This is a genomic window from Bacteriovorax sp. Seq25_V (genome assembly GCF_000447795.1).
GTDB lineage: Bacteria > Bdellovibrionota > Bacteriovoracia > Bacteriovoracales > Bacteriovoracaceae > Halobacteriovorax_A.
The window spans coordinates 1-56,043 of record NZ_AUNI01000021.1 but is presented as its reverse complement, the minus strand read 5'-3'; the positions used below and the strand labels follow the sequence as shown (position 1 = coordinate 56,043).

At 36.0% G+C, this 56,043-nt stretch carries 63 protein-coding genes and 5 tRNA genes (1 of these 68 only partly in view); 37 read left to right on the top strand and 31 right to left on the bottom strand.

All coding sequences use genetic code 11. From position 1 onward, the window contains the following. The 4 genes from M900_RS14990 to M900_RS14975 form a co-directional block, all read right to left on the bottom strand. Window positions 1-1,132: the 5' portion of an acyl-CoA dehydrogenase family protein gene (locus M900_RS14990; protein WP_021276004.1), read on the bottom strand. It extends 20 nt beyond the left edge of the window; only the first 1,132 of its 1,152 coding nucleotides appear in the window; its start codon is at window positions 1,130-1,132; its stop codon lies off the left edge, out of view. 70 nt (window positions 1,133-1,202) lie between these two features. Continuing rightward, the gene (gene folK / locus M900_RS14985) at window positions 1,203-1,676 is read right to left on the bottom strand and encodes a 2-amino-4-hydroxy-6-hydroxymethyldihydropteridine diphosphokinase (RefSeq protein ID WP_021275681.1); all 474 of its coding nucleotides are present in this window, start codon (window positions 1,674-1,676) and stop codon (window positions 1,203-1,205) included. After that, window positions 1,676-1,861 (bottom strand): hypothetical protein, encoded by a 186-nt coding sequence (locus M900_RS14980; protein ID WP_034733038.1) that lies wholly within the window; start codon window positions 1,859-1,861, stop codon window positions 1,676-1,678. The genes folK and M900_RS14980 overlap by 1 nt, the downstream gene beginning before the upstream one ends. Beyond that, entirely contained in the window at window positions 1,851-2,813 is a 963-nt protein-coding gene (locus tag M900_RS14975) for a hypothetical protein (RefSeq protein WP_157680693.1), read from the bottom strand. The genes M900_RS14980 and M900_RS14975 overlap by 11 nt, the downstream gene beginning before the upstream one ends. A 109-nt stretch (window positions 2,814-2,922) precedes the next feature. On the opposite strand from M900_RS14975, the gene M900_RS17420 reads away from it, so the two are divergent. From M900_RS17420 to M900_RS14955, 4 genes are all read left to right on the top strand, one after another. Next, window positions 2,923-3,555 (top strand): LysM peptidoglycan-binding domain-containing protein, encoded by a 633-nt coding sequence (locus M900_RS17420; protein WP_021276041.1) that lies wholly within the window; start codon window positions 2,923-2,925, stop codon window positions 3,553-3,555. Window positions 3,556-3,640: 85 nt separating this feature from the next. Continuing rightward, window positions 3,641-4,414, top strand: coding sequence for a hypothetical protein (locus M900_RS14965; protein ID WP_021275812.1), 774 nt, complete (start codon window positions 3,641-3,643; stop codon window positions 4,412-4,414). After that, on the top strand, window positions 4,407-5,366 hold the full coding sequence (locus tag M900_RS14960; protein WP_021275836.1) for an aminoglycoside phosphotransferase family protein: 960 nt from the start codon (window positions 4,407-4,409) through the stop codon (window positions 5,364-5,366). Before M900_RS14965 ends, M900_RS14960 begins: the two co-directional genes overlap by 8 nt. Continuing rightward, a complete protein-coding gene (locus M900_RS14955) occupies window positions 5,356-6,201 on the top strand; it encodes an NTP transferase domain-containing protein (protein WP_021275943.1) in 846 nt (281 codons plus the stop codon). Before M900_RS14960 ends, M900_RS14955 begins: the two co-directional genes overlap by 11 nt. Here the strand turns inward: M900_RS14955 and M900_RS18070 are convergent. Then, window positions 6,185-6,376 carry a 4Fe-4S binding protein gene (locus tag M900_RS18070; RefSeq protein WP_084703633.1) on the bottom strand — a complete coding sequence of 64 codons (192 nt, stop codon included), beginning with the start codon at window positions 6,374-6,376 and terminating at the stop codon, window positions 6,185-6,187. The genes M900_RS14955 and M900_RS18070 overlap by 17 nt on opposite strands. Window positions 6,377-6,766: 390 nt before the next feature. On the opposite strand from M900_RS18070, the gene M900_RS17840 reads away from it, so the two are divergent. From M900_RS17840 to M900_RS14940, 3 genes are read left to right on the top strand one after another with little or no spacing between them, the layout of a single operon-like run. Next, on the top strand, window positions 6,767-7,129 hold the full coding sequence (locus M900_RS17840; RefSeq protein ID WP_198296033.1) for a hypothetical protein: 363 nt from the start codon (window positions 6,767-6,769) through the stop codon (window positions 7,127-7,129). A gap of 8 nt (window positions 7,130-7,137) precedes the next feature. Continuing rightward, a complete protein-coding gene (locus M900_RS14945; protein WP_021275833.1) occupies window positions 7,138-7,566 on the top strand; it encodes a hypothetical protein in 429 nt (142 codons plus the stop codon). 31 nt (window positions 7,567-7,597) lie between these two features. Continuing rightward, window positions 7,598-7,963, top strand: a complete 366-nt coding sequence (locus M900_RS14940; RefSeq protein ID WP_198296031.1) for a hypothetical protein — start codon at window positions 7,598-7,600, stop codon at window positions 7,961-7,963. A gap of 11 nt (window positions 7,964-7,974) precedes the next feature. Here the strand turns inward: M900_RS14940 and M900_RS14935 are convergent, their stop codons facing one another. Further along, window positions 7,975-8,808 (bottom strand): TIM barrel protein, encoded by an 834-nt coding sequence (locus M900_RS14935; RefSeq protein ID WP_021276036.1) that lies wholly within the window; start codon window positions 8,806-8,808, stop codon window positions 7,975-7,977. Window positions 8,809-9,016: 208 nt separating this feature from the next. Here M900_RS14935 and M900_RS14930 point away from each other — a divergent pair, with 208 nt between their 5' ends. From M900_RS14930 to lspA, 4 genes are read left to right on the top strand one after another with little or no spacing between them, the layout of a single operon-like run. Then, window positions 9,017-9,781, top strand: coding sequence for a hypothetical protein (locus M900_RS14930; protein ID WP_198296029.1), 765 nt, complete (start codon window positions 9,017-9,019; stop codon window positions 9,779-9,781). After that, window positions 9,778-11,664 carry an ATP-binding protein gene (locus M900_RS14925; protein WP_021275786.1) on the top strand — a complete coding sequence of 629 codons (1,887 nt, stop codon included), beginning with the start codon at window positions 9,778-9,780 and terminating at the stop codon, window positions 11,662-11,664. The genes M900_RS14930 and M900_RS14925 overlap by 4 nt, the downstream gene beginning before the upstream one ends. 12 nt (window positions 11,665-11,676) lie before the next feature. Continuing rightward, window positions 11,677-13,176 carry a sigma-54 dependent transcriptional regulator gene (locus tag M900_RS14920; RefSeq protein ID WP_021276032.1) on the top strand — a complete coding sequence of 500 codons (1,500 nt, stop codon included), beginning with the start codon at window positions 11,677-11,679 and terminating at the stop codon, window positions 13,174-13,176. 9 nt (window positions 13,177-13,185) lie between these two features. Beyond that, on the top strand, window positions 13,186-13,683 hold the full coding sequence (lspA, locus tag M900_RS14915; protein ID WP_021276029.1) for a signal peptidase II: 498 nt from the start codon (window positions 13,186-13,188) through the stop codon (window positions 13,681-13,683). On the opposite strand, the gene M900_RS17415 is transcribed toward lspA, so the two are convergent. Then, window positions 13,680-14,108, bottom strand: a complete 429-nt coding sequence (locus tag M900_RS17415) for a 4Fe-4S dicluster domain-containing protein (protein WP_021275747.1) — start codon at window positions 14,106-14,108, stop codon at window positions 13,680-13,682. The two genes, lspA and M900_RS17415, sit on opposite strands and share 4 nt — an antisense overlap. Before the next feature lie 150 nt (window positions 14,109-14,258). Here M900_RS17415 and icmF point away from each other — a divergent pair, with 150 nt between their 5' ends. Then, on the top strand, window positions 14,259-17,411 hold the full coding sequence (icmF, locus tag M900_RS14905; protein WP_021275928.1) for a fused isobutyryl-CoA mutase/GTPase IcmF: 3,153 nt from the start codon (window positions 14,259-14,261) through the stop codon (window positions 17,409-17,411). A 2-nt stretch (window positions 17,412-17,413) separates the two neighbouring features. Continuing rightward, complete coding sequence (locus M900_RS14900) at window positions 17,414-17,998, top strand: cob(I)yrinic acid a,c-diamide adenosyltransferase (protein WP_021275967.1); 585 nt, start codon at window positions 17,414-17,416, stop codon at window positions 17,996-17,998. On the opposite strand, the gene M900_RS17410 is transcribed toward M900_RS14900, so the two are convergent. Beyond that, window positions 17,999-18,868 (bottom strand): FHA domain-containing protein, encoded by an 870-nt coding sequence (locus M900_RS17410; protein ID WP_021275853.1) that lies wholly within the window; start codon window positions 18,866-18,868, stop codon window positions 17,999-18,001. Between the two features lie 108 nt (window positions 18,869-18,976). Here M900_RS17410 and M900_RS14890 point away from each other — a divergent pair, with 108 nt between their 5' ends. Then, window positions 18,977-19,312 carry an iron-sulfur cluster assembly accessory protein gene (locus M900_RS14890; RefSeq protein WP_021275753.1) on the top strand — a complete coding sequence of 112 codons (336 nt, stop codon included), beginning with the start codon at window positions 18,977-18,979 and terminating at the stop codon, window positions 19,310-19,312. 2 nt (window positions 19,313-19,314) lie between these two features. Continuing rightward, on the top strand, window positions 19,315-20,841 hold the full coding sequence (locus M900_RS14885) for a tetratricopeptide repeat protein (protein ID WP_021275682.1): 1,527 nt from the start codon (window positions 19,315-19,317) through the stop codon (window positions 20,839-20,841). Here the strand turns inward: M900_RS14885 and M900_RS14880 are convergent. After that, window positions 20,836-22,200 (bottom strand): HEXXH motif domain-containing protein, encoded by a 1,365-nt coding sequence (locus tag M900_RS14880; RefSeq protein ID WP_034733032.1) that lies wholly within the window; start codon window positions 22,198-22,200, stop codon window positions 20,836-20,838. The genes M900_RS14885 and M900_RS14880 overlap by 6 nt on opposite strands. A gap of 13 nt (window positions 22,201-22,213) precedes the next feature. Continuing rightward, a tRNA-Asn gene (locus M900_RS14875) sits at window positions 22,214-22,288 on the bottom strand. Window positions 22,289-22,453: 165 nt separating this feature from the next. On the opposite strand from M900_RS14875, the gene M900_RS14870 reads away from it, so the two are divergent. Further along, window positions 22,454-22,963, top strand: a complete 510-nt coding sequence (locus tag M900_RS14870; protein ID WP_021276045.1) for a hypothetical protein — start codon at window positions 22,454-22,456, stop codon at window positions 22,961-22,963. Here the strand turns inward: M900_RS14870 and M900_RS14865 are convergent. From M900_RS14865 to M900_RS14855, 3 genes are read right to left on the bottom strand one after another with little or no spacing between them, the layout of a single operon-like run. Beyond that, window positions 22,960-24,474: an aldehyde dehydrogenase family protein gene (locus M900_RS14865; RefSeq protein WP_021275811.1), complete on the bottom strand. Its 1,515-nt coding sequence runs from the start codon at window positions 24,472-24,474 to the stop codon at window positions 22,960-22,962. The genes M900_RS14870 and M900_RS14865 overlap by 4 nt on opposite strands. Before the next feature lie 9 nt (window positions 24,475-24,483). After that, the gene (locus M900_RS14860; RefSeq protein ID WP_021275927.1) at window positions 24,484-25,500 is read right to left on the bottom strand and encodes an arginine N-succinyltransferase; all 1,017 of its coding nucleotides are present in this window, start codon (window positions 25,498-25,500) and stop codon (window positions 24,484-24,486) included. A 7-nt stretch (window positions 25,501-25,507) separates the two neighbouring features. Beyond that, a complete protein-coding gene (locus M900_RS14855; RefSeq protein WP_021275937.1) occupies window positions 25,508-26,875 on the bottom strand; it encodes an aminotransferase class III-fold pyridoxal phosphate-dependent enzyme in 1,368 nt (455 codons plus the stop codon). Window positions 26,876-26,949: 74 nt separating this feature from the next. Here M900_RS14855 and M900_RS14850 point away from each other — a divergent pair, with 74 nt between their 5' ends. The 5 genes from M900_RS14850 (at window position 26,950) to M900_RS14830 (ending at window position 30,828) form a co-directional block, all read left to right on the top strand. Next, window positions 26,950-27,606 (top strand): SH3 domain protein, encoded by a 657-nt coding sequence (locus M900_RS14850; RefSeq protein WP_021275705.1) that lies wholly within the window; start codon window positions 26,950-26,952, stop codon window positions 27,604-27,606. 12 nt (window positions 27,607-27,618) lie between these two features. Then, window positions 27,619-28,239 carry a cyclic nucleotide-binding domain-containing protein gene (locus M900_RS14845; protein WP_021275808.1) on the top strand — a complete coding sequence of 207 codons (621 nt, stop codon included), beginning with the start codon at window positions 27,619-27,621 and terminating at the stop codon, window positions 28,237-28,239. Then, entirely contained in the window at window positions 28,220-29,266 is a 1,047-nt protein-coding gene (locus M900_RS14840; RefSeq protein WP_084703632.1) for an AI-2E family transporter, read from the top strand. The genes M900_RS14845 and M900_RS14840 overlap by 20 nt, the downstream gene beginning before the upstream one ends. Before the next feature lie 76 nt (window positions 29,267-29,342). Further along, window positions 29,343-30,080: an outer membrane protein assembly factor BamD gene (locus M900_RS14835; protein ID WP_021276028.1), complete on the top strand. Its 738-nt coding sequence runs from the start codon at window positions 29,343-29,345 to the stop codon at window positions 30,078-30,080. Window positions 30,081-30,096: 16 nt separating this feature from the next. Continuing rightward, window positions 30,097-30,828: a lipopolysaccharide assembly protein LapB gene (locus M900_RS14830; protein ID WP_021276009.1), complete on the top strand. Its 732-nt coding sequence runs from the start codon at window positions 30,097-30,099 to the stop codon at window positions 30,826-30,828. Between the two features lie 65 nt (window positions 30,829-30,893). Here the strand turns inward: M900_RS14830 and fliW are convergent, their stop codons facing one another. The 12 genes from fliW to flgF all read right to left on the bottom strand — a co-directional run bounded on the left by fliW (window position 30,894) and on the right by flgF (window position 40,085). Beyond that, the gene (gene fliW / locus M900_RS14825) at window positions 30,894-31,460 is read right to left on the bottom strand and encodes a flagellar assembly protein FliW (protein WP_021275950.1); all 567 of its coding nucleotides are present in this window, start codon (window positions 31,458-31,460) and stop codon (window positions 30,894-30,896) included. Window positions 31,461-31,537: 77 nt separating this feature from the next. Further along, the gene (gene csrA / locus M900_RS14820) at window positions 31,538-31,771 is read right to left on the bottom strand and encodes a carbon storage regulator CsrA (RefSeq protein WP_021275945.1); all 234 of its coding nucleotides are present in this window, start codon (window positions 31,769-31,771) and stop codon (window positions 31,538-31,540) included. Window positions 31,772-31,900: 129 nt separating this feature from the next. Next, window positions 31,901-32,947, bottom strand: coding sequence for a flagellar hook-associated protein FlgL (gene flgL / locus M900_RS14815; protein WP_021276012.1), 1,047 nt, complete (start codon window positions 32,945-32,947; stop codon window positions 31,901-31,903). A gap of 6 nt (window positions 32,948-32,953) precedes the next feature. Beyond that, window positions 32,954-34,417 carry a flagellar hook-associated protein FlgK gene (flgK, locus tag M900_RS14810; RefSeq protein ID WP_021275903.1) on the bottom strand — a complete coding sequence of 488 codons (1,464 nt, stop codon included), beginning with the start codon at window positions 34,415-34,417 and terminating at the stop codon, window positions 32,954-32,956. A gap of 9 nt (window positions 34,418-34,426) precedes the next feature. Next, a complete protein-coding gene (flgN, locus tag M900_RS14805; RefSeq protein ID WP_021276046.1) occupies window positions 34,427-34,936 on the bottom strand; it encodes a flagellar export chaperone FlgN in 510 nt (169 codons plus the stop codon). Beyond that, the gene (flgM, locus tag M900_RS14800) at window positions 34,920-35,261 is read right to left on the bottom strand and encodes a flagellar biosynthesis anti-sigma factor FlgM (protein ID WP_021275940.1); all 342 of its coding nucleotides are present in this window, start codon (window positions 35,259-35,261) and stop codon (window positions 34,920-34,922) included. The genes flgN and flgM overlap by 17 nt, the downstream gene beginning before the upstream one ends. Continuing rightward, window positions 35,254-35,703, bottom strand: a complete 450-nt coding sequence (locus M900_RS14795) for a rod-binding protein (protein WP_021275843.1) — start codon at window positions 35,701-35,703, stop codon at window positions 35,254-35,256. Before M900_RS14795 ends, flgM begins: the two co-directional genes overlap by 8 nt. Window positions 35,704-35,815: 112 nt before the next feature. Next, on the bottom strand, window positions 35,816-36,814 hold the full coding sequence (gene flgI / locus M900_RS14790; RefSeq protein ID WP_021275712.1) for a flagellar basal body P-ring protein FlgI: 999 nt from the start codon (window positions 36,812-36,814) through the stop codon (window positions 35,816-35,818). A 3-nt stretch (window positions 36,815-36,817) separates the two neighbouring features. Beyond that, window positions 36,818-37,558 (bottom strand): flagellar basal body L-ring protein FlgH, encoded by a 741-nt coding sequence (locus tag M900_RS14785; RefSeq protein ID WP_021276016.1) that lies wholly within the window; start codon window positions 37,556-37,558, stop codon window positions 36,818-36,820. Then, a complete protein-coding gene (gene flgA, locus M900_RS14780) occupies window positions 37,555-38,418 on the bottom strand; it encodes a flagellar basal body P-ring formation chaperone FlgA (protein ID WP_021275879.1) in 864 nt (287 codons plus the stop codon). The genes M900_RS14785 and flgA overlap by 4 nt, the downstream gene beginning before the upstream one ends. 12 nt (window positions 38,419-38,430) lie before the next feature. Continuing rightward, a complete protein-coding gene (gene flgG / locus M900_RS14775) occupies window positions 38,431-39,270 on the bottom strand; it encodes a flagellar basal-body rod protein FlgG (protein ID WP_021275683.1) in 840 nt (279 codons plus the stop codon). A gap of 8 nt (window positions 39,271-39,278) precedes the next feature. After that, window positions 39,279-40,085 carry a flagellar basal-body rod protein FlgF gene (gene flgF, locus M900_RS14770; protein ID WP_021276015.1) on the bottom strand — a complete coding sequence of 269 codons (807 nt, stop codon included), beginning with the start codon at window positions 40,083-40,085 and terminating at the stop codon, window positions 39,279-39,281. A gap of 198 nt (window positions 40,086-40,283) precedes the next feature. Between flgF and M900_RS14765 the strand changes: the two genes are divergently transcribed. The 4 genes from M900_RS14765 (at window position 40,284) to M900_RS14750 (ending at window position 45,103) form a co-directional block, all read left to right on the top strand. Next, window positions 40,284-40,493, top strand: coding sequence for an exodeoxyribonuclease VII small subunit (locus M900_RS14765; RefSeq protein ID WP_021276071.1), 210 nt, complete (start codon window positions 40,284-40,286; stop codon window positions 40,491-40,493). Further along, window positions 40,486-41,376, top strand: a complete 891-nt coding sequence (locus M900_RS14760) for a hypothetical protein (protein WP_021275837.1) — start codon at window positions 40,486-40,488, stop codon at window positions 41,374-41,376. The genes M900_RS14765 and M900_RS14760 overlap by 8 nt, the downstream gene beginning before the upstream one ends. Window positions 41,377-41,383: 7 nt before the next feature. Continuing rightward, on the top strand, window positions 41,384-44,122 hold the full coding sequence (locus tag M900_RS14755; protein WP_021275915.1) for a penicillin-binding protein 1A: 2,739 nt from the start codon (window positions 41,384-41,386) through the stop codon (window positions 44,120-44,122). Between the two features lie 78 nt (window positions 44,123-44,200). After that, the gene (locus M900_RS14750) at window positions 44,201-45,103 is read left to right on the top strand and encodes an energy transducer TonB (protein ID WP_021276022.1); all 903 of its coding nucleotides are present in this window, start codon (window positions 44,201-44,203) and stop codon (window positions 45,101-45,103) included. Between the two features lie 31 nt (window positions 45,104-45,134). Here the strand turns inward: M900_RS14750 and M900_RS14745 are convergent, their stop codons facing one another. The 4 genes from M900_RS14745 to M900_RS14730 form a co-directional block, all read right to left on the bottom strand. Beyond that, window positions 45,135-45,434 carry a hypothetical protein gene (locus M900_RS14745; protein WP_021275982.1) on the bottom strand — a complete coding sequence of 100 codons (300 nt, stop codon included), beginning with the start codon at window positions 45,432-45,434 and terminating at the stop codon, window positions 45,135-45,137. 225 nt (window positions 45,435-45,659) lie between these two features. Further along, window positions 45,660-46,040, bottom strand: a complete 381-nt coding sequence (gene gcvH, locus M900_RS14740; protein WP_021275724.1) for a glycine cleavage system protein GcvH — start codon at window positions 46,038-46,040, stop codon at window positions 45,660-45,662. Beyond that, entirely contained in the window at window positions 46,040-47,110 is a 1,071-nt protein-coding gene (gene gcvT / locus M900_RS14735; RefSeq protein ID WP_021275791.1) for a glycine cleavage system aminomethyltransferase GcvT, read from the bottom strand. Before gcvT ends, gcvH begins: the two co-directional genes overlap by 1 nt. 34 nt (window positions 47,111-47,144) lie before the next feature. Further along, window positions 47,145-48,008: a bifunctional 5,10-methylenetetrahydrofolate dehydrogenase/5,10-methenyltetrahydrofolate cyclohydrolase gene (locus M900_RS14730; protein ID WP_021275895.1), complete on the bottom strand. Its 864-nt coding sequence runs from the start codon at window positions 48,006-48,008 to the stop codon at window positions 47,145-47,147. 60 nt (window positions 48,009-48,068) lie between these two features. On the opposite strand from M900_RS14730, the gene M900_RS17785 reads away from it, so the two are divergent. The 6 genes from M900_RS17785 to M900_RS14705 are packed head-to-tail and all read left to right on the top strand — an operon-like array spanning window position 48,069 to window position 52,428. Next, window positions 48,069-48,233 carry a hypothetical protein gene (locus tag M900_RS17785; protein WP_021275992.1) on the top strand — a complete coding sequence of 55 codons (165 nt, stop codon included), beginning with the start codon at window positions 48,069-48,071 and terminating at the stop codon, window positions 48,231-48,233. Between the two features lie 39 nt (window positions 48,234-48,272). Continuing rightward, complete coding sequence (gene ruvC / locus M900_RS14725) at window positions 48,273-48,818, top strand: crossover junction endodeoxyribonuclease RuvC (protein ID WP_021276048.1); 546 nt, start codon at window positions 48,273-48,275, stop codon at window positions 48,816-48,818. Continuing rightward, on the top strand, window positions 48,819-49,487 hold the full coding sequence (gene ruvA / locus M900_RS17405) for a Holliday junction branch migration protein RuvA (RefSeq protein WP_021275827.1): 669 nt from the start codon (window positions 48,819-48,821) through the stop codon (window positions 49,485-49,487). 1 nt (window position 49,488) lies between these two features. Beyond that, window positions 49,489-50,475, top strand: coding sequence for a Holliday junction branch migration DNA helicase RuvB (ruvB, locus tag M900_RS14715; protein WP_021275819.1), 987 nt, complete (start codon window positions 49,489-49,491; stop codon window positions 50,473-50,475). Beyond that, window positions 50,468-51,208, top strand: coding sequence for a hypothetical protein (locus M900_RS14710; protein ID WP_021276079.1), 741 nt, complete (start codon window positions 50,468-50,470; stop codon window positions 51,206-51,208). The genes ruvB and M900_RS14710 overlap by 8 nt, the downstream gene beginning before the upstream one ends. Next, the gene (locus tag M900_RS14705) at window positions 51,208-52,428 is read left to right on the top strand and encodes an amidohydrolase family protein (protein WP_021275962.1); all 1,221 of its coding nucleotides are present in this window, start codon (window positions 51,208-51,210) and stop codon (window positions 52,426-52,428) included. Before M900_RS14710 ends, M900_RS14705 begins: the two co-directional genes overlap by 1 nt. On the opposite strand, the gene M900_RS14700 is transcribed toward M900_RS14705, so the two are convergent. Further along, window positions 52,429-52,857, bottom strand: a complete 429-nt coding sequence (locus M900_RS14700; RefSeq protein ID WP_034733023.1) for a group 1 truncated hemoglobin — start codon at window positions 52,855-52,857, stop codon at window positions 52,429-52,431. Further along, window positions 52,857-53,285 carry a PaaI family thioesterase gene (locus M900_RS14695; protein WP_021275762.1) on the bottom strand — a complete coding sequence of 143 codons (429 nt, stop codon included), beginning with the start codon at window positions 53,283-53,285 and terminating at the stop codon, window positions 52,857-52,859. The genes M900_RS14700 and M900_RS14695 overlap by 1 nt, the downstream gene beginning before the upstream one ends. 312 nt (window positions 53,286-53,597) lie before the next feature. On the opposite strand from M900_RS14695, the gene lpxC reads away from it, so the two are divergent. The 6 genes from lpxC (at window position 53,598) to M900_RS14665 (ending at window position 55,861) form a co-directional block, all read left to right on the top strand. Further along, on the top strand, window positions 53,598-54,518 hold the full coding sequence (gene lpxC, locus M900_RS14690; protein ID WP_021275734.1) for a UDP-3-O-acyl-N-acetylglucosamine deacetylase: 921 nt from the start codon (window positions 53,598-53,600) through the stop codon (window positions 54,516-54,518). A gap of 46 nt (window positions 54,519-54,564) precedes the next feature. Continuing rightward, entirely contained in the window at window positions 54,565-55,323 is a 759-nt protein-coding gene (locus M900_RS14685) for an RNA methyltransferase (protein ID WP_021276051.1), read from the top strand. Window positions 55,324-55,402: 79 nt separating this feature from the next. Continuing rightward, window positions 55,403-55,478, top strand: a tRNA-Thr gene (locus M900_RS14680). 9 nt (window positions 55,479-55,487) lie between these two features. Continuing rightward, window positions 55,488-55,573 (top strand) — tRNA-Tyr (locus M900_RS14675). Window positions 55,574-55,629: 56 nt separating this feature from the next. After that, window positions 55,630-55,705: transfer RNA gene (locus M900_RS14670), tRNA-Gly, on the top strand. Between the two features lie 81 nt (window positions 55,706-55,786). Beyond that, window positions 55,787-55,861, top strand: a tRNA-Thr gene (locus tag M900_RS14665). The last annotated feature ends 182 nt before the right edge of the window (window positions 55,862-56,043 follow it).

The following is a 56,043-nucleotide window of genomic DNA, read 5'->3' as shown; positions in this document are numbered from 1 at the left end:
AAATTTCTTTTGCTATAACTAATCTTTGTATTTGAGATGTGCCTTCATAGATTTGAATTAGCTTTGCATCTCTCATTAATTTCTCTACTGGATATTCTTTGCTGTAGCCGTAACCACCAAAAACTTGCACAGCATCTGTTGCAACAGACATAAACATGTCAGCAGCTTTTGCCTTGGCATATGAAGATAATTCAGGATTTGGATGTCCTTGATCAAGATGCCAAGCAGATTTTAGCACAAGTAACCTCGATGCTTCAATCTCCATCGCCATATCTGCGATCATTATTTGAATTGCTTGGTGTTTTGCTAGCGGTGTGCCAAACTGAACTCTCTCAAGGGCGTATTTTACAGCATGATCGAGCGATGCTTGAGCACCTCCAACAGCGCTTGAAGCAACCATTGGACGTGAGTGATTTAAAGTTGCCATTGCAATTTTCCAACCTTCACCAAGCATTCCAAGTAAATTTTCTTTAGGAACTTTAACGTTATTAAAAGTTACAGCACGAGTATCTGAGCAACGATGCCCCATCTTATTTTCTTTGGCACCAAGTTCGATACCGGCTGTCTTTCCATCAATAACAATTGCTGAAATACCTTTGTGTTTTAACGATGAATCATATGTACCATAGACAACAAAAAGGTCAGCATAGCCGGCATTTGTAATCCACATCTTATTGCCATTAACAACGTAATGGTCACCAGCATCTTTAATCGTCGTTTTAATTCCTGCAGCGTCAGAACCATTGCCTGGTTCAGTAAGGCAGAATGCAGCAAGCTTATATGATTCAGTAAATGGTCTTAGAAATCTTTCTTTCTGTTCATCACTTCCACCGATAACAATCGGCAAGAGTGCAAGATCGTTTGCCATGATTGCTGTATTCATACCGAGACAACCATAAGCAAGCGCCTCTGTAATGACCATTGAATCAACTGCGCCAAAACCATTGCCTCCAAATTGCTCAGGAATACAAGTGTTCACTAGACCAAGTTCCCACGCTTTTGTCAGAATATCCATGGGCATCTCAGCCTTCTCATCATATTCCATTGCTTTGGGCATCATCTCGTTGCGAGCGAATTTCATAGCGAGTTCACGAATTTCTTTTTGTTCATCTGTAAGATCGAAATTAAGCATAGGTAGTTCCTGTGAATATTAATTGTATATATAATACTTCAAACAGTAAAAAAGGAAATCGGGAAAAAAGTTAGAGAAAACCGATACAAGTACTTTTTGTCGTGAACGTGTCATTGAAATGATAAAATAATTTAAGATTTGAAAAAATAGATAGCTGAGATAAAGGCTCAACAACAAAGCTTCTGTCGTTGATATGTGGATGTGGTAATATTAAATCTGTATCCTCTAAAACAATATCGTCAAAGAATAATATATCGATATCAATTGTGCGAGGTCCCCATTTTTCAAGACGAACACGACCAAGACTTAACTCTGTTTGCTGGCATAACTGTAAGCAGTCATGAGGTGACTTATTGTTAACTTCGTAAACAACACACAGATTCAAATAATCAGGCTGAGGGATATGTCCAAAAGACTCGGATTGGAAAAGTTTGCTGATTTCGCTGTATGGTCCAAACTTCTTATCAAGTGATGAAATGGCGTCTTTGAGAATTTCTCGAGAATTACCCTGATTCGAGCCAAGGCCTAAAACAAGCTTGGACATTAATTACTATCTTCTGCTTGCTGCTCATCCTCTGCATCAATAACTTCGGTTGGAGTGAGTTTAGTCTTGTTTAACTCTAAGTAAGAAGGAATAACTGAACTTTCTTCCGGCATTGGAGGAGCCTTAACTCCACAAGATACAAAGGAGAGAAGAAAAGATAAAAAAATGAGTTGTTTAAAATTCAAGAGTAAGTCCTACGTTTAGAATATCAGTTCCAACCTCAGCTTTTACAAACCACCCGGGTACAAGACGCTTAAGCATTGTCACCCCAGCAATTGGCTTGCTCTCTTTGAGTTCTTCGAATCTTTTTAATTCCAGTGCTGCGATCTCTTCATCTTCGTTTGATCCCGCACCTGGTGAGTCAGGTACAATAATTTGATAACCAAAATAAGGCATAAAAACGGTATAGAATGGACCCTTGATTGCATACTTTGCCCTCAAGGCAAAGTTTTGAATCGCAGTATCAATACCAGAAGTAGGGTATTCTTTTATTGTGTGCTGACCATAATAAAACTCAGCCCATATATTTGAATCAATTTGATAAGAATAACTGAAATTGATCTGTTGATTTTTGGCTTCATTTTGACCTTCGTCATAACCATCAACGAGACCTAGACCAAAAGAGACTAAGTTGTCATTTTTAATAACTTGCTTATTGTTTTGTTCTGCATTCATATCTGCATCGAGAATTGTTGCTTCATCAAAAAGATCTTCTTCACTTTCAATTTGAAACTCTTCTTCTTTCTTTTCATCTTTCTTCAAACGATAAAAACTATCATCGCCTCTTAAGATTTGTACTTCCATTGAACTACGTAGAGAATTGAAAAGTTCAAGTGAATAAATCTTTGTAATCTTAACAGCAGAAATTTGAGCATTTAATTTTGCAACTAAACCGCGAGCGATAGGCTTTTGCTCGAGAAGAATTGTAATAAAGTCTCCTCTTGCATAACTGTCTTGATTATTTGTAATCAGAAATATACGTCTACTCTCAGAAACATTCATGATTGTTTCAACTGCTAAGTCATATGTGCGTTCATCGACATTAGAGCTATCAGAAAAGCTATCTACAACTGATTGTGAAAAACAATTAGTCGACAAAATTAGTATGAATAACGGAATTAAAATCCTACTTAGCATAAATAAGATTTTATCTTATTATATAATTTAAGTCTACTTATCAAAAAATTAATGAAAAAAAATTGTAATCCGATAGACTATAAAAGTTAGTGAAACCCAGGGGGGAGAAATGAATAAAATAATTAAACTGCTTCTACTTATATCAATCGCTTTTGGTGGTGCATCTTGTTCGAATAAAAAAGTAAAACAAGATGAGATGGCATCAAATAATACAAGTGAAGAACTAGTGATCGACGACGCTGATTTCGTAGTTGATGCCGACGCAAAAGACGAAATGGCAACAGATGCAGCTGATACTGAAATCGTTGGTGTAGAAACAAGTGAACCACTGAAAGATGAAATGGTTGATTCTTCTGCTCCAGTAATTACTGAAAGTGAAGTTTATGAAGTACAAAAGGGAGAAACTCTAATGTGGATCTCATTTAAACTTTACGGCGACTATAGAAAGTGGAGAGAGCTACAAGCTAATAACCAAGATGTTCTAGCTGATGGTGTTCAAGTTGGTGATAAAATCAGATATACTCCAGGAAATTTTGTATGGAATCCAAAGGGACTACCACACCTAATCAAGTCTGGTGACACTCTAGCTTCAATTTCAAATGAAAAATATGGAACATTCAAGAAATGGAGAAGTATTTGGGAAAACAACTCTGATATGATCAGAGATCCAAATCTTATCTTTGCTGGTTTTACTCTTTACTACGTACCAGAAGAAAGAGAACTTGCATCAGAACAACTCTAATTTAAATTCATTGGGCCCTACTTCGCTAGGGCCATATTCAAGATAAATCCCTTTAAAAATATATAAAAAAAAGTATAATTCTTAGATGGATAAGATTTTACTATTTTTACTAGTCATTACTTTAAGTAGCTGTGCCCTATTGAAAGGGAAAGATGAAACTTATGCAACTAACTACAAGCGAGAAATGGGTAGTGAAGATTATGCTAAGCATCTAGAAGCGATCACTAAAAAGTTTGTTGATAAAAATAAAAAGAAAATCAGAAAGATTAGTTCAGCAAATGATCCTTATATTAAATATCTTGTTGATAGAATTTCACAAAACAATGAAATCGTTATCTCGAAAAATAAGAAAGTAGATCTCTATATAGTTGAAGATAGACGGCCATTTTACTTTTCAATGCCAGAAGGTAATATTTTTATTTCTTCACAGATGTTTATAAAGTACTTTAAAAGCGAGGATATCTTCATTTCAGCCTTTACTAGTGAGTTTGCGAAAAGCACGCTATGGATTTATCAAAAGCAAATACTAATACCAAGAGAAGATTATAAAATAGAAAGTATGATTAAGTTTGCGAGACTACCTTTTATTGAAAAAGTAAAACTTAATAACTTGTCATATGAGATGATGAAAAGATCAGGGTATGATCCAGCAGCACAATTATTGTGGCTTCAAACACAAAATAGAAACACAATAGACTTCTCGTTTATGTATGAAGTTCCATCAGAGATGGCTAGAGAGGAATTCTACCTTAAGAACTATATTGTAAGTAAGGGTGACGAATCTTCTATTACCTATGAAAGAAATAGCAGTAGAATGTTTTATAACTTAAAGCAAAAAATTGAGAAAGCTTATGAGTAATGCAATACTTGAGGGTCTTAAGAAGAATGGTTATAGTGAAAAGATTGTATCAATAACAAAGCTGTCTGGTGATGCATCTTCTAGGGAATATTATCGTTTAGAGCTAGAAACAAAGAGTGCAATATTATCAAAAGAGCCTGTTGGTGGGTTACAAAATATAGACTTTTTCAAAACGACTAAGCTTTTCAGGAATCATATTAACACACCAGAAATATATTTTAAAAGTGAAGACTCTACTTACTTAATACAAGAAGATATAGGTGACGTACTCTTTCAGCAATATTATGTAGAGTTAAATATAGAAAGCAGAAAAAAAATATTAGAAAAAGTAATCGATGAAATTCTTAAATATCAATCGATAACTATAGGCGAATTTAAACGTCATAGTAGCTACGAGTTTGACGATGAGAAAATCGCATTTGAATTCGATCTCGCCTACAAGTTTTTTGTGAAAGAATACTTAAACGGATCAATAAATGAAAATTCAAAGCATGCCATAAGAGAGAACTTCTTGCGTTACTTTCGTGATCATAAAAATGTTGTATGCCATAGAGATATGCATAGTAAAAACTTAATGATTAAAAACAATGAGATCTTGAATATTGATTATCAGGATGCACGAACAGGCCCGCGATGTTATGACCTCGTATCATTCCTAGAGGATTGTTATTTTGATTATGGTGAAGATCTCAAAGAAGAATTAAAAAAATACTATTTTAAAAAATCAAATTTTAAAAATTATGAAGACTTCGAAAAAGAATATTCACTTGTAAAGTGTCAACGGTTATTTAAGGCCCTGGGGAGTTTTGCTTACTTAAAAATTGAGAAGAAGAAACTAGGGTATGAAAAGTACATTGGTCGAACATTCGAAAACCTACGAAGGGAACTGGAGAAAGTATCATCATACGAAGAATTCACATCCGAGTTAAGAAGAGCTTATTATGCAAATTGATAATTGCCTTATAACTGCAGCAGGTCTTGGTACTAGAATGGGGGTTATTGGTGAGAAACTTCCTAAACCTCTCTGGCCAGTGTTTGATACGACACTTCTTGATCTCCAGCTTGAATATGTTAAGCGATTTCATGCGAAGAGAATTTTTGTGAATGCCTATCACAACAGTGAAAAGATAATAGAATGGTCAAAAAACAAAGATATTACAGTTTTAGTTGAGGATGACTTACTTGGTAGTGGTGGCTGTATTCATAATTTAAAAGCTAGCTCAGAGGTCGTAGGACCAATAACTGCAGTCGTAAATTCAGATCAGTTTTTCTTACTAAGTGAAGAACAAATAGAAGAGGGACTAGACTTAGTGAGATCGGGGAACGACTCTGTAATTTATGGAATGCTTGTTAATAAAAATGAAAAATATAATGAAACAATTTGCGATAATAATCGGTTGATTGGAATCGAAAAGCCAAAAGGTGATAAAGACTATTATACCTTTTCTGGTGTGAGTATTATTAATCTCGATAGACTAGATTATAAAGAGGGTGCGAGTGGTTTCTTTGATAGTGTATGCAACTATCGAAAGAACAGTCAGATATATTTCTTTAACAAGACATCTGATGTGAAGTTTTGGGACTATGGAACAAAAGAGAAATATGTAGAGAATATTTTCAATGTTATAAATTCAGATACAGAGATGGAACGTATCATCCAAAACATTGGTATAGATTTGAATAACTATAACATAGACGATGGAATTTTAAGATTTGATCTGTATGATACATGTATTGATAGATTAAAACACACAATAGAAATTGAATCTATTATTGATCAGATTTAGATTTTTCTTTTATACATTCAACAGGACAAGTTAGGACACAAGCATTGCATAACGTACATGACCAAGTCTCTATAATGTACTTATCGCCATTTTGAAAAATTGCATTCTCAGGGCAAATCAGTCGGCAATTGTCACAACCGATACATCTATTTGTTATTTCTAAATAGTATTCCATAATGTAATATTATCGTATTAACAATAAAAGACTAGATGGAAAAAATTGATGAAAATCTATAAGAGAAATCTGATTATCTACAACACAGTACTTTATGTAATTTTGTCATTTGTATATTTACACGTATGTTTCTCACTTGATGCTGACATTTCAGCTTTAAACTTAGATCGATTCATAGGACTGGTTGCAGGACTACCTCTTTTATTGGTAATCGCTGGATTGACAATTTTGTCTGTTCTCTTGGTAAATAGCAGTTCGACAATAGTTCTTTCTATTTTTTCATTATTTATATTTTATAAAACGTTCTCGATATTCTTGATCACATACGATAAATTTCAGCTCGTTTTAAACTTTATTTATCTAATTACATCGTTCAACATCATCATCCTTATGAGGGATGAACTATCTAAGGCCCTCTACAGTCAAAACTATATAGAAGGTGCACTTGATGTTGGAGCTTATAAAAAAATGCGTATCAAACTAACTCAAAATGGAAAAGAAATTGAGGGTGCGATTACGAATTTTGATGAGGAGGGCTTTGTTGTAAAGCCATGCCAGAATTTAGAAATTTTAAGGGGAAGGTTAGAGTTTCTTATTATATTTGAAGGGAATACATTTGCAGGCATAGGTGAAATTGTGACTGTATTTAAAGAGAGTGTAGGAATTCAAGTGTTGAAAAGGGCAGATTCTTCTTCAAAGTTGGGATGGGAGGAATTGTATAGTATCATTTTCAAAAGAAACTATTCAGTTTAGGTGTATTTATGAAATATTTAATTCTTCTATTAGTCTTATGTTCTTGCATGAAAAAGTCGGGGCCAGATGAAGTTCTACAAAGCTACATTAATGATCGTTTTAATAAAGAGCTAACAAGAGAAGACTTCAAAGATTACTTTGCTGGTGAAATACTTCAAGAGTTAGAAGGGCTCGATGAAAAAGTCATCGGTGATCTCAACGAGGTTAAGCAGGCTAAGAAGAAGAAATTAGCAATAGATTTTAAAAGGTGTGATGAGGATAAGTGTTTTATAACTTATACTTTATCATATGATGCCAGTGCAAAGGCCGATGCAAGTCAAACTGGAGTTACGGTAAAAGTCAAGAAAATCGCTGAGTTACGAAGACTTGAAAACGAGTGGAAGATCTTCGGAATTACAGATATTAAAACTTTCTACGATTACGAATCAATTAATTAAGTTTTATTCACGATAGTCCGATAATACTGACATGATATTGTCGGATAAATTAAAAAGTCAAAATTTGAAACTTCTAGTGGATGAAACATATAAGCTCACTCCGCGACATTCTTCTTTTTATAAAGAACAAGAGCTTCAAATAAACTCCATCGAATTCAAGAAAAAATCTAATGGATGCTATATCCTTGAGTATGGTGGTAAATGTTTGGAAATTCCACAAAACTGGGGTGTGTTTGATCAAAAAAATAAAGAACAAATCTATCATTTAAAAGATCTTGATGAGACTTTCGTCAATATTATCCAAAGTTATTTTAAAATATCAGCTGAATTGTATCTCGGCTTTAATGACAATGGTCCATATTTCTTTATGGGGCCTGAAATAAAAAAAGCGGCCTAAGCCGCTTTCTCTTATAGTGAATTGTAATATTCTTTTAGCATTAATGCGTCCTTCTCAAGATTAGGACTGTTACAAATCATGTAACCAGCAACATCGTACTTTTTTAAAGATCTAAGAAGAGCCTTCCAGTCAAATTTAGACTCTTGAAGATTAAGATGCTTCAAATCACCTTTAGAGTTTGTGCTAATACCAGAAATATGAATATGCATATTATCTGTTGATTGTGATCCAAGCTCAGTTTTTAAAACTTCTAGAACTTCATCAAACTCTTTTTCTGAGTTAAATTTACCAGTTCTTGCATGAAGATGAGAAAAGTCCATGCATGGTCTACAAGATTCAACATTCTTAGTAAGAGTAATAAGCTCTTCTAGAGAACCAAACTGTGAAGTTTTACCAGTAAGCTCTGGACGTAATTCAATTTCAATATCAAGACGACTAAGTCTTTCTTCTATTACGTTCATACTTTTTTCAACTAAATCGAATACATCGTATGGAGAATCTTTCATGTAGAAAGCAGCGTGAAAAGTCATTGATTCAGCACCACAAAGATCCGAGATCTTAGCTGTTTGAATAATTCTTTCTACTGAAGAGTCAATCTTATCTTGTTCTCTTGCATTTAAGTTAATGTAATATGGACCATGAGAAGTTAATGGAATACCTAGTTCATATGAAATCTTTCTTAATCCGGAAGATACTTCTTCCTTCATTCTAACACCGTGAGCAAATTCAAGCTGCATACAATCTAGGCCAAGCTCGTGAATACGCTTAACGCCTTCGATTGGGTTATTCTTTTTAACTGTAGAATTTGGAACCCCTGCAGTACCGAATAATAATCTCTTTTGCATTCAAAACTCCCAATAATATATAAAAATCAAGTAAGACTTCTTACCATAAAAAAAGATTCGACATAAGCAGCGCTGCATAAACATTAATTATTTTAATGGGTTATGGCATGTTTTGTTTCGTGTGGAATCCCCTGAGTGCTTATAGCTAGAATCAGAAATTTTGTCTATAATGAACTAGATTCTGTGTAATATTGATAGGGGATTAATTTTGTTTAGAGTAATAATGTCATTGATTTTTATAGGGTTAGTCCAATTTGTGATGGTTGCAGTGGCGATGATAGTCCTCGTTCTGACGACAACAGTAGATTCTTATACAACAGCATTCTATGTAGCAGTGATAGCTTGGTCAGGCTACCTTGTGGCATCTGAATATATTTTCTTGTTCTTTTACAATGTTAAATCTGCTCAACTTGGCTCAGACCTTAGGGAGATTATAAATAACTTCTCGTACCGAAATGATGACAGGGACGTTATTGTTTACTCGTCGTCAACTTGCCCGCTAGTGATGAGAGTCGGTCTTCTTAATGGGGCAAAAATTTTGATCAATCAAGAAGAGCTAGAGAATTACTCAAAAGAGGAGATTATTTCATTGATTGATTTGGAGCTTTCTTACTCTAAAACACTAGCAAGCTTGGTAGAGGTTTTAATACAGAAGATATACTTTGTTACCTGGTTTCCTCTAGATCAGTTATTAGGGAAAATACTGGATGGGCATATAGTGAAGTATGTTTTAAGTCCATTTACTGGTTTTTACCGAGTGATTATTAAAAATTGTCGAAGCTCGTTTATATACACAGGAAAATTTGTCACGACTTTGCCACAAATTGTATTTAAGGCGAAAATAAGTACTGTGGCAAATGAAAGAATTCCATTGCTTGGCTATAGTTATAATAATTTGGAACATATGGTTTCAGCTGAAAATAGAATTCATAAAGATGTCACAAGGTTTAACCTTGATGAGATCGTTAGATGATAGACTTTAAAAAACTAAAAAAAATTGAACTTACAAATTATTACCCTCTTATATTTACAATCGTTTTTATTGTAGTTCTATTACAATATAAATTCCCCGCTCTTGAATCCGTCTTTTATGATTTTAGAGTTAAGTACGACATCGGGACAACATTCACAGATGACATTGTTGTAATTACTCTTGACGAAGAAAGTGATGAGTTTTTAGGTGAAAATTATCCATATACATATACAACATATCTAAAACTACTCGATAGGCTTTTCCAAGATGAGCCGAAAATCGTTAATGCCTTTGGCGTCTTTAATGACGCAATAACAGAGTCAGAAGAAACAAGTATGTTGTTGATGAAAAAGAAGATCAATGATTATCAATTGAGTGGCGGGGTCTTTAGATTTGCAACGGAAATTGATGGTTGGGGGGAGAGAGTACCGCCTAAAGGATTGCAGGAAATAGGATATTCACCTGCAATTATCAATATTGATAGTAGTAAATTTTCAAAAGATGATGTTTCTCGAAGAGCTGTTTTAAATGTATCAGGAGAAGAGACGCTGCACTTTTGGACAGCGAGTGAATATTTAAAACTGAAAGGTAAGAGAAGACTACGCTTAAATGACGTTAAGGGAGTTTATTACGTTCCCGAAGCAGATGCGAGTTTTGCATTATTTCGTTACTATACTTCACCTATTGAAAATAAAGGTCACTTGAAAAAAGTTCCATTCCATCGTGTTGTTGTTGGAAATGTTCCGCGTGGATTCTTTAAAGATAAGATTGTACTGATTGGTCCTAGTTATATTTCTAATGCAGGTGATTTTCTACTAACACCTCATAATAAAGAAGAGCAGCTTGCTTCAAAAATGAGTCTTCATGCAAATATCATACATGCACTAATAAATGGTAAGACTGTAAAACAGGTCCCCTTTACAGTTAGTGCAGTGTTATCTTTTCTTGTTGCAGTATTTCTCAGTATGGTAATATCTCGTATTCAGCCCGCAATGGGACTGATTATTACAATAATTACAATCCTTGGAACTATTATTGGGTCATATCTGCTCTTCGCGATATGGGGTTACTGGCTCTATATGACTCATCTTTTATTAACGATTTTTGTTGTCTATTATATCTGGGTACCTTTCAGGGCCATTGGTGAGTATCAACGTCGCTATGCTATTCAGGAGGAAACAAAACTCCTAAAGCAGGTTGAAAACTTAAAGCAAAACTTCATATCACTTATGAGCCATGACCTTAAGACACCTGTAGCAAAGATCGCAGGAGTGGCGGATAATGCCATCCAAAGGTATAAAGCCTCTGGAGACGATCATTTATTGGGATCACTTAAGTCTATCTTCGATTCCACAAAGGAATTAAATAACTTCATAACATCAATCTTGGACCTAACCAAGGTAGAGTCGAGGAACCTTTCAATTAACCTTGTGTCTAAAGATGTTAACACTATCATTGAAGCAATTGTTGATGAATTAGAATACGAAGCTAAGCAGAAAGAGATGATCATGAATGTTGAGCTAGGTCCGTTATATCCAATTGATATCGACATTGTACTTATTAAGAGAGTTATTTCAAATCTTGTTGAGAATGCGATAAAATATTCGGGACACGGTACGAGCATTACTGTGAAAACATGGGATGACGAGGCCTGGGTTTATATAGAAATATCAGATAGTGGAGTAGGAATTCCGGAAGATGACATTAAGAATATTTTTGAGAAATTTTATCGGGTAAAAAACGATGCGAGTCACAAGATTAAAGGAAGCGGACTTGGTCTTTATCTGGTAAAATATTTCGTAGAGTTACATGGTGGAACAATTGAAGCCAGCTCGGTACTCAACGAAGGTACAACGTTTTTAGTAAAATTAGTGAATAAATAATTGGAGTAAAGTATGCACAAGGTATTAGTAGTAGATGATGATAAAGTTCTACAAAGTTCAGTTAAAGAAGCACTTGAATTTCATCACTTCGCTGTTGATGTTGCAGATAACGGAAAAGAAGCACTCAGTGCTGTTTATAAAGAAAAATATGATCTTGTTGTTATGGACGTTAACATGCCTGAAATGGATGGTATCGAAGCATTAACGGAGATCAAGAAATATGATCCTTCAATTATTGTTATTATTCTAACGGCTTACTCGAATGTAACAGATGCTGTAAAAGTAGTAAAAGAAGGAGCTTATAACTATCTTGAAAAGCCAATCACTTCAGAGAACCTCGTTGCTTTAATTAAAAGAGCATTGAAGGCGAGATCACTTGTTGAAACGGTTGGGTTCTCAGCACCAACACTTTCTCTTGGAAGAGGTGAAGATAAGTTTGTTGGTGAATCAGATGTAATGCAAAAAGTCTTTAATGTTATCAGCAAGCTTGCACAAGTTAATACTCCAGTATTAATTAGAGGTGAGTCTGGTACAGGTAAGGAACTTGTTGCAAAGGCCATTCACTTCAATGGGCCAAGAAAAGATGAGAAGTTTGTAACTATTAACTTAGCAGCAATCCCTGATAACTTAATCGAATCTGAACTTTTTGGGCATGAAAAAGGTGCATTTACTGGTGCAACAGAAAGAAAGATTGGTAAATTTCAATTTGCAGACGGTGGGACAATATTTCTAGATGAAATTGGTGATGTTTCACCAACGATGCAAGTAAAACTTCTCAGAGTACTTCAAGAAAAGACTTTTACACCAGTTGGTGCAAATAGAGATGTTAAGTGTGATGTAAGAGTAATCGCTGCTTCACATAAGCCATTTGAAGAAATGATTAAAGAAGGAACATTCAGAGAAGATTTATTCTATCGTTTGAATGTTCTGCCTGTTTATCTCCCACCTCTTAGAGATAGAACATCAGATATTCCATATTTGATTAACTATTATGTTGCTTACTTTAATAATGTTCATAACCTTAATATCTCAGGGTTAACAGATGCGGCAGAAGTTGTACTTAAGGGTTATGCATGGCCAGGAAATATTAGAGAGCTTCGAAACGTAATAGAGCACGCCTTTATTATCGAGTCGGGTGATAAGATCGATGTTTCTTCTCTACCTGAAGTTGTAAGAAGAAGTGCAGGAAATACAGTTCAGGAAGATCATAGAGAAGAATCAATCATTGATTACAATGAGATTAAAGACTCTGTTCTTTCTGAGTCATCAAGTCGTGAGAAAGGTACAAGTAACGGTGCATACTCGTTTACATTTGCAAATTTTGGGGATGCTGGAGATGTTAGTCTTGATTTCCAAGAAGCGAAAGATATGTTTGAAAAAGAGTTTATTATTCAGGCATTGAGATTATTTAAAGGAAAGATTAATCAGACAGCCCTTAAGGCAAATATCCCTAAGAAGACACTTCTTAGAAAGATAGAAAAATACGAGATTAATCCAAAAGATTTTTATTAGGAATATATAATGGATAGAATATGGAAGATGAGCCTACTGATTGTAGGTATCATCCTTGCTGATCAATTTTCTAAAGGTGCAATTCAATCAAACTTTAACTTGGGTGAATCGGTAAATGTGATACCTGGTTTTTTTAACCTTACATACGTGAGAAATCCTGGTGTCGCTTTTGGCATGGGTGGAGCATTCCCTGATTGGATAAGACTTATTTTATTCAAAGTTGTTCCTGTTGGAGCTTGTTTTTGGTTCCTTTATCTAATATGGGACACTAGAAAGAAGTCACTTCTTCAATGTCTTTCATTCAGTATGATATTTGCGGGGGCTGTTGGTAATTTAATTGATAGAATTTCAATGGACTTCGTTGTCGATATGTTTGATTTTTATTTTAAGACGTACCACTTTGCTACTTTCAACGTAGCTGATGCGTCTATTTCAATTGCTGCCGGAATTTATTTAATTGACTATTTTTTGGAAGAGAGAAAAAAGAAAAATGAGAGTGTTGCTTAAACACTCTCTTCTGCTGGAGCTTCTTCTTTATCTAATGAAATTCCATACTCAGAATTGATTTTTTCAAGTTGAGTTTCTGGAATATAAAGTTCTGATTTTAAAGTTTCCATTCCCCACGCAATATAAGCATCTTGCTGCTCATACATTGTGATTGTTTCCCATGGGCAATCTTGAGAACAGTTTTGGCAACCGATACATCTTGCAAGATCAATTTCTACTGTCTGGTTAAAGCCTGGGTTTGACGGATTTGGTCCAGGTACAAGTTCGATTGAATCAACCGGACAACCTTGGATACAAACTTCACATCCAGTACAACCTGACTGATGAACAACAGCTAATAGCTTTGGACCCTTCTTACCTTTACGAGCCGGCTTTAGACGCGCTGGGTGATATGGATTTTCTACTAGTACTGATTCGTCACTCATAATATTATTCCTCTGTAATTCTACAAATAGAATTTTACCTCAAATAGGTATTAGATTAAAGCTGTTTTTGCCTGTATAAAATACATGAGGTATAGTCGCTTATCAATAAGTTATTAACATTTAAATATACAGAATTTCAAGGGTTTATCGATGAAACGATTAAGATTTGTTACGGCCGCCAGCTTATTTGATGGTCACGATGTATCAATAAATATTATGAGAAGGCTTTTACAGGCCAAGGGTGTAGAGGTAATTCACCTTGGGCACAATAGATCTGCACAGGAAGTTGTGGATGCTGCTCTATATGAAGATGTCCATGCAGTAGCATTAAGCTCTTATCAAGGAGGGCATAATGAGTACTTCGCGTATATTCGCGAGTTGCTTGATCTAGCAGGTGCAAAACACGTTAAGATTTTTGGCGGTGGTGGTGGAGTAATCACTCCAAAGGAAATTAAAGCACTACATGAAATTGGTATTACAAAAATCTATTCTCCTGAAGATGGTATGAAATTAGGTCTTGAGGGAATTATTGACGACATGATTGAAAAGGCAACCTACTCAACAATTGAAGGAGTTGATTTCAAGTCACTTCAAGGTAAGAACCTTTCCAGAACAGAAGTTTCAAAAGTAATTACATATATTGAAGATAAAGGTGAGTTACCATTTGATGTTAATTCAAAAAATACACCTGTGCTTGGTATCACAGGTACTGGTGGAGCTGGTAAATCATCACTAATTGACGAGTTACTACTAAGGTTTCATCAATATTATAAAGATAAAAAAGTTGCTCTAGTTTCTGTTGACCCAACAAAGAAAAAGACACAAGGTGCACTCCTTGGGGATAGAATTAGGCTTGGTTCAGCTTCGTTTGAAAACTTTTATATCCGCTCTTTAGCGACAAGAGATTCTAAGACTGAACTTTCACCGCAAATTTCTAAAACGATTGATTTCTTAAAGTCACAAGAGTTTGACCTGATCATTGTTGAGACTTCGGGGATTGGGCAAGCATCTGATGAAATTACAACTGTTGCCGATAAGTGTATTTATGTAATGACTCCCGACTATGGAGCTGCAACTCAGCTTGAAAAAATTGAAATGTTAGAACAGGCTGATTTCATTGTTTTAAATAAATTTGAAAAACCACGCTCAGAAGATGCACTTCGTGACATTAGAAAGCAGTATAGACGTAATCATCAATTATTTGCAGGTCACCCAGGATCTCCTGAAGATGATGGACTTCCAATTTATGGAACGATGGCTTCGAAGTTTAACGATCTTGGTGTAAACGCACTATTCTTTGATATCGCGTCTGCATTTGAATTTCAAGTTGCAGATCTTGCAGATATGTCTAAGCAAAAAGAGCCAAGTGATAAAACTAAAATTATCCCAGCAGAAAGAAGCTTATATTTAAGAGATATTGCGAAAACTTGTCGCGATTATAATCAAGAGACCAATAGAAGAGTGGAGCTTCTTAAAGATTATGATGCTCTTCAGAAATGTATTGAGTTAGTTGAGTCAAAAGAACTTGTGGCGAAATTTAACGAAATCAAAGAACAAATACCAGAAGACGTGTTTGCTGAGCTAGAACAATTTAAATCAACAACTGATCAATATAAAGCAGGTGTGTTTACGTACACGGTTAGAGGTAAAGAAATTAAAGTTCCAACAAAGTATACAAGCTTAAGTGGAAGTGAAATTTCAAAAGTTGGTTATCCGAAATTCTTATCATTAGTTGATACATATAACTTCATTCGTAAGTCGAACCTTCCTGGTTCGTTTCCATATGCTTCTGGGATTTTCCCATTTAAGAGAGCTGATGAAGATCCAAAAAGAATGTTTGCTGGAGAAGGTGGACCAGGTAGAACAAATAAGAGATTTCATTATCTTTCTAAAAACGATAAAGCGAAAAGGTTATCGACTGCTTTTGACTCTGTGACGTTGTATGGAGAAGACCCAGACACAAGACCAGATATCTTTGGGAAAATCGGTGAGGCGGGTGTATCGATCGCGACTCTTGATGATATGAAGTTACTATTTGATGGCTTTGATCTCTCTGACCCATATACATCGGTATCAATGACTATTAATGGACCAGCGCCAGTAATCTTAGCCCTGTTTATGAACACTGCAATTTCGCAGAAACTAACTGGGGACGATGTTTTTGATCATGATAAATATATTGAAATCATGAGAAATGTCAGAGGGACTGTTCAGGCTGATATTCTTAAAGAAGACCAGGCGCAGAATACATGCATCTTCTCTCTTGATTTTGCATTAAAAATGATGGGAGATGTACAGGAGTACTTCTGTAAGAATGCCATTAGAAACTACTACACAGTGTCTATTAGTGGTTACCATATTGCTGAAGCAGGAGCTAATCCAATCACGCAGGTAGCTTTTACACTTTCTAATGGTTTCACATTTGTGGAGTATTATTTATCTCGTGGAATGAATATTGATGACTTCTGCCAGAACCTTTCATTCTTTTTCTCTAATGGTCTAGACCCTGAATATTCTGTAATTGGTAGAGTTGCTCGTAAGATCTGGGCCGTAACATTAAGAGATAAATATGGTGCGAGTACAAAATCGCAGATGTTCAAATACCACATTCAAACTTCTGGTAGGTCATTACATGCACAGGAGATAGATTTCAATGATATTAGAACTACTCTTCAAGCATATCTCGCACTAAGTGATAACTGTAATTCACTTCATACGAACGCCTATGATGAAGCGATCACGACACCTACGGAAGAATCAGTAAGAAGAGCAATGGCAATTCAGATGATCATCAATAGAGAGTTTGGTCTGAATAAAACAGATAATCCAATGCAGGGAGCTTATATTATAGAAGAGCTTTCAGATCTTGTTGAAGAATCAATTCTGGCAGAGTTTGAGAGAATTTCTGACAAAGGTGGAGTTCTTGGAGCAATGGAAAGTATGTATCAAAGAAGTAAGATTCAAGAAGAATCACTTCATTATGAAACTCTTAAAGACTCAGGGGAATTCCCAATTATCGGTGTAAATACATATATCGCAGATAATATTGAAGAGCAGCTAAATCAAGAAATTGAAATTTCTCGATGCTCAGATGAAGAAAAAAATGATCAGATTAATAGACTTAATTCTTTCAAAGAAAGAAATGCTTCAAAATCTATAGAGGCATTATCAAGACTTAAAGAAGTAGCTCTAAGAAATGGAAATATTTTTGAAGAACTTCTCTATACAACGAAGTACTGTTCATTAGGTGAAATTACTAATGTTCTTTATGAAGTTGGTGGGAAGTATAGAAGGAATATGTAGTAATGAAGAAGGCCAAGGTTTATACAAAGACTGGTGATGATGGAACAACTTCTCTTGTTGGAGGAGAAAGAGTTCAAAAATCAAATGCTCGTATTCACTTGTACGGGGATATTGACTCTTTGAATTCTCATGTTGGTTTAGCTCTAAGTTTTAAATCAGCAAAACAGCAACATCAAGCTTTTGACTACCTTGGCGAACTACAGAGTCGTCTATTTGATATTGGAAGTAATATTGCATGTCTTGCAAAAGAACGCGATAAGTTTCAATTACCGACAATTTCTAAAAGTGATATTACTGAATTAGAAAGTCTTATCGATCAACTTGAGGCACAGCTACCTGCGCTTAAGAATTTTATTATGCCAGGCGGTTGCCTAATGGCCTCGCAACTTCATGTCTGTAGAACCTTAGCAAGGCAGATTGAAAGAAATGCAGTTCACTTCGCTGCAGATAATGTTGATGAAGTTCCCGAGGTTGTGCTGCAGTTTTTTAATAGACTCTCAGATTACTTTTTTGTTGTCGCGAGATATGCAAATTTTCAAGAGGGTATTGCAGAAACGATTTGGCAGGGAAAGAAAAGTAAATCTTAGTTAACCTTTAAATATTCCGAGTATTTTCTCAAGAAGAGATTTCTTCTTTTCCTTTTTTTTAGTTTTCTTTGGACGTGGCTCTGAAAGTTTTTTCTTATTAATTTTATTTCTAGTTCCTGTTTTGTCAGACAATTGCAAAAACTGTGTTTGGCCCGATGATTTATAGCCGTTCTTAGTGCTACTTGCTAATAAGGATAAGCTTTCATCTTCTTCTACCGCTTCCTTAGGGTCATGAATTATCTTCATTTGAGAAATTGTAGGATTTTGAAAACCAAATTCACAGTCATTAGGAGCAACATCTGTTTTCTGTTCGATGTCTTCTGGCTCATTGTTTTCACTAGGGACTGGGTCCAGTTTTGAGGCCGCATGGGGCTTTTCTGGCGCCGCAAGTTGGCTGTGTGATGCAGTTTCAAAATTTAAATTTATATCTTTAATATTTTGACTTTCATCTTTAACAACGTTCTTCTTGGTCTCTTCATAAATATTGTGTTGAATAGATTTTGTTTTGAGTCCAGCATCGATAAATCGGATACTTGTTCGTTCAGCATTATAAAATGATTTATATTCCTTCTGGGTAAGTGACTTAATGTCGATAGAGATCGAATACTTACCGATAGTGAGAGTATCCCCAATGAAAAATTTCTGGGAAACAATTTTTGAACCGTTAATAAAGGTGCCATTTGTTGACTCAAGGTCTCGAACATTGATGACTGCATTTCTAGTCATTGAAATTTCGCAGTGAATACCGGAAATAAGACTATCATTGAGACGCAGGTCAGCCTTGCTTGAACGTCCAAGCTTATAAGCGCGGTTGGTTAACTCCACTACAGATGTACTGTCATCAACCTCTATTAAAAGTTTAATCGCCATGGCTAAATCCTTGTATTTAAGTATAGCATGTGGAGAAGTTGCTGAAAGTAGGAAAATATTGTAAGAAATGTTATAATAAGAAAGTAGATCATACTTTAGAGGTAAAAAGTGGAAAACATAGTAAATATATCAGAAAAAGCAATCGCACATATTACTGAAATCTTTGAAAAAGAGAGCAAGTCATTTGAGACTATTGGTCTAAGACTTGGCGTTGTCGGGGGTGGCTGTTCAGGTTTATCTTATAAAATTGATTTCTCTGAGAAAAAAGATAAAGACAACGAAATGAAGTTTGGAAAACTGAGAGTATTTATTGATCCAAAATCTTCAATTTACCTAAAGGGCGTTGAACTAGATTATAAAGATGGTCTTAATGGTAAGGGATTTGTTTTTGTTAATCCAAACGCAACAAATACGTGTGGATGTGGTGAATCGTTCACAGTATAAAAATGCGAAATATCTACAATTCTAAAAAATTATATAAAAGTGCACAAAAATTCTCTTCTGTCATAGTTAGAGGAGTTGATGCTCAAGAGTTTTTACAGCGGCAATTAACTAACGACCTGAATAAGTTAGCAGTCGGTTCTTTTCAGCTTAATGCAAGACTTGACCGTAACGGAAGAATTCATAGTTTCTTCTACCTTGTAAAAAATGAGGATCAATTTCTTATTATTTCACAGCCTGAGCTACAAGATTCAATTATCTCAGAGTTAGATAAATTTCTTATTATGGAAGAAGTTGAGATTGTGCATGATGAACGTGAACCAAAATTTTATTTCGGTTTTAAGGCTCTAGATAAAACTTTTGAAGATGTGAGTAGAGGAAATTATCTTAATCTTCCTGCTCTTATTTCTTTTGTTGAAATAGAAAGTGAAGGAGTTTCTGATAATGATTTAGAAGAGCTTTATCTTCTTTCTGCATGGCCATCTCTTGGTCATACAATTACTCTTGGAACTTTAATTAATGATACTCGTCTTAATGAGCTCGCAGTTGATTATAAAAAAGGGTGCTTTCTAGGACAAGAAACAGTTTCTAAGATTGAGACTCGTCGTGGGGCGGCGAAATATCCTTGTTGGGTAAGTTGTGAAACTGATTTTTCAAATGAATTCCAATTAGAAGAAGACACTATTTCAGGTACTAAGTCTGTTAAGTTTAATGACAAGTTTTATAAGGAAGTTAACCTTCAAAGAAAACACCGTGTGAACGGCAAGGAATACTTCTTTGATGGAAAAAAACTAATTATTCATACAAGTGCTCCACTCGGCGGACTTGATCATACCCAATTAGCAGATGATCTCTATCATAGAGCAATTGAAATATTTCATTATGGGGATGAAGCCCATGCACTTGAGCTGATTCAGTCTGTTCAAATGTTAAATCCTAAGTTCGCCGATGCTTATGAAGTTAAAGGTGCAATCTTAGGGCAGCAGAATAAATTTCAAGAAGCAATCGACGTAATGGATGAGCTTCTAGAAGTCGATCCAGATTCGGTAATGGCCCATACAAATAAGTCTTTATACCTAATGAAGCTTGGCAAAATTGAAGAGGCAGAGGAAGAAAAATCTTTAGCAACAGTGGCAAGTTTTAAAAAATTTGGAGATGAGGCGAAGTTAAAAAAAGAGATAGAGGCTAAGAAGCAGCAGGAATTAGAAGACCTGAAGCGCAGAGAAGGAATGTTCTATCAAGTCCTTGAGATAGATCCGGAGGATGATATTGCAAACTTTGGTCTAGCAGATATTTTCTATAAACGTGATGATTATGAGAATGCTCTAGCCAAAGTAGAAGTGGTTTTAAATGTAAAACCAAAATATTCACAGGCTTATCTTTTAAAAGGTAAAATTCTTGAGGCGTTAAAAGATTATCATGTTGCAATTGATGTTTATAAGGCAGGGATAGAAATAGCTTCGACTCAAGGTGAGATGATGCCTGCAAATGAAATGCAGTCTCGAATGAATTCTTTAAAAAACATATTATAAATAATGTGATTTTGTTTGAGCTAAATGTTCTTTCAGTTCTTTAATTTCTGCTGATTGAATTCTGTTCTCAATAGCCTCAACACTTTGGTGATGACTTTCAATACGTGTATGAATAATCTTGAAAACTTCGAAACCTTCAATTGTTAGCTTCCCGTCTTTATTGGCTTTCTTCATATCAGATTCGCAGAAAGTTAACATGTAATATTCTTCAATGAAACGAGTCTGAATTTTAAGTACTTCAGATTCATTAAAGTGTTGTTGATCAGGATTCTGCTCAATGAAAAGCGCCAGGCGGTAGAAAAGTTCATAGGCCCAATAGAATGTAAAATATGCGTGATAGATGCCACGGATAGGTCTTAGAGCACGCCTCCATGGGCTATAATAGATCTTCTCATCATCTTCATGAATCAATTCTTCAAGATTTAAAATAGCATTCATGAAATGGTGACCATTTTCATGAAGAAGATCATCAATTAGATCAACAAAATCGCGCTCAAACATATTGATGCATGAATAACCTGGAAGCATTTGCATTGAATAGCTAACGATTCCTTTTTCATTAATTGGAATTATATACTTCGTAAAGCTTGTGAAAGTCTCATGAAGATCTGGAGCGATCTCTTTGAGTACAGTTAAAGCCTTATTTACAGAGGATGTAATTGTCTGAAGCTCACTATCAATATCTGAAGACGAAGAAAGTAAAAGAAGCTCATCACTAAAGAGATTGATTGAGTTTGTTTCTTTCTTGCCATTAACATAAAGTGTATCTACATCTGTTGTTAAAGAAACAATATGTCCTTCTCGAGTTCCGACATCTGAGAAGAATGCGTTTAAACGATAGCTATAAACCCTATTCTCGCCATCGCCAATCTCTGGAATATTATAGTATGTAGCTTCTTGATTAGGAATAAAGCCAATATGTAATAAATAGAAGCCAATTATTTGCTGCTCGAGTAGTAACAAGTGTGACTTTGATACAAGAAGTAAGTCTTTTGTATCATTTAGCTGCGTAAGGAAGCTCTTTGCATAATCACTTTCATTCCAAAAATTAAAAAGCTCATCTTCAGAATCTGACAAATTAAAATCATCAGAAACAACTAATTCTTCATGCAGACCAATGACATGGACCATCTTTTCAATTAGCTGGAACCAATACCAATTAAGAGCGCAATACTCATCAAGGTTGGAGTTGAAAATAGCTTCTTTGAAAAAATTTTGAAACGAATCAGTGAGGTGAGTATTCTCATAATCTTCTTCGACATCATCACGATACATATCGATATTATCAGAATATTGTCTACGTAAACTCTTAAAAAGAGATTGATGGTATTTAGTAGATAGAAGATTGATTTTTTTCACGATGATTTAAAAATGGCTGGGATGCGGGGATTCGAACCCCGGACCAATAGATTAACAGTCTACTGCGCTACCGCTGCGCCACATCCCAACATTGATCTAAGTATCCTAATTTATAATGATATTTTCCCTCTTTGTCTAGTGGTCAAATATAGTTTTTTGCAAATAAGCTCCTGAAATCACGACAAAGGTGAAAATATATTAAAATAAATTAGGAAAAGACCGATATGTATAGTCGGGTACTATAGGAAAAATAATGGCAGCATTATCATTTTTGACCGACATTCTTAGAATTCTGACGCCAGAAGAAATTGCTGAGCTGACGAATGCCTCTACTGGAAGTTCGAGAAGGGCCTTGACGGACCTTATGGACCTTTACGAGGATGATGCTCTACCAAGCTTTGCAGAAAATGGTGAGGGTGCAAAGATTCTACCTTTTAATAAGAAGCAAGAAGATGTTGCTGAAGTTGAAAGGGTGTATGAAGTTGCTGGTTCTGAGGTGTGCGAATATATTGAGCACTTCTTTCATAAAAAAGAATTCGAAAATACGGCTGTTAATAAAAAAGGTGAGTCTGTAGTAACTTCACTTTTCATCTTAAACGAAAAAGAAAGATTTAAATATGTTCAGTCCAAGCTTAAAAAGAAAGAAGTCATGGGCTTATATATGAAAAATGCCAATGTAGACATTGAGCAGGAGAAGATTTTGAAAGATGATCTAACAAAATCTTCCCGAGCCGGTGTTCTTATCGATAAAAAACAATATTAACTATTCATTAGTCCAGGAATATTACCTGTTGCCTGAGTATTATAAATTTCGAGTGTCGCCATTTGGTATACACATGAATCTATAGTCGTTACAGCTGCCGGATGGTAGTTTCCAGAGTTTTTAACCCCACCAAATGGAAGTTTTGCACTAGCTCCAACTGTTGATCTATTTAAGTTAATAAGACCACTATCTATATTTTGAACAGCATACTTGAAGCGTTCTGGGTCTTTAGTAAAGACAGAAGCCGCAAGACCATATTCTGTACTATTTGCAATATCAATAGCATCTTCGAAGTTTTTGTAAGTGATAAATGTACAATTAGGCCCAAAAATTTCACTTGTTAAGAAATGTGATTTTGGATCAAACTTATCAGTACGATGAATCGATGGTGTTACATAGTAACCATGTTTCGCTTTTTCAAGGTGCTTTCCACGCATTATTTCTTGAATTCCTTCACGCTTTGCCATTCCCATAAAGAGCAAATACTGATCAACAGAACGTTGGTCGATTAGAGGACCCATAAATGGTTCTACTTCACTATCGAGAGGGTGATCAACAATTAGTCTCTTCGCTAAATCATGAAAACGATTAATAAAATCATCTGCAATTGATTCGTGAATAGCGACAATGGCGGTAGAAGTGCAACGTTGACCAGCAGTTAAAAAAGCACCTTTAATTAGTTCTTCAAGAGCAAAGTCAAGATCAGCTGTTTCATCAACAATTGCAGTATTTTTACCACCCAGTTCAAGGGATACAAGTTTTGATAAGTCCGAATGTGTTGCTTCTAGGATCTTGAGACCAACATCTTTTGAGCCAGTGAAGAAGACACCTTTAATCTCTTTTGACTTTAAAAGACGTCTAGCTGTTTCACCATCGCCTTGAATCAAGTTAACTACACCTTCTGGAAAACCTGCTTTTGCTAGGCAATCAAACATGAGTTGAGAACTGTAGCAAGTCTTTTCTGAGGGCTTAAAGATGATTGAGTTACCAGAGATTAGAGCACTTAGAATTTGTCCGTTAGCTAAATGGCATGGGAAATTGAAGGGGCCGATAATCAGTGATGGACCGATCGGCTTAAAGTGCACGTACCCATTTGTATCAGGCATGATGTTATTAAAAGTCTTAGACTCAATTCGTGGCAAAGAGTCAGAAATTGTAACGTCAACTTTTGCAATAAGTGAGTTTGCTTCTGTTTTTGCTTCCCAAAGTGGTTTACCAACTTCGAGTGCAATAGACTTTGCGATATCGTCAAATTTGTCTTTTAAAATACTTTGGTAGTTTCTTAAAATTTGAATCCTTTCTTCTAGGGAAGTGTTTCTCCAAGTTTTAAAACCTTTAACTGACGACTCAATCACATCATCAACATGCGAATAATCAACAGGAAGTGTCCAAAGTGTAATATCTGTGTCACTAGGACATTCTCTTTTTATAAATATTTCAGTAGCACCTGCACCTGTCGTAATTGGTTGAGTATATTTTCCGTAGTAATAGTTACCTAATAGTTTAAACATATAACCTCTCTAGATTGGAATAGTTGTAAAAGTTTGAGCACCATCAACGTCCTTGAAAAGAGACTTGAACTTTGAATTGATGATCAAGTTCTCACCATCACGATTTCCTTTAACACAAACGGCTTCAAAGCTGTAGGGACTCTTATTCAGGTGGACAAGGAACCAAGAAGATTTTGGTGAGTCAGCGAAGCTGATAGTTGCCTTAAATAATTCTTTAACTGGTTTTAAATCTTTAAGTTCACAACGGTAGTGTGGGCCTCCGTCAAATGGATCGACTTCGTGATTATACTCAAAGCCTATAGATTCAAGCATATTCTTAACAGGTAGAGTATCTTTTCCTACTTTCCCAACTGCATTTCTTGCTTCGATTGGAAGTAAAGTCTCATATATTGTACCGGTTGGAAAAAGACTAAGAATAAATTCTTTGTTTTTTCTACTTAGGATGTCAGCATCATGATATTCCATATTGAGAAAACGTCTACCAATTGCCTCCCAAAGAGGAGACTTCCCATCGCGATCAAATGGAGGCATAAGTTCCGAGTGGATAGTTGATTTGAAACGCTCAGGGAAAATCGCCATGTAGAGAAATCGAACGAAAGATAATTGCTTACCAAGTTTCATTGGATTGCCACGGTAGTCAGGATTTAAAATAAGACCACCAATCTCAGTTGGTCCATCTGTATCGATTCCTAACTTTAACGTACCATGAATGAAACCCGTATTGATTGATTGTGAAAATTTATTTTCTTGAGAAACTTTTAAAAAGAAATGCGGCTCATCCTCAGTTCCATGTTGTGAATGAATCATGGAACAACCGATTACTTTATTAGTCGCTAGGTCTTCAAGAACAAAGATGTAATGATTTTCAGAGAAATCATCATCGGGATCTAAAAAACTTTGAAGTGAGCTTTTAATCTTATTTTCTATCAGTTCCTTGTCTGCAGGAAGATTGATAAAAGTATAAAGCAAACTGAGTTCGTATAAGTCGTTTAAATCTTCTAGTGCTACTGATCTTAATCTAAACATGGAAATCCTAGTTTATAGTTTCAATTACTGTTTCTTCAATAATTTTAAGTGCGATATCAATTTGTTCATCTGTGAGGCAAACAGGTAATAGCATTCTAACTCTTGTTGGTGCGCTACCTGCAGTGAAAACAAGAAGTCCGCGATCAAAGAGATCCTTAACAAACTTAGTTGTAACAGGACCTGATGAGTCACCAACTTCAAAAGCAATCATCGTTCCAATACCACCAGCATAAGTGATTTTTCCCTTACATGATGTTGCTCCAAGATGTTTTAAGCGAGAGATGAAAGTATGCTCAAGCTCGGCCATGCGCCCTTTTTCTCCATAGAAGTTACCTTCTGTCAAATAACGGACAATTTTCTCTCCAGCATTTAGTGCAGTCAGTGAACCATTGAATGTTCCTGCGATAAGACCTGGCTTTGGATTAAGCTCATCTGAGTAGAGAGTACCACAACACTGAAGGGCCTTACCAACAGTTACGATATCAACATATTCATCTAGGCCTAAAGTTTGAAATGCAAAAAGTTCTTTTGTTCTTGCAAAAGTTTGAACTTCATCAATCCAAATATATAAGCCGTGTGCTTTAGCCCATTCAAAAATTTGAACATAATAATCTTTTTCTCCAAAGATGAATCCACCTTCTCCTTGAACTAATTCAAGCATAATCGCACAATGCTGTCCTGGATGTTGTTTAACAACTTCATTGAGAGCATCGATTGTTCTTTGAGCAGAGCCTTCTGGATTAGTTTGGTCAAAGTGTGGAACGTGATCAACGTTAACAGCTGTTTGCATGCCTTCACGGTAGCTAGCATTGTAAGTGATATCTTGAGTTGCAACACTTCTTCCTGCAAAAGCTTTTGTGAAAGCAATAAGGCGATAAGCCGGGTCTTTCTTTTGCCAAATTAGTTTAAGCGCTAAATCATTCGCAAAAGATCCAGAACCTGTGTACCAAAAGTTTCTAAGTTTACTTTTTTGAACTTTGGAAATCAGAAGATTTGTTAAGTTTGCCGCCTCTTGATATGGTTGCAAGTTTCCACACATGATTGTGTCAGAGCATGCAGCTTCAAGGTGAGCTTTAATATAAAGTGGGTGAGAGTGACCAAGAATATTTGGTCCAATCCCACCAATTAAGTCAAGTTTAACTGATCCATCAATGAGTTCAGTGAATGGACCATGCCCCCTTCCACTTGAAAGATAATTATAAAAGAAACCTTTTCCTCTGTTTTTTGTGTATTCAGCTAACTTTTCTTCAGTAAGATGTTTCTTATCCTCATCGGCTGCTTTTATTGCTGTATATTTTTGTTGTTCTTTGAGAATAGAAGAAAAGAGTTTATTTATATTTGATTGAATTTCTTCAGAATTTACTCCGTTAATCATATGTTATTCCTTTATCTATAGGGTAGAATTATCACCAACTTGCAAACTTATTATTGTAAAAGGATAATACTTTCATGGCAGATAGTAACACAAATAAAACATTAAAAGAATTAGAACAAGCCTATTTAAATGGCAAATATGACAAAGTAAAAGATGGTCTAATCACGATCAAAAATGACGTAGATTTAGGTCAATTTCATTATAATTTGGGAACAGTATTAGCACGCAGTAATGAGTTTGGTGCCGCGCGATATAATCTTGAGAAAGCGAAGAAGATAGGCTTCAATTACCCAGGCCTTGATAAAAATCTAGACAGTGTTGTTAAGGTTGTTAGTGCTGGAAGTAGCAAGACAAGTGGTAACGTCCTTGATTTTGCTGTTACTTCATCAGTTGGGTTATTTCTCTTCATTTCACTAGTTTTTTGCTTGGTTGCAACATTGTTAAGAAAGTCGAGAGTGATAGAGAAGAACTTATACTTTGCAATTGCTGTTCTAATATCATTTCTTCCTGTGATTGGAAAAGTGACATATATTGACTCGAAATATAAGGTCGCAATTAATATTAAGAAGACTGACGTATACGAAGGTCCTTCTGATATTTATCCAGTATTGAAAGAAATGACTGAAGGGCAAAAGCTAATAATAGAAAAATCATACGAAGATTGGATGTTAATTTCTTCGCCCATAGAATATGCTGGTTGGGTAAAGAGAACTGAGTTAGGCGTACTTTAATTAAGGATATATATGTCATACGAAAAAAATATTGAAGATAGAAAAATAGATAGAGTTGATATCAGTCTTCTTAAATTTTTTTGGCAAATAAACCCTTTGTTGAAAACTGCTAAAAATAAAATTCCAAAATTTCTAAGAAACCTTGAAGTATTTAAAAACTTTTCTGATTACGAACTTTGGGAGCTCTCGAAAGCTCTTCATAGTCGTACTTTTGAGAAAGGTGATATTATTTTTAGAGAAAATGACCTTGGGGTGGGATTTTATTTTATTGTCAGAGGTAATGTCGATATTGTGATCGAAAATGATCACTCCGTAACAGGTGAGACAACAGAGCTCCATAGTAAAGTCGTTGTAAGCTTAGAAAAAAATGACTACTTTGGCGAGCTTGCACTTTTGCAAGAAAGACATCTTAGAAATGCTACTGCAGTTGCGAAGGAGCCATGTGAGCTGCTTGGAATCTTTAAGCCTGACCTTGATATTATAATCAATGAGAGACCAGTAATTGCATCAAAGCTACTGCAATCAATTTCACTAATTATTTCAAACAGGCTTTATTCTGTAACACAAGAAGTAAGAAAATTAAAAGATAGAGTAAAAGTACTGGAAGAAGAAAATGCTGATAAAAACCAATAATCCGAAAGATACTGTCAAATTAATACTCTTTATTTTGATGACACTGGTAACGATATCAATACTTGTGTTTCTCCCGCGTATAACAGTACCGTTGATTATTTCCTATATTATATATCTGGTATTAAATCCTTTTATGCAGAAGTTAATTAAGATTGGTATTTCGAGAACACTAAGTGCTCTATTGATACTTGTAGGGCTCTTGTTCTTTTCTACATACCCGATTGTAAAAATTGTTCCTATTATTTCGAGTGAAGCAAATAATATTCAATACTACACTCCGAAAATTGAATCCTATGTAAAAAAAGAATATTTTAAAGTTAAAACCAAAGTACAAGAAAAAACAGGGTTTGAGCTTCAGGATAGCTATGTAACGGATGGTTTTGCTTACATTAAAAATGGTGTAAGTTCACTATTAATCGCGGTACCAAATCTTCTCTCACGAGCGCTAGAGTGGATATTTGTTATTCCATTATTTGTATTCTTTCTGTTGAAAGATTTTGGCTCATTTAGAAAAAAGTTTCTTGGTTTTGCTCCTAATAGTGTTTTTGAAAAATTCTATATTCTTAGTCACCAATTTAATAAGCAGTTAGGTGATTATATTTTCGCAAAATTTATCGAAGCAAGTATTTTGGGGATTATCATTACAACTGGACTCTTTATTTTAGACGTCCGTTTTGCATTAATTTTTGGAATCATTGCATTTGCAACTAATGTTATTCCTTACCTTGGTCCAGTACTGGGAACTGTTCCTGCTTTAATTTTTGGAGTAGTAGAGTACGGATATGGTACTACATTTGGTGCGCTCACAATGCTATATCTCATTGCCAATGCCATAGATATGGCGATTGTATTCCCAATCCTTGTATCAAAAATTGTAGATCTTCATCCAGTGGTTGTAGTTGGAAGTGTTATTCTTGGTTCTCAATTTATGGGAATCGGCGGAATGATTATCTCAATTCCTTTAGCTGCGGCGTGTAAGTTGATTTTTACAGATGTCCTAGGTGACTTATATTCCTCAAATAGCTGAGATTAATAGAACTTGAATTTTGACGTAATTGCTCAGAAAATGTTATTCTTTTTATAATATATTTCAGGAAGTTACAGTGCAAAAATACATATCCCTATTATTACTATTAACTCTTTTTTCATGTGCCATTGAGAGGCCTTCAGGGACAACTGAAGCTGAAGTTCTTTTTAAGGAAGCTCAAGAATTGATGGCGGATAAGAGATATATCCTAGCTACGGAAAAGTTAAACACACTACGTTCTCAGTATCCATACTCATATTACGCAACGTCAGCTGAGTTACTTCAAGCAGATATTCTGTTTATTCAAGAGAACTATGAAGAGGCTGCTGCCGCTTATATCTTATTCAAGGATTTTCATCCAAAAAGTAATAAGATGGACTATGTAATGTATAAGATTGCAGAGTCATACTATCAGCAAGTGCCTCCGACATTTGACCGTGATCTGCAACCAGCAGTAAAAGCTATCAATTACTATAATGAGCTTAGAAGTTTATTCCCTAATTCAGAACTATTAAAAGATGCAAATGAGAAGATAAACCTTTGCGAGAAGATGCTGGTTGATAAAGAGAAATATATTGCAGATTTCTACTATAAAACTGAGGACTATGAGTCAGCAAAATTTAGATATGGAAATATATTAAAAGAAATTAGCAATAAAGAACTAAGGTCACATGCTGTCCTTAGGATGCTATTGATTGGCGAAAAGCTAGACGATTCTGTTATTTGTAGAGACGTTTACAGTAGATACAAAAGCGACTTACTAGAGAAACAAAGTAAAGAAGCCAACTCTGTATATTTAAGCTGCTTAAAATAATTTTGTAAGGATATATATGTTAAAAAATCGCCAGATTGATGAAGCATTAGTAAAAGCAAAAGCTCATTTTGAAGCTAAAGAATTTTCTCCTGCGCTAAATATTCTTTCAAATATTATCGAAGAAGAACCTAATCATTCTCAGTCATTATTTTTAATGGCCAATATTTTTCACATTAAAGGTGAGATCTCGAAGGCCATTAAAGCTTTCAAGCGAGTACTTGAAGTTGAGCCATCTCACACGGACGCAGCAATCAGCTTGTCGGTACTATTGAATGATATCGGTCAGTATGAAGAGGCAAGAAAGATCTTCACAACGGCAAGCGATAGAGTGAAGCTTAATAACGAAGATGATTCATTGAATGATAATCATATTAATAAGAAATTTTCGCTGAAGCATTATGAAATGGCTGAATTATATTTAACATACAATCGTTATGACGAAGCGATGTATGAATATAATAAGGCCATTAAGTTAGACCCATTAAACCTTGAAGCAAGAATTAAGGTAGCAAAAGTTTATGCTAAGAAGGGCTTTGTGAACAAAGCATTCGACGAACTCATTAGACTTAAGAATGAGCAGCCTAACTTCTTACCAGGGCGTATTGCTCTTGGCGTTCTCTACTATGGCAAGGGTGATGTTTTAAGCGCGCAGAAGGAGTGGGAGAAGGTTAGTTCATTAGACCCAATGAACTCTGAAGCACATATGTATATGAACCTTTCTCGTACAGCTACAGAAACGCGTATTTAATTAAATTTGAAATTGAATCTTAAAATTTAGATAAAAAGAAAACCACCTCTCGGTGGTTTTCTTTTTTATAGTTCTTGTAAATTTTCTTTATGAGTATTTGGAGTTGCTGTGTCTGTTGTCTCAGCTTGAGCAATAACTGTTGGTTGAGTCTGTGAAACTCTTGTTCTAACAGAATCGTCAGAGTGATAAGATACAATAGACTTTTTAAGGTCAGCATACATTGGATGCTTAACTTCAAGTTTGCTATCTTGTAAAACAATTTGTCTTGCTTTCTTAGTTGCATTGTTAATGATAACTGGCGCTTTAAGGTTTGCAGACATTGTTGTTACATCTTGAGGAATAGTTAGTATAGCGTATACGCTTGCATTAGAAAGATTCTCTAATGATAAACTATTTAGCTCTGATGGTAGTAAACTAATTGTATAATCTGCTTTGAAGATTTTTGGTTCGATAATTGGAAATGCGGTTTCTCCACTTTCACAAGATTGTAGCCAAAGGATAAGTGTTTGATCGCCTGGATCAACAACAAAGAAATCTCTTAAGTTTTCAAAACCTAAAATACCTTCTTCAAAAGTAATTATATCTTTTTTATCAACTTCTAGTTCACCGAATCTTGTTGTGTTAATTTTCACGTGTGCCTCCAAATTCCGTCGAGCCTCCGCCCGTTGATAGATTCTAGCAGTCGTAGGGGCAAAAGAGCAAGAGGAATTTATTTCTTGTTGCGCAGGGCGTCCGCTAAGTCTGAGAGACTATTTGGATCAGCTTTTGATGCTTCTATATTTTGATCGTGGATTGCTTGGTAAACTTCTTCACGGTGGATTTTAGTCTCTTTAGGAGCCTTGATACCGAGTCTTACCTGTTTACCTTTTATTTGTACGACAACAATTTTAATATTGTCATCGATTGCGATACTCTCGCCAAGCTTCCTTGTTAACACTAGCATATTAAATAACCTCTTTCTGAACCTTCCTGGATTCGGCCAGCATGGTTCATATATTACTCTCAAAATAGAAAGGCAAGCAAAAAGTTATTTTTTAGCAAATAAATTAACTTTTTTCGCATCCCGTCTTAACTATCTCAGAAAATCTAATAACTTCTGATTCATTAACCCTTGAGAAGACTTATATGTTGTTTTTAAAACATCTTGTTGTTTTTGTATGTCCGCGAATAATTCCGCGATGTCTGCATCAACGAGTTTGCTTCGTCTTGATGCGTTGTCAATATTGTCCGATTCTATTGTATTTTGAGAATTCATAACAGAATTAGCAATAGAGCCAATTCGAGTTCTCATTGTAATCAGACGCGACACAGCAGAATCAAACTTTTCAAGTAAGTTCTGAATTGTCGTTGGATCATTATTTTCTAATGCATTACCTAAATTCTCAAGTAGAGAAAATAAGTTCTCTCTCTTTTCAAATTTCTTATTTTCTGAAACAGATGCAAGATCTCTACTTGGTGCAGATTTTAAATCATGCTCGTCATCATATTTAATTTTATTGTCAGGATTCTCTGGAGAGGAATCCATTTTTGGGAAATCATTTAGTGGGTGTTCAGAAGCACTGTCAAAACCATCGTCAGCGAAAAATACCTCCGCACCGTGAAGATTGGTCTGAACAAAGAAGTCCTTAGAAACTTCTAGGGTAATATGCCCTTTATCGCCCTTGTAATTCCCGTCTTTATCAAAAGGCGTCTCTAGGGATTTAAAACCGCCAAAAATATATCTTTGTCCAATACGTTTGTTTGCAATAGAAAGCGCCATGTTTTTAAGTTGTTTTACTTCGTTGGCGACGTTTTTTCTTACATCAGGATTATAGATATCAGAAGATTGTGCGATTGCGATCTCTTTCGCCTTATTCATTAGTTCAGATAAGTTTTCGACGGCCTTTTCTGTAACATTAAGCTGCATCAGTGCGAAATCAGCATTTCTTAGAAACTGCTTATTATCATCTGACATGCTATCAAGTTGCATTGCTTCGACATTTGAAACAGGATTATCAGAAGGCTTCGTCATACTCCTTAAAGTAGAACCTTTAAGCTGAAGATCTTCCATCTTCTGCTTAGCCTTATTTATTGAATATTTTATGGAAGCGCTAGTGCTACCTTCAGATACTCTTGTCATTTATTCCTATCTCTTAATCGATATCACTGTATCGAACATTTCATTTGCTGTTTGCATAACTTTGGCAGAAGCCTCGTATGCGTGTTGAAACTTAACTAAATTGGCTGTTTCTTCATCAATAGAAACACCACTAATTCTTTCTCTAATAGAGTTTGCTTGCGCAAGTAAACCTTCGGATTGTTCAGCATCAAGCTGTGCCTTTCCTGACTCTAATCCTATGCGGCCAACAGTTTGGAGAAAATATTCTTCCATTGTTGCGTTCCCTTCATCCATAACTCTTTCGTGTTGAAGTTTTGAAATGGCAATAGCAACTCTGTTGTCAGCTGGGCTGTTTGGTGAAAGGGCAGTTGCAATATTTGTTAGGTCAGATTTAACAGCATCGGACAAATCCATTTGCCCTGCAGCCCCTTTTACGCTTAGTGGAGTCTTGAAAAAATCAAGTCCTGTTGTTGGTCCTTTACCATCCATTTGCATTGGGTTACCCATTTCATCTGATTTAATTTCGCGGTTAACATACCCACGACGGTGGATAGCATTTACGAAGTTTACAAAGTTGTAGGCAATTCCATCAATTCTGTCGCGAAGATCTTTGATCTCGTTATTACGTACTTTAATTACACCAGAAAGAGAACCCTGCTGAATTTTCTGTGTAACTTTTTGGCCAGGACGATCCGCATAGAAAACTTCCATTGAACCATCGATACCATTACTGCTGTCTCCCTTGCTAAAAGAGTGTGCTCTTAGAGGTTGAAATTGTGCAGCTGTTACTAATGTTCCTAAACCAGGAGATGAAACTACATAGTTTCCTCTCTCATCTTGGTAAGTATGTATTTTAACTTTCTCACTCAACCCCTTAATCGCCATATCTCGTTGATCGCGAAGATCACCAGTCTCTTCATGAATTGCTTCAAGTTGACGAATTTTACCATTGAGCTTTGCTACAGTTTCTATACCTTGATTAATGTCCTCAATATCTCTTTCGATCTTTCCATCAATATTTCTTGAAAGAGATTCAAGAGTATCACTGATACGCTTAAAGTCTTTCATTACAAGAGACGCGTTATCACGAACCACCGAGCGAACAGTCTCGTTCTCTGGTTGGTTAGCTAAATCTCTGAAAGAGTTAAAAAATTTATTTAAAACTTTATTCAGACCATCATTATCGATTTCATTGAAAATTTCTTCAACTTGTCTAAGAGAGTCTGAACGATTTTCGAAATATTTGTGTTCCGCAGTTGCATCACGCAGTCTTTTCTCTACGAATTGATCATGCACACGTGTTACAGATTTAATTCTCGTCCCAGTTCCAGCAATTAAACCATCTTTTGTAATCGGAACGTTTGTCGTTTGATTAACTTTTTGTCTTGAGTAGCCGTCTGTGTTGGCATTTGAAATATTATGCCCCGTAACTTCTAGTGATTTCTTAGAAGCTTGTAAACCTGTTCTACCAATATTAAGAATATTAGACAAAGTTCGTTCCTACGGGTTATTGGTCATTAAGCGATTACTGCTCATGCCTTTGCTGTTATAAGTTGTTATCGACTTCTTTCCTGTCGCTTCTTCTCTGATCTGTCTAAGAGAAGATAATGCTTTATTAATAAATAACTGATTCTTTTTATTCTGATCTTGAATTTTTGTAACAATATCGATTAGTAGCTCATTAAAACGAAAAAGGTGTTTACTCTCTTTCTCTGGAGCAAAATCTTTAAAAAACTCGATAATGTTACTGATTGATTCAATTTTTTGATTTGGATAATCATTTGAAAGCTTTTTCAAAAGCTCTTCACGCTCAAGATCGTTAAGCCTGATCTGCTCAATCTTATGATTTTTATCTGAAACAGTTCTCTCAAGCTCATCAAGATTACTGCTTAGAAGGTGCATGTATTCATCACATGTTAAGTCAAATAACTCAGAGTGGAGCTCGCAATGGAGTTTCCAAATATCAGTAATCTGAAAATAATAGATTTTTATCTTATCTTGATTCAACACCGAACTCTTCTCCTAAGATTTTGTCTGCTAATGCATCATAATCAACCTTGTAGCTACCCTCTTTGATTTGCGCCTTAAGTGCGGCAATTTTTTCCGTGTTATCAATAGAAGGAGCACTATCAGCCGCTTTTTTTATCCTTGAGAAATCCTTAATTGCGTCAGGTATATCAACTTTCGCATCTCGTTTAGTATAGTTATCGATGAACTGTTGCTTCTCATAACTATTCTGTTTTAGAGCAGCCCCACCAATTTTCTGAGATGTCTTAGAATCATTGGCCTTTGTGTGTGGGAAGAAATTTGATCTACTGCTGTCGATATTATTCATAAATTACTCCAGTGTTGGCAGACTCGTGTTTAGTTACACTTGGTTGAGTCGGACCTTCATGCATCTGAATTTTTTGTTTGTTGAATTGCTGTTTTTGGTTTTCATATATTTCAAAGTTAGCTGCTGTACGCTTATACTGCGGGTAAACTTCGTCTAAAATCAGATCCTTAAGACCTCTGTTACTCTGTGCAGTCATCGACTTTGCACGTTCTTGTAAGAGCATTCCATTATAGAATTCCTCAGCTGAATTCGTTGAAGAGCCCTGAGAAGTCTTCTGCATTTCTTTAAGCATTAGTTCGGAGAATTGAGATTCCATCGACGATGCAAAATCCATAACTTCTTTAGGTATATATTTTCTTGAGTCAACAGGATTGCCTGGAAGGTTATTTACCTTAGCCTTGGCTGATTGAATTTGTGGTCTGTGTATTTTAATATCTGTCACAACTCATCCTGAGTAATTGGGTCTTCAATCCTTGAAGAGCCCTTTATAACTATAATTCTAGCATCTTTAGAGAAAAAATCAAATCTCCAAATTCATATAATTTTTACATAGCCTAAATTAGTTCTATTTCACCAATTAGGGCACCATTTCTCTTAAGTGTCTGGAAGATCGAAATTAGATCTTCAGGTGTTGCCCCAAAAGCGTTAAGACTTTTTACGAGGTCATTTAGTGTACTCTTTTTATCAACAAAGTAGACATTTCCAGGTTTTGCTTCACCCGCATCACCTTTAATCTCGATGGAGAGATCACCATGGCTAATCGCTACAGGTTTAAGTTCAACATCACCACCTGCTACTATAGTTCCAGTTTTTTCATTGATAACAATTTTAGCAATTCGATCAGTTGTAACTTGGAAGTTCTCTACAATTGCCATTAACTGAACAACTTTTCTCTTATATTGAACTGGGATAATCAGATCAACAGTTGTTGCATCTTTCGCTATTGCATACTTTCCACCAAGCTCTTGATTGATTGTACGTTCAACTCGAGCAGCAGTTGTAAAATCTGGATTTTTAAGACTTAATCTTAAAGAATCTTTTTTATCGAAGTTTACTTCAAGTTCACGTTCAATAGTTGCTCCACCAGGAATAGAACCAGTAGTAGCAAATTTAGAGCCACGCTTTAATCCACCAATAGATAGCGGACCACTTGCAACACCGTAAACATTACCATCGCCACCTTTCAAAGGAGTGACAAGTAAAGTACCTCCAGCAAGCGAGGAAGCGTCGCCAATTGATGAAACTGTGATGTCTAACTTTTGACCTAACCTTCCAAATGGAGGAAGCTTTGCGGTAACAATAACAGCGGCTACGTTTTTAGAAGTGACTTCAGACTGAGGATTTAGACCAAGTTTTTGAAACATACGCTTAAGTGACGTGTTTGTAATTTCACCACCACCATCACCAGTTCCATTAAGACCAATAACTAAACCATAACCAACGAGAGGGTTATCTCGTACACCTTTAACATCAACAACTTCTTTTAATCTCGTCATCTTTGCTGAAGAAGCAAAACTAAATACTAAAAGAGAAAGCGCTAAAAATAACTTCATCAATTACCTCAATACCACAATAGAAGATTCTAAAAAGTTCTTCGAGTCTACACTGTCATCATCCATAATATCTTTGCGTCCAATTAGTGCTTGAACTTCAATTAAATGTTTTTGATTCCTGAAAAGAAGATACTTCTGACCTCTTACAAGTAAGTGATCTTTACTTATCTCCTCGATAACAACTGATGAAATCTTATCATGTACTTTGTCGTCATCAGGAACATCTGATTCTTCGACAGGATCAGATTCTGGCGAGGCAACTACACTTGTTGCTCCTCCTGCCCCCGCGGCTGAGTCAGCTTTTTTAGGTTTTCTAGGCATTGATGGGAAAGCTCTTTTGAGCTCCATTGTAATCATATTCTTCAAGCGAGACTGTACATTGATTAAAATAATGTCTCCGTTACGCTTCCACTTATTCTTGGTGAAAAGATAATTCTCGTTTCCAGAACCTGCCCATAAACTTCCATCTGAAGAGTTATCTGTTAAATCATTCGCTGTGTAACGACGTTGAACTTGATTTTGTGGAACATAATTTCGCTTAACTGAAGGAATCATGTTTGGGCTATTTGAAGTTGTGATACTAGGGTGAGAAGACTTTCTAAATTGATTGAAAGTAGAGTCATGTTTTTTTCTCGCCACTTGTTCACGACCTTGAGCTCGGTCTAAATCATTGTGGATTTTATTGATATAGTTCGCACAAGAACTCAGTAGAAAAAAAGTTAATATGAGTGAAATATTTTTCATAAATCGATCCTTACTTCATTTATTCCACTAACCGTGGCAGTAAATATTTTATTTGTTTTTAAATTGCGAAGTTTGATCGTGTCGCCAAAATGACCGCTTCCAATTGGTGTGGCCGTCGAAGTTAATTTGATGTTGCTTTGATTTAGCATTACTTTAACAGGTGTTCCATACTTTACGATCTGTACTGGAGTTAAGTCAGATCTCTTGATAAGTGCTCCACGAGATACAGATTTGTTTAAACGGTAGAAAGTCAGGTCACGCTTATCTGTGATGTATTCTTCAGGTTTAAGAACATAGTGAACTTCATATGAAAACTGATCTAGTGGAGTAGCTGTGAATTGAAGGTGGAGATCTTGTGCAGCAACAACAGTTTTAACAGCAGAAAGAAGTCTTGCCTTTACCCAGTGAGTTTCGTGGTTTGTCCCATTTGTTTTTACTAGACGAAGTGTTTTAAGACCATTTGTTGTACATTCATCACAGTAAACTTGAAGATATTGTTCTCCTGTGAGATTCAAAAAGTCTGATTGAATTGACTGGTCAATGATCTCTATTTTCTTATTCGATTCAATATTCAATCTTGAAGTAACAAGTTCTTCTAAATTTCTTACTCTGATACTTGATGGAGAAAGCTTAACATTCTTTAAGTCAGGGTAGCGTGTGATGAAGCCAGCTTCGAGCGTACCACTGGACTCTTTTATAAGCTCGTTGATTGCCTCAACTTGAGATTGATCACACCCTGTAGTTGTGATTGTTGCATTCTTTGTTTCACCATATGTAAAAATAGTATCAGCACCATTAATGGTGCAGGCAATACTAGTTGTTGAAAGTAAAATTGCAAAAGTAGCAAATAATTTTCTCACTCAGCTAATTCCTTATCTGATATTGTTAACAGTTTGTAGCATTTGGTCTGCAACGCCCATAACTTTACTATTCATTTCATATGCTCTTTGTGCACGAATTAGATTCGTCATTTCGTTCATAATACTTACGTTCGACGATTCTAGTGCTCCTTGTTGAATTCTTCCCGCATTTGATTGCCCAGCAACCATTTGGATTGGCTGCCCAGATGAATTTGTTTGTCTTAAAAGGTTCCCACCATAAGATTTAAGACCAACCTGGTTAATGAATGTGAATACTGGAATCTGTCCTAGGACATTAGGTTGTATTTGACCCTCAAGATAAACTTCGATTGTTCCATCTTCAGTGATATTTACACTCTTTGTTCCTGGAGCAAAAGTCACACCAGGAAAGATTCTATAGCCTTGTTTTGTCACAAGGTTTCCTGTGCTATCAACATTAAGAGAACCATCTCTCGTATACATAATCTCTCCATTTGGGGAGATTACTCCAAAAAAACCATCTCCGTTAATCATCAGGTCAAACGGATTATTTGTTAACTGTGGTGCCCCTTGCTCGAACTCTTTTCGAACAGCACTAACTCTTGAACCAGAACCAATTTGAAGCCCTACGTTGTACTGACTATTTTCTGCTGAGCGAGCACCTGCTTCTGTCACTGTTTCGTAAAGTAAGTCTTCCATTTCTGCTCTTTGCTTCTTATAAGCAGTTGTATTTAAGTTAGCTACGTTATTTGAAATTGTTGAAACGTGAGTCTCTTGTGTGGCCATACCCGTTGCTGCAGTATTTAGAGCTCTCATCATTGAATGAGAGTCAGTAGAAAATAAAAGTGCCGCAATAGTCATTAGTTTATACATAATCCATCCTAGAATTTTGAAATTTCATTAACGCCTTTCTGGCTTATTTGGTCATATGTCTTAATCACATTCTGAATTGCTTCAAAATGTCTGTGTGCTTTAATTAATTCAGACATCTCTGCAACAGCATTAACGTTTGATTGCTCAACGAATCCTTGATGAATAGAGGTTGATGTCTCTTGTTTAACATTATCTAGTGAAGGATTTATATAAAGTGAGTTACCTTCTTTTCGTAAAGCATTAATGTCTTTAAGTTCGATAATATTGAGTTTTGCAACTTGTTGGTTATCAGCATACATATCACCTTGAAGAGTGAAGGATACAGACTTAGTTCCATTAGGAATTTTAATGAAGCGATTATTAGCATCTTCGTCAGGGGCTCCTGACTTTGAAAGAACTGGATAACCATTTTCAGTCACGAGAGTACCCTCGCTATTTATTGAAAGAATCCCTCTTCGTGTAAGTCTTGGACCATTGGGAGTGAGAACTTCAAGAAATCCTTTTCCTCTAAGCCCAATGTCGAGAGAATTTCCTGTCGGTGCAAGTTGTCCTTGTTGAAAGTCTGTATAACTTGCATCAACTTTAACTTTAGCATGTTCAGCACCATAACTTTTATAAAAGTCAGATGGCGCCCACTCTTTGTTGGGCATATCAATATCATCATAACCTTTTTCAAGGGTCGTAATGTATTCTTTAAATGTTAGTTGATCCTTCTTGAAACCAGGTGTGTTAGCGTTAGCAACATTGTTGGCAATCGTATCAACCTTTCTTTGTTGTGCAATTGCCCCTGAAAGCGGAACCCAAAGTTCTTTCATCTGCCCTCCTGGCAAACTTTACCTTCCTATTATAGCTAGTTTTATGACAATAAACCTACATAGGTAAAAATGACCCGCCATGTAACATATTGATATGACTGTATGTAGTTGTCATACTCTTACATAATTAGGTAAATTGAGGGAAAATATATCCTTAACTGCAAGAGCAACTGTCGAGATAATGACACGGAGGGTCTCATGGCAAAGTTTAATTTCGAAGCATCTATGGAGTCACTTGAAAATATTGTGAAAGGTTTAGAAACAGGTGAGCTTTCTCTTGATGAGAGTATCAAAAACTTTGAACAGGGTGCTAAGATTTACAAAGATTGTAAGAAGTATCTTGGTGAAGTTGAGAAAAAAGTTCAAGTGCTAACAGATAGTTTAGAAGAGTCAGCACTTGATGATTAGAGTTCTTATAGTTTCACTCCTTTTTTTATTTTCTTGTTCAAGGCAAGGTGTGGAAAGTGAGTCAACAATCTCTGCGGTTAGTTTAGATTTGACAAACGAGCGTACAGACAAAGTTGACTTAGAATTAAAGAGTAATATTGGTGCTTATGGTCCTGATACTGAAAATGTACAGTACTTGAATCAGGCCCGTTCAAAAAAATCGATCTCGGTCATTATTACACCAAGCCTCTATATGAGTTTAGTTGGCGTGGACACTCTCAAGTGTTTTGAAATGAATGATATCAAAATAAATCTTGTCGCCGGAGTAGGCTTTGCATCGGTTCTCGCGGCGCTCTATGCCGAAGGAAATAGCCCTGAGGAAATTCGTTGGAAAATCTTCAATAAAATTAGATCAGAAAATCTTGAGCCTTTTACTAAGGAATGGTTTAAGTCTTGGGAAAATTTTCTAGATAAACATATTAATGAGAACAAAATTAAGTCATCGAATATAACTCTATGGCTACCGAAGAAAAATGATAGAACTATTAACTACCAAACGAGTAGAACAATAGTTAAGGATGTTAAAAATAATATCAATGCTAATAGTAGTGAGTTTGTTCTTGATGAGAACTTTTTTACGGCCGAAGAATTAAAGAAATTTCCGACAGATAATGTTATCATTATTAATACCTTACCTAAGGTTTTAAATTTTAAGCAACCTACTGAATTCTTAATTGGACAGTATGGTAAAATTTATTCGTTTCTTTATAGAGAAGAAATAGCGAATGAGAAAATTAAAGTTATAAATATAAATAGTACTGGAGCAATAGACGATCCACTCACAAGACTAGAGATCAACCAGCTTAAGGCTTATTGTTCCCAAGTTTTAAAAGTACTAGATTAGGAATTGAATGAAAAAAATACTTGGAAGAATTTTAATACTTTCTTCGTTTGTAACCCTTGTTGGCGGATTAGCCGTATTTCTTGTTATTACTTACTTTTCATTAAGTTTACCAAAGATCGCAAATCTTGCAGATTATAGGCCACCGATAAAGTCGCAAATATTATCTAAGGATGGTGTAGTTCTTGCGGAAATTGGACTTGAGGATAGAGACATTGTCGAGTTTAAGGATATTCCAAAGTCTATTACAGACGCATTCCTTTCAGCAGAGGATTCTGGTTTCTATGAGCACACAGGTGTTGATTATCTTGGGGTAATGAGAGCTATGATCGCCAATCTAAAAGCTGGCCGTGTAGTTCAAGGTGGGTCTACGATTACACAACAGGTTGCAAAATCACTTTTACTCTCGCGCGAAAGGTCTATTACAAGAAAAATTAAAGACTTCTTACTTGCTCAAAAAATTGAAAAGAGATTTACGAAAGAAGAAATTTTATTCTTATATCTTAATCAAGTTTATCTCGGTGGCGGATACTATGGAGTTAAAGCAGCTTTTAGGGGATACTTTGAAAAAGATTTAAGCGAAGCAACAGTTGCAGAGTCTGCTTTAGTCGCAGGTCTTCTTGTTGCTCCTGGAAAATATTCACCATATGTTAATCCAATCTATGCAAAAAAGCGTCAATCATATGTTCTTGGCCGTATGTATGCGAATGAGAAAATAACGAAGCAAGAATATGAGGATGCCCTCAAAGAAAAAATTAAATACCGTCTAAGAAAGCCGGCACCATTTAAGGCTGGATACTTTACAGAACATGTTCGCCAGGTCGTCGTTGACATGGTTGGGAATGATGAATTTTTACAAAATGGTTTTAAAGTTACAACAACTTTGGATTATGAGCTCCAAGAAAGAGCTGAGAAAGAAATCGCTGAAGGCGCACGTGAAATTGATCAGAGACAAGGTTATAAAGGACCACTTCGTAAGGTTGACCTTGCAACGTTTGAAGAAGGCTTCGAAAAATTCAGAAAGGAACTATATGAAAGTAAGTCTCTCTATTTTACTTTAAGCGAAGATAATCAAAGAGAGTACGAAATTACTTATAAAGTCGATGAGGCAAAACAAATTATCGATGCACAAAAAGAGGTGAGGGCAAAGTTTTATAGTTCTCGCTATCAACCAGGCTATATCGAGGATGATCAACTTCTTTCAAATTTAGATAAACAAAGTCTTTATGAAGCTGTTGTTGTCGGTGTTGACGATTCAGCACGCGTTATTTATGTCTCAATTGCTGGAGTGACGGGAATTATTCCTTACTCTGAATTTCGTTGGGCCCACGAAAGAGTCATCCAAGAAGAAAGACAATTTTTTCCATACGTAACAAAGCCTTCTTCAATATTGAGTAAAGGTGACGTGGTGTTAGTTAAAATTAAGAAAATGAAAACTACGTTACTAGAAGAATCATGGAGCGCTTTCAAAGACAATATTCAAAAGTCAAAAGATTATAAAACAATTAGTGAGCAGTCATATGTTCAGTGTTCGTTAGAGCAGGAGCCAGAGGTTCAGGCCGCACTTTTATCTGTTAATCCACATAATGGAGAGATTGTTTCTCTCGTTGGAGGTACAGACTTTGAAAAGAGTAAATTCAATCGTGCACTTCAATCAAAAAGACAGCCAGGGTCATCATTTAAACCACTACTTTTTGCTGCCGGTTTAGAAAATGGTTACACCCCATCAACAATTATTTTAGACACACCTGAAGCTCTAGGTGGAAATGATGAAAGTTTGAACTGGAAGCCTAGAAATTACGATGGTGGTTTCAAAGGTCCAATGACGTTTAGAGAATCTTTGGAACATAGTAGAAATATTCCGACAATTAAGATGACTCTTGATTTAGGAATGACAAAAGTTTTTGACTTCTTAAATCGTATTGGTTTCGATGCGGAAATGCCGAAAGACTTATCTATTGCACTTGGATCTTTTGGAGTTACGTTACTTGAGATGGTTGAGTCATATTCAATTTTTCCCAATGGTGGAAAGAAGATTACTCCAAAATTTATTACATCTATAATTGATAGAGATGGAAAAGAGTATGTCTATGAATTAAACAAGACAGCAGAACCGAACACAGAAGGTGTAGCTAAAGAAGAAGAAAAGCAAGAAGTTGTAAAAGAAGAAGTATCAGCACAAATAGAAATACCTTCTGAACTCCAGGAAGAGAAAAATCCATATCAAGAGCATCTCAATGAGCAGCAGCTTTACGATGTTCGTCTAAGTTATCTTATGACGAACTTGTTAAAGGGTGTTATTCAAAATGGAACAGGTCGTGGCGGTAAATGGGTAAGTAACTTTATTGGTGGAAAAACTGGAACAACTAATAGTTATGTTGATGCATGGTTTTTGGGATTTTCACAAAATATCGTTACTGGTGTATGGACTGGATTCGATGATAACAAGACAATGGGCTGGGGGGAGACTGGATCGAAGTCTGCTCTACCAATATGGGCCGCATATATGAAAGATAGTATTCGTAAATATGGGGAAAGTGACTTCAAAGTTCCACTTGGAATCATCAATGTCTATGTTGATAAGAAAACTGGAAAGGCCATTAATGATGAGAGAAATGGTTTCCTTGAGTCTTTTGTCGAAGGGACAGAGCCAGGCTCAAAGCAGGAAAACTCATTCTTCAAAAAACAGCAGGCAACTGGGCCAAGTACTGAAATTTTCGAAGATGATGAGTACTTTAATAATCAGTAAAATTCTTTAAACTTCCTGAATATTTTGCCGATAATCCTTTTGTACACTTATCTTAAGTGAGTGTACAAAGGGGACCTTGTGATAAATCACAAAAGAAATTTAAAGAAAGTTATAATATTAAGTGGTCTACTTTCTTTCTTATTTCATATTTCACTAATGCCCTTCAAGCTAGATTTAAAGAAAATTGTAGAGTTTACGAAGGATAAAGAGCCTGAGCGCATTAAGCTGGTATTTAGAGACTCCAAAAATAAGATCAAGCAAATGGTCGAGACGCAAAAGAGTAATTCTCAGATTGAAAAGGACGCGCAGTATTTTAGTGACTCTAATAATTCATTTGTAAAACAAATGAAGGCAAAGAATGTCGGCAAGATGAATAAGGCCGGTAAAGGGAATTCTGAGATTGATTCAAAACAAGCCCAGGCCCAGAAAGAGAGCATCGATAAAAAAATTTCTAAAAGTTTGAAAAAGAAGAAAAACGGGAAGGTCTCTTTTAAAGATTTCTCATTCTCACCATCTAAGAAGAAGTCATATAAAAATATGGAGAGAGTTAAAGGTATCGAAAATGGAGATATCAACTCACGAGGTGTTGCGCAGTCAAATGACTATCTCGAAGAAGTTCCTCTGGGAGATATGACAGCACTAAATACTAAAGAACATGTTTACTATGGATTTTATTACAGAATCAAATTGAAGTTAGAGCAGCATTGGGGATCTACTCTTCAAGCAAAGATGGAAAGCCTTTATAAGCGTAAGGGAAGATTTCCGGCTTCTGATAAGTATATTACAAGCATCAAGGTTGAGCTCGATCAAATGGGGCAGATCATAAATATTCGTGTAAAAGGTTCAAGTGGAGTTGAAGAGCTTGATAGTGCAGCTATTGAGTCATTTAATAAGGCCGGACCATTCCCTAATCCTCCAAAAGGTATGATTAAAAATGGTCGTGCTTCAATTGAGTGGGGATTTGCAGTTACAAATTCATAAAAAAAAAAGCCATCGTATGATGGCTTTGTTATTAGTGGTGAGTCTTAGACTCTTTAAGCATTTTTTTGATATTATTTATTCCTTCCATAAGAACGTAATCAGACCAAATTTTATCAAGCTCTTTAATAGTCTCTACAATTTGAATAGCGGCTTGATCGTATGAAATTTTTTCTTGTTCTGCAAGAAGAGAGATAGCTGTACTTATTGATTTAATCGCTGAGCTATTACATGCTTGATTCAGTCTTTCTTCATATGTTGTATCTATTCTTTTCTCTTTGCCTTTGATTATTGCAGTGTTGATTAATTGAATAGATTCTTGATTTTCGATCATCGCTAACCTTATTAAAAGAAAATTACTTTATGTCCCCGTCGGAGGTTTGCAGTATGAGCTTTTTAAAAAACTTCGTAAAGGAAAAAATTAGAAAGAATAAATATTTTTCATGATGAATTGCATTCGACGCGTAGTGCACTGGCTTTCGTTATTCATAGTGTAAGAATTTGCAATAATAAAAGACTTTTTGGGTAAAAAAAAACCTCCTAGTGGAGGTTTATATTTTTATTCTTCGCAAAGAGGAGCATAGTCCTGATCACTTAATAATTCATCAAATTCACTTGAAGAACTAACTTTAATTTTTACCATCCATGAGTCATATGGAGTTGCGTTTAGCATATCTGGTGAATCAACAAGTGCTTCGTTGATTTCAACAACTTCACCACTTACTGGAGAATATAAATCACTTGCAGATTTAATTGATTCAACTACACCAAAAGTAGCATCTTTATCGAGATCATCACCAACAGCTGGTAATTCAACGAATACGATGTCTCCTAAAGAAGATTGTGCGAAATCAGTAATACCTACAGTTACGATTCCATCGTTTAACGATGCCCACTCGTGCTCTTTCGTGTACTTTAGATTTGAAGGAATATTTGCCATTACTTGTGCCCTCCGCTTATGAATGGTTTTGTATGATAATTTGCTTCGAGAATATTTTTTCTGATTTGAATTTTAAATTTTTTATCAGCAGGCACCTTGTTCTTTTCAATAAGAGCAAGACAGATTCCTTTTTCAAGAACAACAGACATTGTCCCTGAAGTTACTTTTCCAATAACTGTATTAGTGTCATCTAATACTTCGTAACCTTCTCTTGGTATTCCCTTATCAAGTGAAAGTTTTACAAGTTGAAATTTTGGTTCATAAGTAGTTAATGCAGCTTTAGCAATAAAGCTTTCTTTATTTAACTTAGTCGTCCACTTAAGAGCAGCATCAAGAGGAGTTATTTCGTCACTTAACTCATGCCCATAGAGAGGATAGCAAACTTCAAGTCTTAGAACATCACGAGAGGCAAGGCCACATGGTTCAACTCCATTTGCTAACAAAGACTTCCAGATTCTCTTGATTGCATCGTGACTTCCAAAAATTTCGAAACCATCTTCACCCGTGTAACCGGTACGAGCTAGGATAAGGGCGTCTCCATTTAGAGTGTCTTCGTATGCGCTGTAATAGCTTGCTTTAGAAACTGAAGCTAGTCCAAGCTTAGATAGGGCTTCCTCTGTCTTTGGCCCTTGCACAGCTATTAATGAATAGTTTTCAGAATGATTCTCTAAATTTATATCAAAACCTTCTGTCTTAGAGCTGATCCACGCCCAATCTTTTTGGATGTTTGAAGCATTTACGCAAATGAGAACTTTATTAGCTACAAGCTTGTATGCGATTAAATCATCAATTACTGTGCCGTTGTCGCGACATAGAGGAGAATAAACGGCCTTCCCAATTTCAGCGCCAGCAAAATCGTTTGTCATAATATAATCAACAAACTTTACAGCATCACTTCCGGTAACAAAAAATTCACCCATGTGTGAAACATCAAAAACACCAACGTTATTTCTAACTGCAAGTACTTCGTTTTTCACGCTACTGTATTGAATTGGCATGTCAAATCCGGCGAATTCAGCCATCTTTGCACCAAGAGCTAAGTGTTCATCATGTAGTGATGTCTTAAGCATACGCTTCTCCTAAACTTATAAATTTATAAGAGATTTATAGGCTATTTTCTAAAGCATGTAAAAGATTTTGAGCAACTGAGAAAATGGTCATTGGCCCAACTCCCTTTGGTACTGGAGTTATCGCAGATAGCTGATCCTTGATACTGTCAAAGTCGCAATCTCCACACACTGTGCCATTTGGTAGTCGATTAATTCCAACATCGATCACAATCTGTGACTGGTCAGTTCTAAAATAATCAGAAGTTAGAAACTTAGGCTTGCCACAAGCAGAGATGATGATATCTGCCCTCAAACATAAGTCTTTGAGATTATGTGTTTTAGAGTGTGCTAGAGTTACTGTTGCGTCGAGATTTGTAAGGAGCAAAGAAAGAGGTTTGCCAACAATAAGGCTTCTACCAATAATTACAACATTCTTAGAAGCAAAGTTGAAATTGTAGTGCTTTGCGAGGGTGAGAATTCCTTTTGGTGTACATGGGACGAGCCCTGTTTCACTTTTATCATTTCTGTATAAACGAGAAATATTCTCACTATGAAAACCATCGACATCTTTTGACGGTAAAACTAAATTTGTTGTGTCGATATGTGAAAGATGTTTTGGAAGTGGTAGCTGAATTAATACCGCATGAACGTTCATATCTTTATTTAGTTTGTCTACTTCTGAAAGGAAAACTTTTTCTTCAACGGACTCATCGAGTTTAATGATTTCGCAGTCGGCACCAATCTTTTCACAGAATTTCTTTTTGCTATTGGTGTAGATGATACTTCCCGGATCATTACCAACAAGAATAACCCTCAGTGTTGGAATCACACCGTGTTCTTGTTTAATTTTGGCCGTGCGAGATTTAAGAGCTTCTAGCTCGGCGTCAATTGCTGGTTTTGCGTAAAGTATTTCTGTCATAATTGTCTTCGATAATATATATCTATAATGCATTTGGCAATTAGGCTTGATAGGTTATATATGAAATTTTACATAGGTTTAGCATTACAACTCATTGGATTTTCATCTGTTGGATTATGTCTTTATTCTGGATTAACAGTTGGCGATTACGGACAACTTGAACTTATACAATTCATCGGTGGTTCAGGATTATTTTATATTGGTACGGCCCTTAGATCCCGATAAAATCTGGTACTCTCGCATTTACAGTATTACAATAACTAGATGAAAGTTTTAGGTATTGATCCTGGTTCTCGCAAGCTCGGTTGGGCAGTTGTGGAAGTCGTAGGTAAGAAATTCAAATATATTGATTCTGGAGTTCTTCGCTTTGATAAGATCGAAGAGCTAATGGATCGTCTACCCGTGATTTCTAAATCTCTCAAGGAGCTTATAAGTATTCACGCACCAAATGAAATAGCTCTTGAGTCGCTTATCTATGTAAAGAATGTGACATCTCTTGCAAAACTTGCGCAGGCAAGGGGAGCGGCCATTGCAGGTGTAAGCGAAAAGTATCAAGGTAAAATTTTTGAATATGCGCCAAATAAGATCAAGTCAACTGTAGCTGGTCACGGGCATGCCAACAAAGAGAGTCTTGATAAGGTTTTAAAGATGATGTTTGGTGATATTAAATTTACGACGAATGACGAATCTGATGCTTTAGCAATTGCGATTTGTCACGGAATGAATATCGGTCAATCAATTCTTAATACTGGAAAAAAGCATTATTCAAAAGGAAGATCCCTTAAAGACGTATTTAAAAAGGTAAAATAAATGATTGGTTTAATACAAGGTGAAGTCATATTTAGTGATGGAAACGAAATAATATTGTTAACAAATTCAGGAATTGGACATCAGATATACTTTCAGCATGTTCTACCTGAGGGATCACGTGCAGCTATCTTCATTTCACACATTGTGAGAGAAGCAAGTGAAGAGCTTTTTGGTTTTAGATCACTTAGAGAAAAGAAAATGTTTGAGTTACTAACGACAGTAAAAGGAGTTGGTCCAAAGTCAGCGTTTTCTCTAGTTTCATGTTTGGGAGTTGCATCTATTGTTGATGCGGTTCTGTTCGATAATAAAAAGACACTGCAAAAAGCGCCCGGTGTTGGAGCAAAAGCTGCAAGCCAGATGATTCTTGACCTCAGTGGAAAAGTCTCAAAAATAAAAATGTACTCACCGAAAATCTTTACAGCGAAGGCCATGACCACTATTGGAATTGAAGAAGGTGCAAAAATCTCTTTTGAGTATGATGAGTCGGAGACTGAGGAGCCAGCTGTTGTCGCAGTTTATGATGAAGTGATTTTAAAAGATACCTTACTTGCATGTAAGGAATTAGGGTTTAAGGAAGATAAGATTACGCCTCTTGCGCAAAGAATTTTATCTGAAAATCAGATAACAAGAGCGGAGCAGTTGGTTCATCTTGTATTAAAAGAGGTTTAATGTGTCGAGATTATTTGATGCTGATTTTGAAGATGATAACGAAGTAAAAAAAGAAATTCTTTTACGTCCTGAAAACTTTAAAGAATATATCGGACAAAAGAGAATCGTTCAAAATATTGATGTAATGGTAACTTCGGCCAAGATGAGAAATCAATCGATGGACCATGTTCTTCTTTCTGGTCCCCCTGGACTTGGGAAGACATCACTTGCGATGATCATCTCAAAAGCATTAGAAAGTGAATTACATGTAATATCTGGACCAGCAATTGAAAAGAAGGGTGACCTTGCGGCTATCCTCACAAATCTCGGGCCAAGAGATGTTCTATTTATTGATGAGATACATCGTATGCATGTATCTGTTGAAGAAATTCTTTATTCCGCGATGGAGGATTATCGTCTTGATATTGTTATTGGTGACGGAGCAGCGGCTCGTACCATGCAAATTGATATAGCACCATTTACGCTAATTGGTGCAACCACAAGATCTGGTCTTTTATCAAATCCACTTCGTGACCGATTCATGGCACACCTTCATTTTGATTTTTATCAAAGTGACGAACTTGCTCAGATCATAACAAATAATGCGAAGAAATTGAAAATAACAGTTGAAGAGCACGCAACGCTAAAAATGGCAAAGTGTGCGAGAGGAACGCCTCGTATCGCAAATAGAATTCTTAGACGAGTGAGAGATTTTGCTGTTGTTCGCGAATCTGATCTTGTGACAGAAGAAGATGTTAGTAAGAGTTTGGAGATGATGGAAATCGATCCAAACGGCCTTGATCGAATGGATAGAAAAATCCTTGAAGTTATTAGGGATTACTATAGCGGGGGTCCTGTTGGTATCGAAGCACTATGTGCGACTTTATCTGAAGATAGAACAACGATTGAAGATGTTTACGAACCGTATCTTTTGAAAGAAGGTTTTTTAATAAGAACACCAAGAGGACGTGAGATCTCTGAAAAGGCGAGAGAAATTTTAAATGCATAAAATTACACTTTTATTACTAATTACTTTTAATACATTTGCAAATTTAGATTATTTTTTAGTAGGAAATTTTCGTTCATATCCAATTGGTTCAGCGCTGACTGGAGAGGTCGGCTACGGAAAGAAAGTTTATGAGAAAAATAAAATCTTATACGGATATGTCAGACCAGCAATTAACCTGCAGACAAGCGCACTAATTAACCAAGCCTCTGCTCAAGTTGATTTCTTTCCGGTATCGTTCTTTGGATTTTACGCAGGAAAAACAATCGGTGCAAAGAGCACAAAGAAATTACAAGGTTTTGATTGTGATACGATCAAGTGTGATGGAGGCGTGTCGAAGTCATATATTGGAACAAGTCTAGCTCTTGCCTATAAAGGAGTTAAGTTTGTATCAAACTACCGTCGTACCACAATGGATCTTGATAATCATCAGGGATATTTTGGGGAGGAGTTTTCTAATCTGATAGGACTAGATAAAGACAGATTATCGGCCTATACAGGGGTGCTTGGTTATGATCTAAACCCAGAAAATTTTCTAGCGGCACTTTATATTAATAATAAAATGAAAAATACAGGTCAAACATCGCAAATGAAAATGATGCTCTATCAGTATAAGCCAAAAAATATTGCTTATCAGGCGGCAATGGGTATTTTTGAAAATAGACACGGTAGTGAGCTGTTTTCAGTTCTTTTGATGTTTAAGTGGGATTTAGAAAAAGGAGTTAGGTTATTCTAATGAAAAGGATATTATTTATTTTATCAGTCGTAGCGACATTGAGCTCGTGTTCACTTCTTTATGGTAAACTTGGTGGTGACTATACTCATGGGCCACAAGAGGTTGAATCAACGCTTTCACCTGAAGCAAAGAAACTTGTGGAAGATTCATTCAAAGGAATTGATCCATCTAAGCTTATTGATCAGCATGTTCATCTGGTAGGACTCGGTAAAGGTGGCACGGGAATAGAAGTTAATAAACGCATGAGAATGTGGTGGAAGCATCTTGGTAAGTATAACCGTTTTAATGTATATAAATCAGCCTCAGGCATTAAACACGAAGAGAATGCAGACCGTGAGTATGTTGAAAGACTTGTGTCTCTAGTTAAATATTTTCCTGTTAAGATTCACTCATATATTTTTGCATTTGATCGTCATTACAATGAAGATGGGACACCTAATGAAGAGCACACTGAATTCTATGTACCAAACGAATATGTAGTAAAAGTTGCAAAAGAATTCCCAAAATATTTCTCTCCTGTAGTATCAGTACACCCGTATAGGAAGGATGCGCTTGTTGAACTTGAGAAGTGGGGAAAGCAAGGAGTTAAATTTGTAAAGTGGCTTCCAAATGCCATGGGAATGGACCCCGCAAAAGAGAGTAATATTCGATTTTATAAGATGATGAAAAAATATGGAATGACTTTAATCTCGCACGCAGGTGAAGAAAAGGCTGTTGAGGGTGATAAGTATCAAGAGCTAGGAAATCCACTAAAGCTGAGACTTCCTCTTGATCTCGGTCTGAAGGTTGTTATCGCACACATGGCAAGTCGTGGTCCATGTTTAGATTATGATAACAATAATGCAATGATCGATTGCTCAAAATTGTTTTGGCGAATGTTTGATAATAAGAAATATGAAAAGAATTTATTCTCTGAGACTTCATCACTTTTAATTTATGAAAGAATAGGTGAGCCATTAAATGAAGTAATCGAAAGAACAGATGTTCACCACAGAATTGGATACGGGAGTGACTACCCACTTCCTGGAATTAATTGGATCTATAGAACCAATGTAATGGAAGACATGGGATATATTAACGAAAAAGAAAGAGAGCTCTTAAATGAGATTTATGGTTACAACCCTCTTCTTTTCCACTTTGTAGCACTAAGAACTGTAAAGCATCCTAAAACAGGTCAAAAGCTTGGTTTAGAGGCATTTCACTACCCGAAAGGATTATAATTAATCAATCGCCTTTCTTTTTCGTAGGATATTTTCAAAGTAGTTAATGACGGAATAGAAAGGCTTAACAATCTGATCTATCAGCGACCATTTAGAACTAACAATTGCTGGTCTCACTTGAATTAAGCATTCCTTAATTTTTTTTGCATCGTCTTCTGAGAAGCCATGCTTTAAAAATAAACGTGCAAAAATCTTATCAACTTCTTCATACTGAAAATCTGTAATCTTAAGTGGATGATGTGCACGATAGAGAGGCCTTCCTGTATATTCAACATCGTACCCGAGTGCACGAGAAACAAACTGAGTTTGTAGTTTTATCAAGCGATCTATATCGATTCCAATGAAGTGAACCGCAATTTCAGGGTGATCACAAAGTTCTTCATAGAGATTGACGATAACAGAATAGACACGATTGTAGCCGGAGTTCATTACTTCTTCTCGACTACGGCCATCGTTAGCCTTGATATACAAACAAGCTTTCCTTCTTCATTTGTAATTTTAATATCCCATATATGAGTTGTTTTCCCTAGGTGAATTATTGAAGCCTTTCCCGTAACAAGACCGCTTGAGACTGGGCGAACATGATTAGCGTTGATTTCTAGGCCAACACAGAAATGTGTTTTATTATCAACACAGAGGTTGGAGGCAATACTGCCTAAGCTTTCAGCTAGGACGCAGCTTGCCCCACCATGAAGAACACCAAAAGGTTGATGAGTAGTCGGCTTTACAGGCATCGTTCCCGTTAGTGAGTTTTCATCAATAGCGGTGATGCTTATTTCAAGATGCTCAACCAGAGTGTTTTTGTTGAATTTGTTTATAGCATCCAGATCTAAGTTCTCTTTGAACCAAATATTCATATAGCCATCCTTAAAAATAGGTGAATTTTAGTTAATTCTTTCTTAACCCCTTAGATTATGGGCGATTTTTTTCGAATAGGAAATGTGATGGGCCTTAAAATAACGATAAAAACTGTTGAAATCATGGGAATTTTTTCACAGAAGCCCTTAAAATCTAGAAAATAGGAGTAATCTTTGCTATGTAAGAGTATTGAAAAATACTTGTGTAGGAAAAATATACCAAAGAACCGTGAAAAAATGACGACGGTTGCCAACTTAGGTATTAAGAGACTAAAATACTACAAGTAGTGAGAATTAATTGGATTTTATTGAATGTTAAATCAAAGAACGATTGCTAAAAAAGTATCTATTACCGGAATCGGGATCCACTCTGGGAGAAAAGTGACAATGACACTTCATCCAGCAGAGGCGGACTTTGGTATTCAATTTCGTCGTACTGATATTAAGGGCGCGGAAATTCTCAAGGCTACTGCTGAAACAGTAGGTACTACTGAAAATAACACTTCTCTAGGTCAAGGTTTAAACTCTGTTCACACTGTAGAACACTTACTATCAGTTCTTTATGGCCTAGGTATTAATAATGTATTTGTAGAAATTGACGGTCCAGAAGTTCCTATTATGGACGGTTCTGGTGCTTCTTTTGTTTTCGTAATGAAAGAAACAGGAATCCAAACTCTTAACAAGTCGAAAAAGTTTCTAGTGGTATTAAAACCAGTTGAAGTTCAAGTAGGAGACAAGTGGGCTAAAATAGAGCCAGCTGAGCGTCTAATTATTGATTCAACAATTGTTTTTACACACCCACTAATTAAAAAACAAAGAAAGCAATTTGAATTCTCTTGTGAGAACTATATTCGCGAAATCGGAAGAGCGAGAACATTTGGACTTTTGAGAGACGTAGATATGTTAAAGAGAAAAGGCCTTGTAAAAGGTGGTTCTCTTGATAATGCCATCGTATTGGACGATTTTAAAGTAATGAATCCAGAAGGTCTTAGATTTGTTGATGAATTCGTACGTCATAAAATTTTAGATACAGTTGGTGATATTAGCCTTCTCGGGCATGAAATTGCTGGAAAAGTTACAACTTTTAAATCGGGGCATAACTTACATAATCTATTGTGTAGACAACTTCTAGCAACTCCAGATGCTTATGAGATCGTTTCTGCTACTTCTTTAAGAAAAGAAGCTCTAGAAGCATTTGAGTTACCAAGAGCACTTGCACCACTATTCACTTAATTAAAACTCTTTGATAAAATCAAAAAAAATTTTATAAGGAACTATAATGGATTCGAAAGATATCGTTGTTGGCGTGCACTCAATTGTACACGCTGTGAGAAATACGCAAAGGCCTGTTTACGAAGTTGTTGCAACAGATGAAGGGATTGATAACCTTACAAAAATGGGTGGTATGTCTCGTGAAGAAATTGCTAAGCTTCCAGTGAAAATGGTGTCCTCACATCTTTTACAGGAATTGGCTAAAAATCATTACGACGAGCTTGGCTTTACTTATAACAGGATTCCTTCTGGAGTATTCCTTGTTACAAGTCCAGTAGAAGTTTACGATCCGAATTGGATTTTTGAACAACTTTCTTCAGGAAGACATCTCAAGATAGTTTGCCTTGATGGTGTAACTGATGTGCAAAACGCATCGGCAATTATGAGAACAGCCGCCTTTTATGACGTTGATTGTATAGTTGTTGCTACGAAAAATAATTTTGGTCTCGGGCCATCAGTAGCGAGAATTGCATCTGGGGCACTTGAGTACGTCAAAATAGTTAAATGTAGTTCTTTGCCAAAATTTATCCAAGCACTGGAAAAGCGCGACATTCATCCAATTGGATTGTCTGAACATGCTGAAGTAGAGCATCTGCCGGCGATTCAAGGCTCGCGCTGTTTAATTCTAGGTGCGGAAGATAAAGGACTATCTAATGCTACATTAAGACTTCTTAAAAACAAAATTCGTTTGAGTCCAAAAGGTAAAATTCAATCGTTGAACGTCTCTGTAGCAGCTGCGATTGCGATGGAGAGAGTTTTTAATTAAAAATTGAAAAAAATTAAAAAAAATACTTGCCAGCAAGAAGAAAAGTCATTATAAATTATCTTCATATCATTGGTAATAAGCTGATTTAGCTCAGTTGGTAGAGCAACGGTTTTGTAAACCGTAGGTCGTAGGTTCGACTCCTATAATCAGCTCCATGATATTTTGGCGAGATTGCCGAGTGGCCAAAGGCAACAGACTGTAAATCTGTCGGGGTATCCCTTCGATGGTTCGAATCCATCTCTCGCCACCACTCTAAAAAAGCTACTTGCCAAAGCAAGATTTAGAGTTTATAAAATTTAAAAATAAGCGGGCGTAACTCAGTTGGTAGAGTGTCAGCCTTCCAAGCTGAATGTCGCAAGTTCGAACCTTGTCGCCCGCTCCACTCTCAAACCAAATTCAATCATATATTTAACCCAAAAATAACTTGCCAAGAAACTTAACTTTTAAGTAATAATGGTAAAAAGCTTGTGTGGCTCAGTGGTAGAGTACTTCCTTGGTAAGGAAGAGGTCGCGGGTTCAATTCCCGTCGCAAGCTCCAGAAGATAGATATTGTTCAGTTTTATCAACTTTTTTTCTTTGTAGGAAAGTTTTTAAACTTGAAACAATGCGGTTTTTCGATGATACTTACAACGCTATTAATGGTAGTGATAATAAGATAAAGGGCATAAGCCTAATATGATTTTTTAAGGAGACTTTAGTCATGGCAAAAGAATCTTTTGA

What these genes read in the sequence shown, in the direction of transcription:
- folK (WP_021275681.1), bottom strand. Translation starts at nt 1,676, where the DNA reads ATGTCCAAGCTTGTTTTAGGCCTTGGCTCGAATCAGGGTAATTCTCGA.
- M900_RS14975 (WP_157680693.1), bottom strand. Translation starts at nt 2,813, where the DNA reads ATGCTAAGTAGGATTTTAATTCCGTTATTCATACTAATTTTGTCGACT.
- M900_RS17420 (WP_021276041.1), top strand. Translation starts at nt 2,923, where the DNA reads ATGAATAAAATAATTAAACTGCTTCTACTTATATCAATCGCTTTTGGT.
- M900_RS14965 (WP_021275812.1), top strand. Translation starts at nt 3,641, where the DNA reads ATGGATAAGATTTTACTATTTTTACTAGTCATTACTTTAAGTAGCTGT.
- M900_RS14960 (WP_021275836.1), top strand. Translation starts at nt 4,407, where the DNA reads ATGAGTAATGCAATACTTGAGGGTCTTAAGAAGAATGGTTATAGTGAA.
- M900_RS14955 (WP_021275943.1), top strand. Translation starts at nt 5,356, where the DNA reads ATGCAAATTGATAATTGCCTTATAACTGCAGCAGGTCTTGGTACTAGA.
- M900_RS18070 (WP_084703633.1), bottom strand. Translation starts at nt 6,376, where the DNA reads ATGGAATACTATTTAGAAATAACAAATAGATGTATCGGTTGTGACAAT.
- M900_RS17840 (WP_198296033.1), top strand. Translation starts at nt 6,767, where the DNA reads ATGAGGGATGAACTATCTAAGGCCCTCTACAGTCAAAACTATATAGAA.
- M900_RS14945 (WP_021275833.1), top strand. Translation starts at nt 7,138, where the DNA reads ATGAAATATTTAATTCTTCTATTAGTCTTATGTTCTTGCATGAAAAAG.
- M900_RS14940 (WP_198296031.1), top strand. Translation starts at nt 7,598, where the DNA reads ATGATATTGTCGGATAAATTAAAAAGTCAAAATTTGAAACTTCTAGTG.
- M900_RS14935 (WP_021276036.1), bottom strand. Translation starts at nt 8,808, where the DNA reads ATGCAAAAGAGATTATTATTCGGTACTGCAGGGGTTCCAAATTCTACA.
- M900_RS14925 (WP_021275786.1), top strand. Translation starts at nt 9,778, where the DNA reads ATGATAGACTTTAAAAAACTAAAAAAAATTGAACTTACAAATTATTAC.
- M900_RS14920 (WP_021276032.1), top strand. Translation starts at nt 11,677, where the DNA reads ATGCACAAGGTATTAGTAGTAGATGATGATAAAGTTCTACAAAGTTCA.
- lspA (WP_021276029.1), top strand. Translation starts at nt 13,186, where the DNA reads ATGGATAGAATATGGAAGATGAGCCTACTGATTGTAGGTATCATCCTT.
- M900_RS17415 (WP_021275747.1), bottom strand. Translation starts at nt 14,108, where the DNA reads ATGAGTGACGAATCAGTACTAGTAGAAAATCCATATCACCCAGCGCGT.
- icmF (WP_021275928.1), top strand. Translation starts at nt 14,259, where the DNA reads ATGAAACGATTAAGATTTGTTACGGCCGCCAGCTTATTTGATGGTCAC.
- M900_RS14900 (WP_021275967.1), top strand. Translation starts at nt 17,414, where the DNA reads ATGAAGAAGGCCAAGGTTTATACAAAGACTGGTGATGATGGAACAACT.
- M900_RS17410 (WP_021275853.1), bottom strand. Translation starts at nt 18,868, where the DNA reads ATGGCGATTAAACTTTTAATAGAGGTTGATGACAGTACATCTGTAGTG.
- M900_RS14885 (WP_021275682.1), top strand. Translation starts at nt 19,315, where the DNA reads ATGCGAAATATCTACAATTCTAAAAAATTATATAAAAGTGCACAAAAA.
- M900_RS14870 (WP_021276045.1), top strand. Translation starts at nt 22,454, where the DNA reads ATGGCAGCATTATCATTTTTGACCGACATTCTTAGAATTCTGACGCCA.
- M900_RS14865 (WP_021275811.1), bottom strand. Translation starts at nt 24,474, where the DNA reads ATGTTTAAACTATTAGGTAACTATTACTACGGAAAATATACTCAACCA.
- M900_RS14860 (WP_021275927.1), bottom strand. Translation starts at nt 25,500, where the DNA reads ATGTTTAGATTAAGATCAGTAGCACTAGAAGATTTAAACGACTTATAC.
- M900_RS14855 (WP_021275937.1), bottom strand. Translation starts at nt 26,875, where the DNA reads ATGATTAACGGAGTAAATTCTGAAGAAATTCAATCAAATATAAATAAA.
- M900_RS14850 (WP_021275705.1), top strand. Translation starts at nt 26,950, where the DNA reads ATGGCAGATAGTAACACAAATAAAACATTAAAAGAATTAGAACAAGCC.
- M900_RS14845 (WP_021275808.1), top strand. Translation starts at nt 27,619, where the DNA reads ATGTCATACGAAAAAAATATTGAAGATAGAAAAATAGATAGAGTTGAT.
- M900_RS14840 (WP_084703632.1), top strand. Translation starts at nt 28,220, where the DNA reads ATGCTGATAAAAACCAATAATCCGAAAGATACTGTCAAATTAATACTC.
- M900_RS14830 (WP_021276009.1), top strand. Translation starts at nt 30,097, where the DNA reads ATGTTAAAAAATCGCCAGATTGATGAAGCATTAGTAAAAGCAAAAGCT.
- csrA (WP_021275945.1), bottom strand. Translation starts at nt 31,771, where the DNA reads ATGCTAGTGTTAACAAGGAAGCTTGGCGAGAGTATCGCAATCGATGAC.
- flgL (WP_021276012.1), bottom strand. Translation starts at nt 32,947, where the DNA reads ATGACAAGAGTATCTGAAGGTAGCACTAGCGCTTCCATAAAATATTCA.
- flgM (WP_021275940.1), bottom strand. Translation starts at nt 35,261, where the DNA reads ATGAATAATATCGACAGCAGTAGATCAAATTTCTTCCCACACACAAAG.
- flgI (WP_021275712.1), bottom strand. Translation starts at nt 36,814, where the DNA reads ATGAAGTTATTTTTAGCGCTTTCTCTTTTAGTATTTAGTTTTGCTTCT.
- M900_RS14785 (WP_021276016.1), bottom strand. Translation starts at nt 37,558, where the DNA reads ATGAAAAATATTTCACTCATATTAACTTTTTTTCTACTGAGTTCTTGT.
- flgG (WP_021275683.1), bottom strand. Translation starts at nt 39,270, where the DNA reads ATGTATAAACTAATGACTATTGCGGCACTTTTATTTTCTACTGACTCT.
- flgF (WP_021276015.1), bottom strand. Translation starts at nt 40,085, where the DNA reads ATGAAAGAACTTTGGGTTCCGCTTTCAGGGGCAATTGCACAACAAAGA.
- M900_RS14765 (WP_021276071.1), top strand. Translation starts at nt 40,284, where the DNA reads ATGGCAAAGTTTAATTTCGAAGCATCTATGGAGTCACTTGAAAATATT.
- M900_RS14760 (WP_021275837.1), top strand. Translation starts at nt 40,486, where the DNA reads ATGATTAGAGTTCTTATAGTTTCACTCCTTTTTTTATTTTCTTGTTCA.
- M900_RS14755 (WP_021275915.1), top strand. Translation starts at nt 41,384, where the DNA reads ATGAAAAAAATACTTGGAAGAATTTTAATACTTTCTTCGTTTGTAACC.
- M900_RS14745 (WP_021275982.1), bottom strand. Translation starts at nt 45,434, where the DNA reads ATGATCGAAAATCAAGAATCTATTCAATTAATCAACACTGCAATAATC.
- gcvH (WP_021275724.1), bottom strand. Translation starts at nt 46,040, where the DNA reads ATGGCAAATATTCCTTCAAATCTAAAGTACACGAAAGAGCACGAGTGG.
- gcvT (WP_021275791.1), bottom strand. Translation starts at nt 47,110, where the DNA reads ATGCTTAAGACATCACTACATGATGAACACTTAGCTCTTGGTGCAAAG.
- M900_RS14730 (WP_021275895.1), bottom strand. Translation starts at nt 48,008, where the DNA reads ATGACAGAAATACTTTACGCAAAACCAGCAATTGACGCCGAGCTAGAA.
- M900_RS17785 (WP_021275992.1), top strand. Translation starts at nt 48,069, where the DNA reads ATGAAATTTTACATAGGTTTAGCATTACAACTCATTGGATTTTCATCT.
- ruvC (WP_021276048.1), top strand. Translation starts at nt 48,273, where the DNA reads ATGAAAGTTTTAGGTATTGATCCTGGTTCTCGCAAGCTCGGTTGGGCA.
- ruvA (WP_021275827.1), top strand. Translation starts at nt 48,819, where the DNA reads ATGATTGGTTTAATACAAGGTGAAGTCATATTTAGTGATGGAAACGAA.
- M900_RS14710 (WP_021276079.1), top strand. Translation starts at nt 50,468, where the DNA reads ATGCATAAAATTACACTTTTATTACTAATTACTTTTAATACATTTGCA.
- M900_RS14705 (WP_021275962.1), top strand. Translation starts at nt 51,208, where the DNA reads ATGAAAAGGATATTATTTATTTTATCAGTCGTAGCGACATTGAGCTCG.
- M900_RS14700 (WP_034733023.1), bottom strand. Translation starts at nt 52,857, where the DNA reads ATGAACTCCGGCTACAATCGTGTCTATTCTGTTATCGTCAATCTCTAT.
- M900_RS14695 (WP_021275762.1), bottom strand. Translation starts at nt 53,285, where the DNA reads ATGAATATTTGGTTCAAAGAGAACTTAGATCTGGATGCTATAAACAAA.
- lpxC (WP_021275734.1), top strand. Translation starts at nt 53,598, where the DNA reads ATGTTAAATCAAAGAACGATTGCTAAAAAAGTATCTATTACCGGAATC.
- M900_RS14685 (WP_021276051.1), top strand. Translation starts at nt 54,565, where the DNA reads ATGGATTCGAAAGATATCGTTGTTGGCGTGCACTCAATTGTACACGCT.